Source organism: Paraplanobispora siamensis (genome assembly GCF_016863175.1).
GTDB lineage: Bacteria > Actinomycetota > Actinomycetes > Streptosporangiales > Streptosporangiaceae > Planobispora > Planobispora siamensis.
The window spans coordinates 1-57,671 of the sequence record NZ_BOOJ01000030.1 but is presented as its reverse complement, the minus strand read 5'-3'; the positions used below and the strand labels follow the sequence as shown (position 1 = coordinate 57,671).

The 57,671-nt window shown below is 72.1% G+C and carries 47 protein-coding genes and 1 pseudogene (1 of these 48 running past the window's edge); 33 read left to right on the top strand and 15 right to left on the bottom strand.

Going from position 1 to position 57,671, the window contains the following annotated elements:
• The 8 genes from Psi01_RS17725 to Psi01_RS17690 form a co-directional block, all read left to right on the top strand.
• Positions 1-739, top strand: partial view of a phosphotransferase family protein gene (locus Psi01_RS17725; protein ID WP_204065138.1) — the 3' portion only. The gene continues 326 nt to the left of window position 1, outside the view; the window shows 739 of its 1,065 coding nt (coding positions 327-1,065); its start codon lies off the left edge, out of view; its stop codon occupies positions 737-739.
• Between the two features lie 112 nt (positions 740-851).
• The gene (locus Psi01_RS17720; RefSeq protein WP_204065137.1) at positions 852-1,553 is read left to right on the top strand and encodes an SIR2 family NAD-dependent protein deacylase; all 702 of its coding nucleotides are present in this window, start codon (positions 852-854) and stop codon (positions 1,551-1,553) included.
• Between the two features lie 110 nt (positions 1,554-1,663).
• Positions 1,664-2,899 carry an acyl-CoA dehydrogenase family protein gene (locus Psi01_RS17715; protein WP_204065136.1) on the top strand — a complete coding sequence of 412 codons (1,236 nt, stop codon included), beginning with the start codon at positions 1,664-1,666 and terminating at the stop codon, positions 2,897-2,899.
• 5 nt (positions 2,900-2,904) lie between these two features.
• Positions 2,905-3,735 carry an SDR family oxidoreductase gene (locus Psi01_RS17710; protein ID WP_204065325.1) on the top strand — a complete coding sequence of 277 codons (831 nt, stop codon included), beginning with the start codon at positions 2,905-2,907 and terminating at the stop codon, positions 3,733-3,735.
• Between the two features lie 380 nt (positions 3,736-4,115).
• Entirely contained in the window at positions 4,116-4,316 is a 201-nt protein-coding gene (locus Psi01_RS17705; RefSeq protein ID WP_204065135.1) for a hypothetical protein, read from the top strand.
• Position 4,317: 1 nt separating this feature from the next.
• Positions 4,318-5,367, top strand: a complete 1,050-nt coding sequence (locus Psi01_RS17700) for an NAD-dependent epimerase/dehydratase family protein (protein ID WP_204065134.1) — start codon at positions 4,318-4,320, stop codon at positions 5,365-5,367.
• Between the two features lie 41 nt (positions 5,368-5,408).
• Positions 5,409-6,638 carry a DegT/DnrJ/EryC1/StrS family aminotransferase gene (locus Psi01_RS17695; protein WP_204065133.1) on the top strand — a complete coding sequence of 410 codons (1,230 nt, stop codon included), beginning with the start codon at positions 5,409-5,411 and terminating at the stop codon, positions 6,636-6,638.
• On the top strand, positions 6,635-8,425 hold the full coding sequence (locus tag Psi01_RS17690) for a glycosyltransferase (RefSeq protein ID WP_204065132.1): 1,791 nt from the start codon (positions 6,635-6,637) through the stop codon (positions 8,423-8,425). Before Psi01_RS17695 ends, Psi01_RS17690 begins: the two co-directional genes overlap by 4 nt.
• On the opposite strand, the gene Psi01_RS17685 is transcribed toward Psi01_RS17690, so the two are convergent.
• Together Psi01_RS17685 and Psi01_RS17680 are read right to left on the bottom strand one after the other, a co-directional pair.
• Complete coding sequence (locus Psi01_RS17685; protein WP_204065131.1) at positions 8,384-10,537, bottom strand: multicopper oxidase family protein; 2,154 nt, start codon at positions 10,535-10,537, stop codon at positions 8,384-8,386. The two genes, Psi01_RS17690 and Psi01_RS17685, sit on opposite strands and share 42 nt — an antisense overlap.
• A complete protein-coding gene (locus Psi01_RS17680; protein ID WP_204065130.1) occupies positions 10,534-11,193 on the bottom strand; it encodes a DUF6220 domain-containing protein in 660 nt (219 codons plus the stop codon). The genes Psi01_RS17685 and Psi01_RS17680 overlap by 4 nt, the downstream gene beginning before the upstream one ends.
• Positions 11,194-11,349: 156 nt before the next feature.
• On the opposite strand from Psi01_RS17680, the gene Psi01_RS17675 reads away from it, so the two are divergent.
• Positions 11,350-13,428 carry a GAF domain-containing sensor histidine kinase gene (locus Psi01_RS17675; RefSeq protein WP_204065129.1) on the top strand — a complete coding sequence of 693 codons (2,079 nt, stop codon included), beginning with the start codon at positions 11,350-11,352 and terminating at the stop codon, positions 13,426-13,428.
• On the top strand, positions 13,421-14,203 hold the full coding sequence (locus tag Psi01_RS17670) for a response regulator transcription factor (protein ID WP_204065128.1): 783 nt from the start codon (positions 13,421-13,423) through the stop codon (positions 14,201-14,203). The genes Psi01_RS17675 and Psi01_RS17670 overlap by 8 nt, the downstream gene beginning before the upstream one ends.
• Before the next feature lie 87 nt (positions 14,204-14,290).
• On the opposite strand, the gene Psi01_RS17665 is transcribed toward Psi01_RS17670, so the two are convergent.
• Positions 14,291-14,704 (bottom strand): hypothetical protein, encoded by a 414-nt coding sequence (locus Psi01_RS17665; RefSeq protein WP_204065127.1) that lies wholly within the window; start codon positions 14,702-14,704, stop codon positions 14,291-14,293.
• Positions 14,705-14,828: 124 nt separating this feature from the next.
• Here Psi01_RS17665 and Psi01_RS17660 point away from each other — a divergent pair, with 124 nt between their 5' ends.
• Positions 14,829-17,711, top strand: a complete 2,883-nt coding sequence (locus tag Psi01_RS17660) for a helix-turn-helix transcriptional regulator (protein WP_204065126.1) — start codon at positions 14,829-14,831, stop codon at positions 17,709-17,711.
• Here Psi01_RS17660 and Psi01_RS17655 read toward each other — a convergent pair.
• Entirely contained in the window at positions 17,698-19,749 is a 2,052-nt protein-coding gene (locus tag Psi01_RS17655) for a neutral/alkaline ceramidase (protein ID WP_204065125.1), read from the bottom strand. The two genes, Psi01_RS17660 and Psi01_RS17655, sit on opposite strands and share 14 nt — an antisense overlap.
• A 171-nt stretch (positions 19,750-19,920) precedes the next feature.
• Between Psi01_RS17655 and Psi01_RS17650 the strand changes: the two genes are divergently transcribed.
• Both Psi01_RS17650 and Psi01_RS17645 read left to right on the top strand, forming a co-directional pair.
• On the top strand, positions 19,921-20,364 hold the full coding sequence (locus Psi01_RS17650) for a hypothetical protein (RefSeq protein ID WP_204065124.1): 444 nt from the start codon (positions 19,921-19,923) through the stop codon (positions 20,362-20,364).
• A gap of 121 nt (positions 20,365-20,485) precedes the next feature.
• Positions 20,486-21,655, top strand: a complete 1,170-nt coding sequence (locus Psi01_RS17645; RefSeq protein ID WP_204065123.1) for a carboxylate-amine ligase — start codon at positions 20,486-20,488, stop codon at positions 21,653-21,655.
• 92 nt (positions 21,656-21,747) lie between these two features.
• Here Psi01_RS17645 and Psi01_RS17640 read toward each other — a convergent pair whose 3' ends face one another.
• A complete protein-coding gene (locus tag Psi01_RS17640) occupies positions 21,748-22,848 on the bottom strand; it encodes an N-acetylglucosamine kinase (protein WP_204065122.1) in 1,101 nt (366 codons plus the stop codon).
• A 78-nt stretch (positions 22,849-22,926) separates the two neighbouring features.
• On the opposite strand from Psi01_RS17640, the gene Psi01_RS17635 reads away from it, so the two are divergent.
• From Psi01_RS17635 to Psi01_RS17610, 6 genes are all read left to right on the top strand, one after another.
• Entirely contained in the window at positions 22,927-23,796 is an 870-nt protein-coding gene (locus Psi01_RS17635; RefSeq protein ID WP_239127799.1) for a MurR/RpiR family transcriptional regulator, read from the top strand.
• A complete protein-coding gene (locus Psi01_RS17630) occupies positions 23,793-24,590 on the top strand; it encodes a sugar isomerase domain-containing protein (RefSeq protein ID WP_239127798.1) in 798 nt (265 codons plus the stop codon). Before Psi01_RS17635 ends, Psi01_RS17630 begins: the two co-directional genes overlap by 4 nt.
• Positions 24,591-24,760: 170 nt before the next feature.
• Positions 24,761-26,152 carry a cellulose binding domain-containing protein gene (locus tag Psi01_RS17625; protein WP_204065121.1) on the top strand — a complete coding sequence of 464 codons (1,392 nt, stop codon included), beginning with the start codon at positions 24,761-24,763 and terminating at the stop codon, positions 26,150-26,152.
• 125 nt (positions 26,153-26,277) lie between these two features.
• Positions 26,278-27,549, top strand: coding sequence for a sugar ABC transporter substrate-binding protein (locus Psi01_RS17620; protein ID WP_204065120.1), 1,272 nt, complete (start codon positions 26,278-26,280; stop codon positions 27,547-27,549).
• A 4-nt stretch (positions 27,550-27,553) separates the two neighbouring features.
• On the top strand, positions 27,554-28,525 hold the full coding sequence (locus Psi01_RS17615) for a carbohydrate ABC transporter permease (protein ID WP_204065119.1): 972 nt from the start codon (positions 27,554-27,556) through the stop codon (positions 28,523-28,525).
• Positions 28,526-28,665: 140 nt separating this feature from the next.
• Positions 28,666-29,517 carry a carbohydrate ABC transporter permease gene (locus Psi01_RS17610; protein WP_204065118.1) on the top strand — a complete coding sequence of 284 codons (852 nt, stop codon included), beginning with the start codon at positions 28,666-28,668 and terminating at the stop codon, positions 29,515-29,517.
• A 149-nt stretch (positions 29,518-29,666) separates the two neighbouring features.
• Here the strand turns inward: Psi01_RS17610 and Psi01_RS17605 are convergent, their stop codons facing one another.
• Positions 29,667-30,230, bottom strand: coding sequence for a carboxymuconolactone decarboxylase family protein (locus Psi01_RS17605; RefSeq protein WP_204065117.1), 564 nt, complete (start codon positions 30,228-30,230; stop codon positions 29,667-29,669).
• Positions 30,231-31,111: 881 nt separating this feature from the next.
• Positions 31,112-32,398 (bottom strand): endonuclease Q family protein, encoded by a 1,287-nt coding sequence (locus Psi01_RS17600; RefSeq protein WP_204065116.1) that lies wholly within the window; start codon positions 32,396-32,398, stop codon positions 31,112-31,114.
• Between the two features lie 248 nt (positions 32,399-32,646).
• Between Psi01_RS17600 and Psi01_RS17595 the strand changes: the two genes are divergently transcribed.
• The 4 genes from Psi01_RS17595 to Psi01_RS17580 all read left to right on the top strand — a co-directional run bounded on the left by Psi01_RS17595 (position 32,647) and on the right by Psi01_RS17580 (position 36,815).
• Entirely contained in the window at positions 32,647-34,443 is a 1,797-nt protein-coding gene (locus Psi01_RS17595; protein WP_204065115.1) for a SpoIIE family protein phosphatase, read from the top strand.
• 12 nt (positions 34,444-34,455) lie between these two features.
• Positions 34,456-35,919: a GAF domain-containing sensor histidine kinase gene (locus tag Psi01_RS17590; protein WP_239127824.1), complete on the top strand. Its 1,464-nt coding sequence runs from the start codon at positions 34,456-34,458 to the stop codon at positions 35,917-35,919.
• Between the two features lie 24 nt (positions 35,920-35,943).
• Positions 35,944-36,111: a hypothetical protein gene (locus Psi01_RS17585; protein ID WP_204065113.1), complete on the top strand. Its 168-nt coding sequence runs from the start codon at positions 35,944-35,946 to the stop codon at positions 36,109-36,111.
• A 293-nt stretch (positions 36,112-36,404) separates the two neighbouring features.
• Positions 36,405-36,815 (top strand): STAS domain-containing protein, encoded by a 411-nt coding sequence (locus Psi01_RS17580; protein ID WP_204065112.1) that lies wholly within the window; start codon positions 36,405-36,407, stop codon positions 36,813-36,815.
• Positions 36,816-36,914: 99 nt separating this feature from the next.
• On the opposite strand, the gene recD2 is transcribed toward Psi01_RS17580, so the two are convergent.
• Positions 36,915-39,101 (bottom strand): SF1B family DNA helicase RecD2, encoded by a 2,187-nt coding sequence (recD2, locus tag Psi01_RS17575; protein ID WP_239127797.1) that lies wholly within the window; start codon positions 39,099-39,101, stop codon positions 36,915-36,917.
• A 107-nt stretch (positions 39,102-39,208) separates the two neighbouring features.
• The gene (locus tag Psi01_RS17570; RefSeq protein ID WP_204065111.1) at positions 39,209-40,237 is read right to left on the bottom strand and encodes a hypothetical protein; all 1,029 of its coding nucleotides are present in this window, start codon (positions 40,235-40,237) and stop codon (positions 39,209-39,211) included.
• A 112-nt stretch (positions 40,238-40,349) separates the two neighbouring features.
• On the opposite strand from Psi01_RS17570, the gene Psi01_RS17565 reads away from it, so the two are divergent.
• The gene (locus Psi01_RS17565) at positions 40,350-40,808 is read left to right on the top strand and encodes a MarR family winged helix-turn-helix transcriptional regulator (protein WP_239127796.1); all 459 of its coding nucleotides are present in this window, start codon (positions 40,350-40,352) and stop codon (positions 40,806-40,808) included.
• Positions 40,809-40,863: 55 nt separating this feature from the next.
• Positions 40,864-41,625 (top strand): SDR family oxidoreductase, encoded by a 762-nt coding sequence (locus Psi01_RS17560; protein WP_204065109.1) that lies wholly within the window; start codon positions 40,864-40,866, stop codon positions 41,623-41,625.
• Between the two features lie 43 nt (positions 41,626-41,668).
• On the opposite strand, the gene Psi01_RS17555 is transcribed toward Psi01_RS17560, so the two are convergent.
• The 4 genes from Psi01_RS17555 to Psi01_RS17540 all read right to left on the bottom strand — a co-directional run bounded on the left by Psi01_RS17555 (position 41,669) and on the right by Psi01_RS17540 (position 47,511).
• Positions 41,669-42,832 carry a pyridoxal phosphate-dependent aminotransferase gene (locus Psi01_RS17555; RefSeq protein ID WP_204065108.1) on the bottom strand — a complete coding sequence of 388 codons (1,164 nt, stop codon included), beginning with the start codon at positions 42,830-42,832 and terminating at the stop codon, positions 41,669-41,671.
• A gap of 91 nt (positions 42,833-42,923) precedes the next feature.
• Positions 42,924-44,528, bottom strand: coding sequence for a histidine kinase N-terminal 7TM domain-containing diguanylate cyclase (locus tag Psi01_RS17550; RefSeq protein ID WP_204065107.1), 1,605 nt, complete (start codon positions 44,526-44,528; stop codon positions 42,924-42,926).
• Positions 44,529-44,648: 120 nt separating this feature from the next.
• The gene (locus Psi01_RS17545; protein WP_204065106.1) at positions 44,649-46,127 is read right to left on the bottom strand and encodes a long-chain-fatty-acid--CoA ligase; all 1,479 of its coding nucleotides are present in this window, start codon (positions 46,125-46,127) and stop codon (positions 44,649-44,651) included.
• Positions 46,114-47,511 carry a PucR family transcriptional regulator gene (locus Psi01_RS17540; protein WP_204065105.1) on the bottom strand — a complete coding sequence of 466 codons (1,398 nt, stop codon included), beginning with the start codon at positions 47,509-47,511 and terminating at the stop codon, positions 46,114-46,116. The genes Psi01_RS17545 and Psi01_RS17540 overlap by 14 nt, the downstream gene beginning before the upstream one ends.
• Before the next feature lie 191 nt (positions 47,512-47,702).
• Between Psi01_RS17540 and Psi01_RS17535 the strand changes: the two genes are divergently transcribed.
• From Psi01_RS17535 to Psi01_RS17510, 6 genes are all read left to right on the top strand, one after another.
• On the top strand, positions 47,703-48,461 hold the full coding sequence (locus Psi01_RS17535; RefSeq protein ID WP_204065104.1) for an ABC transporter ATP-binding protein: 759 nt from the start codon (positions 47,703-47,705) through the stop codon (positions 48,459-48,461).
• Positions 48,458-49,183, top strand: coding sequence for an ABC transporter ATP-binding protein (locus Psi01_RS17530; protein WP_204065103.1), 726 nt, complete (start codon positions 48,458-48,460; stop codon positions 49,181-49,183). Before Psi01_RS17535 ends, Psi01_RS17530 begins: the two co-directional genes overlap by 4 nt.
• A gap of 2 nt (positions 49,184-49,185) precedes the next feature.
• Positions 49,186-50,067 carry a branched-chain amino acid ABC transporter permease gene (locus Psi01_RS17525; protein ID WP_204065102.1) on the top strand — a complete coding sequence of 294 codons (882 nt, stop codon included), beginning with the start codon at positions 49,186-49,188 and terminating at the stop codon, positions 50,065-50,067.
• Positions 50,068-50,143: 76 nt separating this feature from the next.
• A complete protein-coding gene (locus Psi01_RS17520; RefSeq protein ID WP_204065101.1) occupies positions 50,144-51,178 on the top strand; it encodes a branched-chain amino acid ABC transporter permease in 1,035 nt (344 codons plus the stop codon).
• Between the two features lie 3 nt (positions 51,179-51,181).
• On the top strand, positions 51,182-52,459 hold the full coding sequence (locus tag Psi01_RS17515) for an ABC transporter substrate-binding protein (protein ID WP_204065100.1): 1,278 nt from the start codon (positions 51,182-51,184) through the stop codon (positions 52,457-52,459).
• 216 nt (positions 52,460-52,675) lie between these two features.
• Positions 52,676-53,323 (top strand): adenylate kinase family protein, encoded by a 648-nt coding sequence (locus tag Psi01_RS17510; RefSeq protein ID WP_204065099.1) that lies wholly within the window; start codon positions 52,676-52,678, stop codon positions 53,321-53,323.
• A 52-nt stretch (positions 53,324-53,375) separates the two neighbouring features.
• Here Psi01_RS17510 and Psi01_RS17505 read toward each other — a convergent pair whose 3' ends face one another.
• Together Psi01_RS17505 and Psi01_RS17500 are read right to left on the bottom strand one after the other, a co-directional pair.
• Positions 53,376-55,739 (bottom strand): polysaccharide lyase 8 family protein, encoded by a 2,364-nt coding sequence (locus tag Psi01_RS17505; RefSeq protein WP_204065098.1) that lies wholly within the window; start codon positions 55,737-55,739, stop codon positions 53,376-53,378.
• Between the two features lie 63 nt (positions 55,740-55,802).
• Positions 55,803-56,921 (bottom strand): cation diffusion facilitator family transporter, encoded by a 1,119-nt coding sequence (locus Psi01_RS17500; RefSeq protein ID WP_204065097.1) that lies wholly within the window; start codon positions 56,919-56,921, stop codon positions 55,803-55,805.
• Positions 56,922-57,006: 85 nt separating this feature from the next.
• Between Psi01_RS17500 and Psi01_RS17495 the strand changes: the two genes are divergently transcribed.
• Both Psi01_RS17495 and Psi01_RS17490 read left to right on the top strand, forming a co-directional pair.
• Positions 57,007-57,345, top strand: a complete 339-nt coding sequence (locus tag Psi01_RS17495; protein WP_204065096.1) for an ArsR/SmtB family transcription factor — start codon at positions 57,007-57,009, stop codon at positions 57,343-57,345.
• 136 nt (positions 57,346-57,481) lie between these two features.
• A pseudogene (locus Psi01_RS17490) lies at positions 57,482-57,671 on the top strand (aa3-type cytochrome oxidase subunit I); the annotation flags it as partial.

Sequence of the window (57,671 nt, the reverse complement as noted above, 5' to 3'; positions counted from 1 at the left end):
GGGCGGCGAGTTCTACGTGATGGAGCGCGTCGAGGGGACGATCCTGCGCCGCGAGCTCCCGGCGGGGGTCACGCTCGACCCGGAGCGGGCGCGGGCCCTGGGCCACACCGTGGTCGACACCCTGGCCGACCTGCACGCCGTGGATCCGGAGGCGGCCGGCCTCGGCGACCTCGGCAAGGGGCCGGGGTACGTGCGGCGGCAGGTCGAGGGCTGGTCGCGCCGCTACCGGGGCGCGCTGACCGACGACGTGCCGGACGGCGAGGCCGTGATGGCGTGGCTGGAGGAGCACCGGCCCGACGACGTCGCGACCCGGCTGATCCACAACGACTGGAAGCTCGACAACCTGGTCCTGGACCTGGACGGGACCCCGCGGGTGGTGGGCGTCCTCGACTGGGAGATGGCCACCGTCGGCGACCCGCTGATGGAGCTGGGCTCGGCCATGGCCTACTGGATCACCGCGGACGACGACGAGCTGTACGGCCTGCTGCGCCGCCAGCCCACCCACCTGCCCGGGATGCCGACGCGCGAGCAGTTCGTGGCGCGCTATCTGGCGCGGACCGGCCTGCCCATGGGCCGGTGGGAGTTCTACGAGGTGTTCGGGCTGTTCCGGCTGGCGGTGATCGCCCAGCAGATCTGGTTCCGCTACCGGGCCGGCCAGACCACCAACCCGGCGTTCGCCGGGTTCGGGGACGCGGTGCGGATCCTGGTCGCCAGGGCCTCCTCCCTGGCCGGAGTCTGAGACACCGGCCGGAGCCCGAAGCAACGGGGCGTAGGGCTCGACACGCCGATATGACCGGGTTCGTCCTTCAGTTCCCCGCGCGCCGCGGGGAACGCTGGATACCATCCCCCGCATGACGGTGACGGTGTTGACGGGGGCGGGAATCTCCACCGAATCCGGGATCCCGGACTACCGCGGACCGAAGGGGCTGTGGGTCACGGATCCCGACTACGAGAAGCTCGTCACCTACGACTACTACATGGCCGACCCGGACATCCGGCGCCGGTCGTGGCTGTTCCGCCGCGACAGCCCCGCCTGGGAGGCCGAGCCGAACGCGGCGCACCGGGCGCTGGCCGCCCTGCCGGACGCCTGGATCGTCACCCAGAACGTCGACGGCCTGCACCAGAGGGCGGGCTCGCCGCCGGAGCGGGTGCTGGAGCTGCACGGCAACATGTTCGGCGCGATGTGCACGGCGTGCGGGGCCCGCTCGACGACCCGCGAGGCGATCGACCGGATCCTGGCGGGGGAGGACGACCCGGCCTGCCGGGAGTGCGGCGGCATCCTGAAGACCACCACGGTGATGTTCGGCCAGGCCCTCGACCGGCACGTCCTGCTGCAGGCGATCAAGCTGGCGGGGGAGTGCGAGGTGTTCCTGGCCGTCGGCACCTCCCTGCAGGTGCAGCCCGCCGCGTCGCTGGCGCGGGTCGCGGCCGAGGCCGGTGCCCGGCTGGTGATCGTCAACGGTGAGCCGACGCCGTACGACCACATGGCGGACGAGGTGATCAACGAGCCGATCGGCGTCGCCGTACCCCGCCTGTGCGCCTCCCTGACCTGAGGGGCGGCCACCGCGGGAGCACGGACTTCCCGGCTCCCTGGCGAACCGACCGGTCGGTACGGTAGGAATGCAGTGACCGTTCGCCCGCGGGCCGTCCTGAAGGGGTTCCCATGGCCATCGACTTCACCCTCGCCCCCGAGCACGAAGAGATCCGCCGCCGCGTCCGGGCCTTCATCCAGGAGACCGTCATCCCGGCCGTCAAGGAATTCGACGACGAGGGGAAGGTCACCAGCCGGCAGGAGTACATCCACGCCATCCTGGAACTGCGCGGCAAGGCGCAGGCCGAGGGGCTGTGGCTGCCGCACATGCCCAAGGAGTGGGGCGGCATGGGGCTGGGCCACGTCGAGCTGGCCATGGTCCAGTCCGAGGCCGCCAAGACCCGGCTGGGACCGTGGATCCTCAACTGCGCGGCCCCCGACGAGGGCAACATGCACACGCTGCTGCACTGGGGGACCGACGAGCAGAAGGAGAAGTACCTCAGGCCGCTGCTCCAGGGCGTGAAGATGTCGTGCTTCGCCATGACCGAGCCCGAGGTCGCCGGCTCCGACCCCACGCTCATCCGCACGAACGCCGTCAAGGACGGCGACGAGTGGGTCATCAACGGCCACAAGTGGTTCATCTCCAACGCCCGCCGCGCGAGCTTCGCCATCCTGATCGCCAAGACCGAGTTCGACGTGCCCGAGGGCTCCCGCGGCGCCAACACCGCCTTCCTCGTCGACCTGCCGCAGGAGGGCTGGAACGACGTCCGCGAGGTCGAGACGATGCACGGCTCGACCGGCCACAGCGAGATCGTCATCACCGACCTGCGGGTGCCCGACAGCCAGATCCTGGGCGGGCGCGGCAACGGCCACCGGCTGGGCCAGTACCGCCTGGGCCCGGCCCGGCTGGCGCACTGCATGCGCTGGATCTCCCAGGCCGAGACGGCGCTCGACATGATGGTGGACCGGGCGCTCAACCGCTACAGCCACGGCTCGCTGCTGGCCGACAAGCAGGGCATCCAGTGGCTGATCGCCGACTCGGCCATGGAGCTGTACCAGTGCAAGCTCATGGTGCTGCACGCCGCCTCGAAGATCGACAAGGGTGAGGACTTCCGCACAGAGGTCTCGATGGCCAAGCACTTCGTGGCCAACAGCCTCAACCGGATCGTGGACCGGGCGATCCAGGTGCACGGCGCCCTGGGTTACTCCACCGACACCCCGCTGGCCCACATGTTCCAGCACGCCCGCTGGGCCCGCTTCGCGGACGGGGCCGACGAGATCCACCAGATGCGCATCGCCGAGCGCACGATCGCGGCCTACCAGGCCACGGGTTCGACCAACGCCGCCACGGGAGGGCTGCCGCTGTGAGCCGGATGGGAGACAGGTTCGCCGGAGAGGGCGCGGGACTGCTCAGCGGGGTGGGCGCGGGCGCGCCCGCGCAGGAGTCCTCCACCGTACGGAGCGATCAGCTGGAGGGCCGGGTCGCGCTGGTCACCGGGGGCGGCAACGGCATCGGCGCCGCGGTGGCCCGGCGGCTGGCCGCGGGCGGGGCCAGGCTCGTCCTCGCCGACGTCGACGACGCGGCGGGCAAGGAGGTCGCCGACGAGATCGGCGCGGTCTTCGTGCACTGCGACGTGTCGCGCCTGGAGGACAACAAGGCCGCGGTCGCCACCGCCGTCGAGCGGTACGGCCGGCTCGACCTGGCCTTCCTCAACGCCGGCATCTCCTCGGGCTGCGGCCTGCTGGAGGACTTCGACATCGAGCGCTACCGCCTGGCGATGGGCGTCAACCTCGACGGCGTCGTGTTCGGCGCGCACGCCGCGATCCCGGCGCTACGGGCCGCGGGCGGCGGGACGATCGTGGCGACCGCCAGCATGGCGGGCATCGTCGGCATCCCGTCCGACCCCATCTACGCCGCCAACAAGCACGCCGTCGTCGGGTTCGTGCGCTCGCTGGCCCAGGACCTCGCACCGCTGGGGGTCAAGGTCCAGGGACTGTGCCCGTCGTTCGCCGACACGGCGATCCTGGGCGAGGGCAAGGCGCTGCTGGAGCAGATCGGGTTCCCGATCCTGGAGGTCTCCGAGGTCGTGGACACCTTCTTCCGGCTTCTGGACAGCGAGGGCACCGGCGAGTGCTGGTTCGTCATCCCGGGACGGGAGAGCCAGCCCTTCGCCTTCCGCCGGGCCCCGGGCCCGCGCGCCTGACCCGGCCCGCCGGCCTTCGCGCGGCGCCGTCCGCGCCGGAGCCCCGCCCGGGGACGTGGGACCCGGGCGGGGCTCCGCTTTTCCGTGACGTCCCCGATTGCCGTAAAAACCCGGAAAAGGGGATTATCGTCCTCTTCCTGAGCCGTTGACAGGCGCCTTCGGAGGTAGCCATCCTCGAATGAGGCCTTTCCGTTCTCATAAACGTGGAGAACGTGACGACGAAAAGGCTCCGGCGCCCGGTCCGGAACGGCCCGGCACATCTTTTCCACGCCCCGTGTCCGGGGTGTCCGTCCGCACTCTGCACCCGCGCGCGCCGTACGGCGGCCCTGTCCCGATGTGCGGGTGGCCCCGTGACGGGGCGAGACGCACAGGAGGACGAAATGACCAGACCGGCGTTCCTCGAATCGTTCGACGACTTCCTCATCTCCCAGCTCCTGCCCGTCAAGGACGCGGCGAGGCTGACCAGCGAGGAGCTCGACGTCCTGAGGGCGAACGTGCGCAGCGAGATCCTCTTCTCGAACGAGGTGAGGGAGATCCTCCGGGCCAAGGCCCGGGAGGTCCTGACGGAACTCGGCAAGTGAGATGCACCGGCTGCGTGACCGGGCGGTCCTGGTCGCCGGCGGGGCGGGGTTCGTGGGATCCGCCCTGGTGCGTGAGCTCGCCGGGCACGGGGCGTTCGTGGTCAGCTACGACAATTACCTGCACGGGCGGCCGGAGAACCTCTCCGGGATATCCGGGGTGGTCTGCGTGCGGGGGGACACCCGCGACACGGAATCCCTCACGGGGATATTGGCCGACCATTCGGTGGAATACGTCTTCTGCTGCGCCGGCGACACCTTCGTCCCCACGTGCTACCGGCTTCCCGGACGCTTCGCCGAGATCAACATTCAGGGCACGCTGAGCGTGCTCCGCGCGGCGCGGGAAGTGAACGTGCGGCGGCTGCTCTATCTGTCCTCGACCGAGGTGTACGGCGAGTGCCGCATGCCCCGGGTCGACGAGTCGGCCCCGCTGAACCCGGTGAACACCTACGCGGTCACCAAGATGGCCGCCGACCGGCTGTGCCACACCTTCGCCCTCGAACACGGCCTGCCGGTCGTGATCGCCAGGCTGTTCAACTGCTACGGACCCCGGGAGAGCCATCCGTACGTGATCCCGGAGATCGTCTCCCAGCTGAGCCGCGGGCCCCGGGTGCGCCTGGGCAACACCCGGGCCCGCCGGGATTTGACCTACGTCCACGACACCGCCCGGGCGCTCGTGCGCCTCATGGAGTCCGCCGCCGCGGACGGCGAGGTCGTGAACGTGGGATCGGACACCGAGTACGAGGTCGAGTGGCTGACCCGGCTGCTGGCCCGGATCATGCGCGTCGAGGACCTCGTGATCGAGGTCGACGAACGCCGCTACCGGCGCCGCGACATCGACCGCTTCCGCTGCGACAACCGCCTGCTCCGCCGGCTCACGGGCTGGACCCCGCGGGTCGGCGTCGAGGAGGGCATGCGCAGGACGGTGGAGTGGTTCGAGGCCAACGGCGGGCGGTGGAGCTGGGAGGAGCCGGGCCGGGAGGAGACGGGCTACGGAGAGACGGCCGCGGACGCCCGCGAGCTCGCGGGGGTGGCCGGGACCGGGACGGACTGAGCCGCCCGGCGGCGGTCACGGGGACACACGGGGGCAGTGACATGCGAAGCGACATGTGGAGGCCGTATCCGCCCGAGCCGCAGCGGTGGGAGGAGGAAACGCGGGAGCCGTGCTCGCCGGAGGACGAGCCGGAGATCCCGGTGGCCCGTCCCCACATGTGGGGGGACGAGGCCGACAGGGTCGCCGATCTGGTCAGGCGGGGGTGGTTGTCCTCCCGCGCTCCCGTGGTGCGCGACTTCGAGGAGGGGTTCGCCGCGGCCGTCGGCGCGCGCCACGCGGTGGCGGCCAGCAGCGGCACCACGGCGCTGCACCTCGCGCTGAACGCGCTGCGGATCAGGGCCGGGGACGAGGTCATCGTGCCCGGCCTGTGCATGGCCGCGCCGGTGTTCGCGGTCATGCAGACGGGCGCCGTCCCCGTCCCGGCCGACGTCGACGAGACGTGGAACCTGGATCCGGGCCGCCTGGAGGAGAGGATCACCGAGCGCACCCGGGCCGTCATCGTCACCCACACCTACGGCCAACCGGCCGACATGGACCGGATCAAGGCGCTCTGCGACTGCTTCGGGCTGTCTCTGATCGAGGACGCCGCCGAGGCCCTCGGGGCGACGTACGGCGGGCGCCGGGCGGGCACGCTGGGCCGCGTCGGCTGCTTCAGCTTCTACGCCAACAAGACCATCACGACCGGGGAGGGGGGAATGCTCGTCACCGACGAGGGCGACCTGTGCGAGCGCGCCCGGTGGAAGCGCGACATGTGCTTCGGCGCCGGTGAGGAGGACCGCTTCGTCCACCGCGAGATGGGCTACAACTACCGGATGTCGGGCCTGCAGGCGGGCCTGGGGCTCGCGCAGCTGGCCCACCTCGACCGGGCGGTGCGCGCGAAGACCGAGATCGGCGGGTGGTACCGCCGGGAGCTGGCCGGCGTGCCGGGTCTCGGTCTCCCCGTCGTACGGCCGGGCACGCAGCACGCGTACTGGGTCTTCGGGATCGAGGTGGAGGAGGGGTTCCCGGTGTCGCGGCACCGCCTGCAGGCCGAGCTGCGCGCCGGGGGCGTCGGGACGCGCCGGTTCTTCGAGGCCGTCCACCGTCAGCCGTTCATGGGCCGGGCGGGTTCCGACGAGGAGTTCCCGGTCTCGTCCCGCCTGGCGGACCACGGGTTCTACCTGCCGTCCTACGCCGGGCTCCGCCGAGACCAGGTGCGCGAGATCGCCCGGCGGATCCGCGAGGCCGCCCTGCTCCCGGACGACCGGCCGCTGATCGGGGGACGCAGATGACCGAGCGGCTCACGCCGTACCCGGAGGCGGGGACGGAGACGGAGACGGGGGCGGCCGGGCAGCTCACGTCGTACCTGCGGCACCGGCCCAAGCTCCGCCTGGAGCGTCCGGTGAGCTGGGAGCACCACCGCGGCGGCTGGAAGGACGTGGTCGGCGCGATCGGCCGCGACCTGTGCGTGCCCGGCGGGGTGCGGATCCTCACCGCGGTGGAGGAGACGATGGCCTCCGGCGAGGTGATCCGTGAGCCGTGGGTCGGGTTCGTCCACGAGGCCCCCCGCCACCACCGGGCCTTCCCCGACCTCGAACGGCTGCTGCGGATGGACACCTGGAAGGCGAGCGTGCGCCGGTGCCTGGGCCTGTGGACGCTGTCGGAGTACCAGCGGGACTACCTGCGGGAGGCGGGCGTGGGGGTCCCGGTCTCGGTGCTGCGCTATCCGGTCGCCGCGGCGCCGCGGGAGTTCTCCTTCCGGAGGTTCGAGGAGGGCGTTCCCCGGAGCCTGCTGTTCGTCGGGGAGTACCTGCGGAACTTCCCCGACTTCTGGGAGCTGTCCGCGCCCGGGTACGACAAGACGCTGCTGCGCTGCCCGGACGTCGATCCCGCGGAGCTGGCCGGGCGGGGGGACCAGCCGGTGCGGGTGCTCGACCGGGTCCCCGACGACGAGTACGACCGCCTGCTCGCCGAGAGCGTGGTCTTCCTGTCCCTGGCCGACGCCGGGGCGAACACCACGATCGTCGAGTGCATGGCACGCGGGACGCCGGTGCTGGTCAACCCGGTGGGCGGGGTCCGCGAGTATCTCGGCGAGGGCTACCCGCTCTACTACGGCGACCTCGGCGAGGCCGCCGCCAAGCTCCAGGACCTCGACGCCATCGCCTCCGCCGTGTGCCATCTGCGCTGCCGGCCGGGTCCGGCCGGCATCCCGGAGTTCCTGACGGCGATGCAGAACACCGCGATCTACCGGAGCCTGCCCGTGCCGCGCGCCGCGCGCACGGAGTTCCGGGACTTCGACCTGACCGTCCTGATCTGCTCCTACCGGCGGGCCGGCGGCCTGCCGGAACTTCTGTCGCGCCTGGCCGCGCAGGACTGCGCGGCCAGGTTCGAGGTCATCGTCTGGAACAACGACGCCTCGGCCGCCCCCGAGGTGCAGGCCGCGTGCGACGGGCTCGGCGGCGCCCTGGACGTCAAGGTCGTCCATTCGAGTGAGAACTACTACTGCATCGTCAGGCTGGCGGCGGTTAGCCTGATGCGCAGCGGCCTGCTGCTCGTCTGCGACGACGACGTCCTGCCCGAGCGGGGATACGTCTCGCGGTTCCTGGAGGCCTACCACAGGTACGGCCCCGACGCCGTCGTGTGCGCCCGGGGGAACGTGTTCCGCCCGCAGGTCCTGGACGAGGAGAACCCCGAGTCGGCCTGGGAGTCGATGGACGGCATCGACTTCTACGACGAGCACGACGACGACCGCCCGGTGCACTACATGCACGCCGACAACTGCCTGCTGCCCCGGCACGTCCTGCGCAGGGCCCTGGAGTTCGACCTGGAGCGCTACGAGTTCGCGCTGGTCGACGACTACTGGCTGTCCTACGTCCTGTCGCACCGGCTGAAGGTGCCTCTGTGGAAGATCAAGGCCGACGGGGCGTTCTCCTTCACCGAGTCGGCCGACGACCCCCGGGTGGCCCTGTACCTGAGCGCCCCGGTCAGGGAGCAGGTGGTGAACTTCTACGTGCACCACATGCGCGACGGCTGGCCGTCATTCGGGGCGGTTGCCGGCCGTGCCGCCGACGCCGAATGACGTGCCGACGCCGTCGTAGGCGAAGTGCAGCACCATGCCCGCCACGGCGTGGGCGAGGTCGTGGCAGTGGGCGAGCCAGAGGCCGGGGTTGTCGGCGCGCAGCGCGACCTGCCACACCTCGCCGGGCTGTACGTCGAAGGTGTCCAGCCACAGCGGGCCGCCCTCCGGCGGCTTCCCGTCACGGGACAGGACGAGCACGTGGTGGCCGTGCGGATGCATGGGGTGGGTGTCGGCCCCCCGGTTGACCACGGTGAGGCGGACCAGCTCGCCCTCGCGCACCCGCAGCGGCGGCACGTGCGGGAAGACCTCGCCGTCGACGGTGTGGGCGTACTGCGGCACGCCGCCGACGAACCTGAACTGGCGGTCGAGCACCATCGTGTAGTCGCGGTCGAACGCCCCGGCCGGAACGGGCGCGCCGTAGTCGAGCGGGCCGAACTCCTCCGGCGGCGGGGCGGGGGTGCCGTAGGCGAGCGGATCGAACACCGGGGCGTCGCCGGACGCGACACCGGATGAGGCGGGCGGGGCCGTACCGGGTGCGGGGGCGGCGGTGCCCGGTGAGGCGGGCGGGGCCATGCCGGGCGGCAGCAGGGTCAGGCCCGTCCGCGGGGCTCCCGCGACGGAGAGCCGCACCGGCCGGCCGGGCATCGCGAAGGCGAGGTCGTAGCGGGACCCGGCGGGCACCCTGAGCACCACGCCGGACACCTCGGACGGCCCGGCCAGGTCGCGGCCGTCGATCGCCACCACCCGGAACGGGGTGCCGTCCAGTGACAACCGGTGCGGGACCGAGTCGGTGTTCACCAGCCGGAGGCGGACCGGGGTCCCCGCGGGGGTCTCGCGCGTGCCGGCCAGGTCGGTGGCGCCGAGCGTCGTGGCGCCGGCGAAGGTGTGCACGGGCAGGGTGAGGTCGAGACCGGCGGCGCCGTCCGCCGCGTCCGCCGCGGGCGGGCGGGGGAGGACGACGAGCGTGCCGAACAGTCCCCGCGGTACGGCCTCGGCCGGGTTCTGGTGGCTGTGGTACCAGTAGGTCCCCGGGACGTCGGCACGGAAGCGGTAGGTGAAGGCGCCGCCGGGCATGACGGCGTCCTGCGTCACGCCGGCCACCCCGTCCTCGCCGTTGGGCACGTCGTATCCGTGCCAGTGCAGGCTCACCCCGTCGGCGACGTCGGTGTTGCGCAGCCGGACCTCCACCAGGTCGCCCTCCGCGGCGGTCAGGGCCGGGCCGGGCAGGGAGCCGAAGGTCCAGGCGTCCAGGGTCCGTCCGGAGGGGAGCGTGACCCGCTCCTGGCGGGCGGTGAGGGTGAAGCGCCGGACCGGCCCCGCGGCGTCGGAGGGCGTGCGCAGCCCGGCCACGGACACGCCGTCCGGGTGCGTGCCGCCGTCCGGGTGGACACCGCCCGGCTGCGCGCCGTCCCCGTGGGCGCCGTCCCCGTGGGCACCCTCCCCGTGGGCACCGTGCGCGTGGCCGCTTTCGAGGTCGGAGGTGCGCAACCAGGCGGCACCCGCGGGGATCGCCACCGCGAGCACGCAGACCAGCCCGAGCGCCCCCACCGCGACGGGCCGGCCGTGCCCGCCGACCGTCAGCCGGGTGATCCCCGAGGCCGCCGCCACGAGGGTCACCAGGACGATCCCGGAGACCGGGGTCGCCGGGTAGCCCACGACCAGGGCGACGACGATGCCCGCCGCCGCGCCGTACCCGGTGGTGAGCAGGGCGGTCCGCACGGCCGGCGACGGTGACGGCGGGACGTGCCGCGCCGTCACCGTCGCGTGTTCCCGTACCGCCGTTCCCGCCGGTCGTGCGGCGTGCCCCCGCACCGCCGCGACCAGGAAGGGAACGGTGAGCGGCACCGCCACCAGGGCCGGGAGGACCACCAGCGGCAGCGCCAGCACCGCCTTCTCCTGCGCGAACCACCAGCCCTCGGCGGCCAGGGCCGCCACGACCGCGACCCGCCCCGCCGTCGCGAGGACGGCGAGGCCGGTCAGGGCCGCCCCGACGAGCACACCGCGCCGTCCGGCCCCCTCCCGCCGGACGGCCACGGTGATGCCCGCGCCCAGCCAGAGCCCGGCGACCAGGACGGTCAGGGCCAGGTCCAGGGCGAGAAGGGTGCGGATCATCGCTGGTCCGGGGAGGTCTGCGGAGGGTCCGCGGCGGCCTGGACGCGCTCCGGGAGCGGGACGACCCGGGACGCCTCAGACCCGTCCGGGAACGCTCCAGCCCTGTCCGGGGACGTCTCAGACCCGTCCGAGGACGCTTCAGCTCCGTCCGGGGACGGCTCCACGGGGGCCCCGGAGGCCCCGGAGACCTCGGCGGGCGCCGGGGCGAGGCCCGTCTCCGCGAGCGCCCGCGCCCGCCGTACCAGCAGGATGCAGACCCACAGGATCACGAGCCCGTTGACCGCGTGCAGGCCGAGGATGGCCTGGCCGACGACGTTCGTCTGCTCCTCGGACGACCCGGTGACGGCCGCCAGCAGGAACCAGACGATCTGCAGGACGATGAGGCCCAGGGGCAGGAGGGTGAACCCGATCAGGCGGCCGGGGGCCTTCGCGATCGCGGCCGTGATCGTCGCCAGGATGACCAGGAGCGGGATGGCGCCCGAGCCGTTGATGCGGTGCATGATGAACTGCGAGTCGTTCTCCGGCGTGGTGAAGACGCCGAACGCGGCGAAATAGAACTGGATCACGACCGCGCCCAGCAGGAGCACGCACAGGACGACGTACGCCTGGCGCGCGAACGAGGGCCGGGCCGGCCGTGCCGTTGAGGTGCCGGTCATGAGTGCCTCCGGTTTCTCGCTTTCCATGACCGACGCTAGGAAGCGGGAGGCGGGTGTTTAACCTGGTGAGCCCTCCGAGCGGGGTGGGGTTTTCCTCCAGGCGGACCCCAGGCGGGCCTCCTGGCAGGACCGGACCGCCGCGCGCACAATGGGCGCATGCGCGCTCTCTGCACGGTGCTCGCGGCAGTCGGCGGGTGCGCGATCGTGCTGGCCGTCGCACTCGCCCTGGCCACGGGCCGGGGCCACCCGTCCCTGGCCGGCTGGATCCTGGTGGGGCCGTTGCCCATGTACGCCGTGGGCCTGGTGGCCTTCCTGCGCCGGCCCGACAACCTGGTGGTGCGGTGGCTGCTCGTCAGCGGGGCCGCGTTCGCCATCGAGGTGTTCCTGGGCGACCTGGTGCTGGTCCTCATCGCCGACTGGCCGGCCGCGTGGGCCGTGGCGCTGGTCCGGCAGTGGGCGGGCCTGGTCAGCGTGCTGGCCGGGATCGGGTTCATCGGGCTCTTCCCGGTGGGCCGCGCGGAGCGCCCGTTCGAACGGTTCGTCATGTTGACCATGACGGCCCTGGTCGTGCTGGTCCCGTTGCTCAACGCGCTGTCCGCCCGCACCCTGGCGCTGGGGATGTACCCCGGCACGTATCCGGTCTTCCGCAGTCCCCTCTTCGTCGAGGCGCTGGCCGCCCTGGGGCCCGTCACCGTCGTGCTGTACCAGGGCTTCCCTCTGTGGATCATGATCAGCTTCCTGCTGCTGGGCGCGCGCTACCGGAGGGCGCCGTTCGACCAGCGCCGCAAGATCAGATGGCTGCTGTTCGGCAGCGCCGCCGCGGCCGTCTTCTGGATCCCGGAGCTCCTCGTCGTCTGGCTCGCCGGGGAGGACTCGCTCGCGCACGCGGTGGTCGACGCCGTCAGCTGGCCGATGACGATGATCATCATGCTCGGCGTGATGCTCGTGGCGCTGTTCCACGAGGGGGTCTTCGGCATCGACCGCCCCGCGCGGCGCACGCTCGTCTACCGCCTGCTGTGGTCGCTGATCACCCTGGTCTGCGTCGGCGTCGCCGCCGGCCTGGGCACCCTGGCCGCCCGGTACCTGCCGGCCGCCACCGCCGTGCTGCTGGCGATCGGCGTGATCCTCCTGCTCCAGCCGGTGCGCGGGCGGCTGGAACGGCTCGCCGACCGGTGGGTCTTCGGCGCCAGGCTCGACGGCTACCGGCTGCTCAGCCGGTTCGGCACGGCGCTGGAGAGGGCGCCGGGCCCGGCCGGGCTGCTGCGGGAACTGGCCGAGACCGTGCGCCGGGGGCTGAACCTGACCTGGGCCCGGGTACGGCTCGACCCGGACGTCGCCCAGGCCGGGGACGCGCAGGAGCCCGGCGCCGGTGAACGGGCGGACCCGGTGCTGGTGGTCCCCATCACCTACGGCGAGACGGTGCTGGGCGGCATCGAGTGCGGCCCCCGGAGGGACGGCCCGCTGCTGGAGGAGGACCGCCGCCTGCTGGGCTATCTCGCCGGTCAGGCGGCCTCCGCCCTGCGCACCATCCACCTCACCGCCGAGCTGTCCGCGCAGCTGCGGCTGATCCGGCGGCAGGCGGCCGAGCTGGCCGCCTCCCGTGAGCGGGTCTCCCAGGGCCAGGACGCCGAACGCCGCCGCATCCAGCGCGACCTGCACGACGGCGTGCAGCAGGAGGTGGTGGCCCTGACCGCCAAACTGGGACTGGTACGGCAGCGGCTGCGGCGCGGCGACGCGCGGGCCGAGCAGGACCTGGCCGACCTCCACCGGGACCTGGGCACGCTCCTGAACGACCTGCGCGAGTTCGCGTACACGATCCACCCTCCGGTCCTCAGCGACCAGGGGCTGCTGGAGGCGGTCGAGGCCCAGGCCGCCCGCCTGCCCGTGCTGATGGAGGTCAGGGCCGATCCGGCGCTGCGCGGCGCGCGCTTCCCCTCCCACATCGAGGCCACCGCCTGGTACGCGCTGGCCGAGGCCCTGTCCAACACGGTCAAGCACGCGGAGGCGAGCCGGGTGGAGGTCTCGCTCCGCCGGTTCGACCACCGGCTGGTGCTGGCGGTGCGGGACGACGGCCGGGGGTTCGACCCGGCGGCCTCCCGCGGGCTGGGCCTGACCGGGCTCGCCGACCGGCTGGACATCGCCGGCGGGACCCTGCGGGTGCACAGCGCCGAGGGCAGGGGCACCGAACTGTGCATGGAGATTCCCCTGCCCCGACTGGAGGACGAGGATGCCTGAACCGCTGCGGATCGTCATGGCCGAGGACAACTATCTCGTCCGGGAGGGCGCGCGGCGCCTGCTGGAGGACTCCGGCGAGGTCGTCGTCCAGGCCGCGGTCGGCTCCGCCCCCGAGCTGCTCGACGCGGTACGGCGGATGCGCCCCGAGGCCGTGCTGACCGACATCCGCATGCCGGTCGGCGGGGTCCCGGCGGGCCTGCCCGCCCACGACCCGGCCGCCGTCCCGAACGGCGGCCCGGCCGGCGGGGCCGCCCACGCGCCCGCCGGGGCCGACCGGAACGGCCGGGCGATGGAGGGCATCGACGCCGCCCACGCCATCAAGGCGGGCCATCCGGAGATCGGCGTGGTCATCCTGTCGCAGTACGTCGACGAGTCCTACGCCTTCGAGCTGTTCCGCGACGGCACCGCCGGGCTGGCCTACCTGCTCAAGGACCGCATCGGCGACCTCAACCGGCTGCTGGAGGCGCTGCGCGAGGTGACCCGCGGCGGATCGGTCATCGACCCCCAGGTGGTCGAGGCGCTCGTCGCCCGCCGCGTCAGGCTGCGCGAGTCACCCCTGACCCTGCTCACCGCCCGCGAGCTCGACGTCCTGCGGGAGATGGCCCAGGGCCGCGGCAACGCGGGCATCGCCGCCGAGCTGGCCCTGTCGGAGTCGTCCGTGGAGAAACACGTCAACGCCATCTTCGCCAAGCTCGGCCTCACCGCCGAGCCCCTGGTCCACCGGCGCGTCACGGCCGTGCTGACCTTCCTGCGCGAGACCGGCCTGCGCAGCTGAGCCGCGCAGGCCGGTCCGTACGGTTTTCCGGACTCCGACCGGGGCCCCGGCCGGGGGCGTTTCACGGTCCCGGCCGGGGAGCCGCCTTCAGGAGGACCGGCGGAGCCCGGCGAACTGCAGGCCGGCGAAGGCCGCGACCGCTACGGCCTGGGCGATCACCAGGGCCGTGCCCAGGCCGGTCAGCGGGAACCAGCCGGCGACGAGGACCTCGACGCTGGCCACCACCCAGAGGGCGTTGACGGCGATCACGCCGCCCGCGGCGGCCCTGGAGATCACCGGCCGCGACGACAGCGCGAACAGGGCGGCGGCGAAGGCGACGAGGAACGCCCCGGCCGGATAGAGGAAGGCGGCCGGGAGGCCGAACATCTCGCCGAACAGCGCGGCGGCGGCGACGTAGAGGAGGCCGTTGGCGCCGGAGGCCACCGCGTCCAGCCGCAGGGCCAGGCGCAGCAGCGGGGCGGTGCGGGCGGCGGTGGCGGTGGTGCTCGCGATGGCGGTCATGAGCTGTTTCCTTTCATCGTGTTCCTGCACTCACGACGTTACGGAGATCGGCTCGGGACCGAATCAGTCATCATGACGGTAGACGTCATTGGTCGGGTGACCCCGATTAGGTAGATTCCGGACCATGTTGCGGGGGCGGGCCGGAGAACAGGCGGAGATCGACCGGCTGCTGGCGGCGGCCCGGGCGGGCACCAGCGGGGTTCTGGTCGTACGGGGTCAGGCGGGCATCGGCAAGTCGGCGCTCCTGGACTACGCGCACGAACGCGCCGAGGGCTTCCGGGTGCTCCGCGGGACCGGCGTCGAGCCGGAGGCCGAACTCCCCTTCGCCGCGCTGCACCTGCTGCTGCGCTCCGGCCTCGACCGGATCGACGCGCTTCCGCCGGCCCAGGCGGCGGCGCTGCGGGGCGCGCTCGGGCTCGGCGCCGCGGCGCCGGAGAACCGCTTCCTCGTCGGGCTGGCCACGCTGAGCATGCTGGCCGAGCTGGCCGGGGACGGATCCCTGCTCTGCCTGGTCGACGACGCCCAGTGGCTCGACCGGGCCTCGCTCGACACCCTGCTGTTCGCGGCCCGCCGGCTGGAGGCCGAGGGCGTCGTCCTGATCTTCGCGGCCCGCGAGGGACTGCCCGCCGCGGGCCTGCCCGAACTGCACCTGCACGGCCTGGACCGTACGGCCGCCGCCGGTCTGCTCTCCCCGGACATGTCCCCCGACGTGCGGGAGCGGATCATCGAGGAGGCGCAGGGCAACCCGCTGGCCCTCATCGAGCTGCCGGCCGCCCTCACCGCCGGGCAGCGCGCGGGCCGGTTGAACCCCGTCGAGGTGATCCCGGTGACCGGCCGGGTGCAGGAGGCCTTCGAGGCGCGGATCCGCTCCCTCCCCGAGCCGGCGCAGGAGGCGCTGCTGGTCCTGGCGGCCGACGGCCGGGGCACGCTGGGCGGGCTGGTGCGCGCGGGCGTCTCGCCCGCCGACCTGGAGCCGGCCGAGCGGGCCCGCCTGATCACGGTCGACGACGCGGGGGCGGCCTTCCGCCACCCGCTGATCCGGGCGGCCGCCTACCGGAACGCGCCGCTGGCCCGGCGGCTGGCCGCGCACCGCGCGCTGGCGCGGGCCCTCGACGGCGAGGAGGACGCCGACCGGCGGGCCTGGCACCTGGCCGCCGCCACGGCGGCGCCCGACGAGGAGGTGGCGGCCGAGCTGGAGCGGGCCGCCGAGCGGGCGCGCACCCGCACCGGCCACGCCGCCGTCGCCGCCGCCTACGAGCGCGCGGCCGAGCTCACCCCCGACCCGGCCAGGCGCTCGGCCCGCCTGGCCGCCGCCGCGGTGGCGGCCGGTGACGCGGGGCTGATGCGGCGCGCGAACGCGCTGGCCGCCGAGGTGTCCGGCGACCTCGACGACCCCGCGACGATCGCGCATCTGACCCAGGCCCGCGCCCACCTGGAGTTCGAGCGGGGCACCCCGGCCGCGGCGGGCCGGATCATCGCCGACGGCGCCCGGCGGGCGGCCGGGCATCCCGGGCGGCCGGTGACCGGTGGCCCGGAGCGGGCGGCCTACCTGTGGGTGGAGGCCATCCGATGCGCCTGGTTCTCGGGCGAGACCGGGCTGGCCGCGGAGGCGGAGGCCGAGCTCTCCAGGCTCATGGGGCACGCGCTCGCGGAACACGCGGGGCCGGCGGGGTCCGGAGCGGCTGCGGGAGCAGGGGCGGACGCGGGGGCCGGAGCGCCGGGGGCGGTCCCGTGGTTCAGGGCGCCGCTGCTGACCGGGACGCTGGGGCTGGCCAGGTTCGTCGCCGGGGACGTGGCCGCGGCGGTGCCGCTCATGACCACGCTGGCGGAGGGGTACGAGACCGCGGAGCTGGGGGTCCCGGGGCTGCTCATGGCCGCCTCGCTGGGCGTGCCCCTCGGCCGTCCCGACCTGTGCGAGAGGCTGGCCGCGCGAGTGATCGAGGACTGCAGGGAGCGCGGGATGGTCGCCTGGCTGACCCTCGCCGCCCAGGACCGCCTGGTGGCCAGGGTCGGCCAGGGAGAGTACGGCGAGGCCAGGTCCGAGCTGGACGAGGCGCTGGGCCTGGCCGCGGAGCTGCGCCAGGACCACCGGGTCGCCCACCTCACCTGCGTCCTGGCCTGGCTGCTGGCCCACCGGGGGGACGAACGGGGATGCCGGGAGGCCGCCGAGGAGGGCCTGCGCTACGCCGGGCCCCACGGGCTCGCCCTCGCCTCGGCCACCGGCGCCTGGGCGCTGGGCCTGCTCGAACTGAGCCTCGGCCGGGCGCAGGAGGCGTTGGCCCACCTGGAGGGCGTCTCACCGGAGCGGGCCTTCACCGCCGCCGTCCAGTTCGCCCCCGACCAGGTCGAGGCCGCCGTCCGGGCCGGTCATCCGGACCGCGCGCGGGAGCCGCTGGAGCGCTACCTCGAATGGGCGCGGCACGTGCGGCGGCCGGAGTCCGACGCGATCGCCCTGCGTTGCCGCGCCCTGGCCGAGGACGAGGAAGAGCACTTCGCGATGGCCGTCCACGCGCATGCCAAGGCCGAGGAGCACTCCACGGGCGCCGCGCCCGGGCACGGCGGGGTTGAGTTCGCACGGGCCGTCAGCGGGCACGGCGGAGGCGGGCAGCCGTACCAGCACGCCCGCACGCGGCTCGTCTACGGCGAGTGGCTGCGCCGGGCCAGGCGTCGTGCGGACGCCCGGACCCAGCTGCGCGCCGCACTTGAGATCTTCGACCGGCTCGGTGCGGAGCTGTGGGCCGAGCGGGCCCGCGCGGAGCTGCGCGCCACCGGGGACGTGCCCGCCGCTCCGCGCCGGGACGGCGACCCGCTCAGCGTGCTCACCCAGCAGGAGCGGCGGATCGTGGCCATGGCGGCGACCGGCGCCTCCAACCGCGACATCGCCGCCCGGCTGTTCCTCAGCCCGCGCACCGTGGGCTATCACCTGTACAAGGCGTTCCCCAAGCTCGGCGTCTCCTCCCGGGCGGAGCTGTCCGGCCGGCTGGACGGGCGGCTCACGACACCGTGAAGGGCCGGGAGGCGCCGGTGAACGGCGTGACCGGTCCGAGCAGGCGCTTCCGGTCCCCGGAGTGGACCACCCGGTAGGTCCCGGCCGGGGTGTCCGGCTCGACGTCCCAGGTGACGGTGGCCTTGGAGGTGCCCGTCACCCCGTTGACGCGGGTCCAGCGATATCGGGTCTCCCAGTCCCCGTCGTCCAGGTGGCGCCGCCACTGGCCGTCCACCAGGCGCTGCACCTCCAGGTAGGTGCCGTTGCGGCGCAGGTTGTTCTTCGGGTGGCCGGTGACGAACTCCACCGTCACGGTCTCCCCGCGCCGGTAGGAGGCCGCCGGCTGGACCAGCACGTCGCCGAAGGAGGTGGAGGGCATCGGGCTGTCGAGGACCACACCCGTCTGCAGGGTGAACTGCCGCGACGACAGGTCGGGCGGGACCGGCCCGGGGGCGGCCGGGACGCCGTCGCGCAGGGACGCCGCGAGCCTGGCGAACTCCTGCTGCTGGGCGGGCAGGGTGTAGGGGCCGTACAGCGTCGAGCCGCCCTCGTACTGCTGCAGGCCGTACTCCTCCGGTGTCGTCACGTACTGGCTGTAGGCGTTGGCGTAGCCCTGCATCAGCACGTTCTCCGTCGGCACGCCCAGCTCCTGGGCGATCGTGCGCCGGATCCGCAGCCCGGAGACGATGGTGTACTCCGCGGGCCCGGCCGCCAGGTAGAACTGGCCGATCTTGACGATCTGCAGCGGCAGGATGTTCGGGGTCGCCCGCACCGGTTCGGTGATCAGGCCGGTCGGCACCAGGTTCGCCTTGGGCGCCTGGCAGGCCAGCAGCGAGGCGGAGGCGGGGACCTCGAAGCGCTCCAGGAGCCTGCCGATCGGGCCCGTCATGCCCTCGCGGAAGCCGGGGATGGCCGGTCCGTCCTCGACGCTCCCGGCCAGGGTGGAGGCGCCGACCATGGCGGTGCAGGTACGGTGCTCCTTCCCGTCGGGGGTGTAGCGTCCCTCGACGGTCACGTTCTCCATGTCGACGTACCGGATCCGGGAGTCGACGCTCCCGGTGACCGGCGTCGTGGCGGCGTCGTAGACCTGCTTGGCCCTGGTGAACTGGCGCTCGCCGATGATCCGGGTGTTGTCGACCTCGTTCTCCGTCGGCCCCGAACCCGGTCGCAGGTTCAGGTTGGGCGACATGTCCCCGGCGTTGGTGTTCGGGAAGGCAGCCACGAAGCCCGGCGCCGGGTCCAGATAGCGCACGCCCTCGTGGTCGTGCTCCCAGGCGTAGGCCGCGTACCCCTTGTTGTCCGGGCCCACCAGGGTGTTGGTGTTCGTCATGGACGTGTTGTGGGTGGCGAACCAGCTGATCGCGCCCACGTCGGCGTCGCCCTGCCGGAAGCGCAGGACGGTCATCGCCGGGTCGATGGCGCCGGGGAAGGCGGCCCTGTCCTGGGCGGGGTTCCGCTCGAAGGCCGCCCGCGACCGGTTCACGCTGGCATCGGTCAGCTCGCCCCTGCCGATGGTGATGCTGCCCGGCTTGAGGTCCTCGTGGGCCTCGGCGACGGACTCGACGATGCCGTCCACGATCGCGTCGAAGGTGGCCTTCTGGAAGCCGAGGCTGGCCAGGTTGTAGGCCAGGTGGTGGGAGAAGCCGCCGGGGCCCGCGTGCGTGTGCGTGGCCGACAGCAGCACGTTCTGCTCGCCGTACAGCGACCCGTAGCGCTGGGCCAGCTCGGCGAGCACCTTCTGCCGGACCGCCTGGAAGATCATGGCGAGGTCGGCGTTGACGTACGCGACCCGCCTGCCGCTGGCCCGGTCCACCACGACGAAGGCCCGCGAGCGCTGCCGCTGGTGCAGCCCGGTGGCCTTCTGCTCGAAGCTGGAGTAGCCCATCATGCCGACCTCGGCGACCTCTCCCGTGACGTCGGAGATGCCGCGTCCCACCAGGTAGGGAGCCGGATCGGCGGGTGCGGCCCGGGCCACCGGCGGGCCGAGCGGGGACAGCGCGCCGAGGGTTCCGGCGAGCAGCAGGGACAGCGACCATCGTCTCGAACGCGCGAACCGCATGCATTCTCCTGGGGGGCCGAGGGCAGGAAATCGCAGCCGCAAAACATGAGTTGAGGTCATGTTGTGATCACCGCGCCGTCCTGTCAAGGGTTGTGAACCGCGGCGTGAACCTCGCTGTGGACCCACGGTGAACCCGCTGTGGACCCACGGTGAACCCGCTGTGAACCCTTCGTGGACCGCGTGGTGCACTTCGGGGAGAGCGCGGCGGAGGCTTTCCCGCACGTCGTGGACGATCTCTTTCCTGGATCGTTTAGGCAGGCCAGGATGGGTAGACGGCAGGCGGTCGACCCCCTCAAGGAAAAGAGTTCGGGCATGACTGACGAGAATCTGTGGAGCTACCGCCCGGATGTCTACGCCGGGGACCGGACGCTGGACCTCATCGGCTTCGACGTGGAGACGCCCGCCGACGGAAAGGTCGGAAGGGTGGCGGAGGAGAGCACCGTGCCCGGCGACAGCTACATCGTCGTCGACATGGGATCGCTGATCTCCCAGAAGAAGGTCAAGGTGCCTGCTGGCCTGGTCAGCCGGGTGGACCCCCGGGAGCGCCGGATCCACCTGTCCGTCAACAGGGCGGAGATTGAAACAGGACCCGTGACGAACGGGTCCGATGTGTGAGGCACGCGCCTGAGGGCAGCGAATTCTTGTAGCTCCAGTGGGAAATGGAGCCATCTATTAGTCGGGGGAAGGGGTCGGCGTGGTGCACGAGCGTTCCGCATTCCGCCTCCGGAGGATCACCGTGCCTCCGGGGAGCGCCGTACCTTCGAGGAAGGCCGGGTCGCGCCGCGCCCAGGTCACCGAGGTGCTGAAAACAGGAGTGGAGGAGGAGTTCTTCCTCGTCGATCCCCGGACCGGCGAGACGGTCCCCTACGTGGAACGGGTCATGGCCGTGGTCCGGTCCCGGGAGCTCGTCCAGCGGGAGTTCGCCTCCTGCCAGATCGAGACCTCCTCGACCCCGCACACCGACATGGACGCGCTGCTGCGCGAGGTGACGGGGCTGCGGGCCGAGCTGGCCGCCGCGGCGCGGGGGGCGGGCTGCGAGCTGGTCGCCTCCGGCTGCGCCCCGCTGGAGAACTCCGCGAGCGGCGCCCCGCTCACCCTGGGCCCGCGCTACCGGCGCATGGCCGGCGCGTTCGGGGCCGTCGCGCGCGGGGAGAAGTGCTGCGGCTGCCACGTCCACGTGGAGGTGCCCGACCGCGAGGAGGCGGTGCAGGTCTGCAACCACCTGCGGCCCTGGCTTCCCGTCCTGCACGCGCTGGCGGCCAACTCGCCCTTCACCGGCGGCGCCGACAGCGGGCACGCGAGCTGGCGCGCGATCGCGTTCGGGCGGTGGCCCAGCTTCGGCATACCGCCGTACTTCGAGTCCGCCGCCGACTACGAGGCCACCGTCGGGGTGCTGCTGCGCTCGGGCGTCATCCTGGACCGGGGGATGCTGTACTGGCTGATCCGGCCCTCGGACCACGTTCCCACGGTCGAGATCCGGGTGGGGGACGTGTGCGCCACCGCCGAGGAGACCGTCCTGTACGTCGCCCTCGTCCGGGCGCTGGTGGCCACCGCGCTGCGCGACATCCGGGCCGGGGTGTCCGCTCCCCGGGTGCCGGACGAGGTCCTGCGCGCCGCGTTCTGGAGAGCGGCGCACGACGGTCTCGAGGGACACGGGCTGGAGCCGGTCTCGGGGACCCTGATGCCGGCTTGGCGGCTGGTCGACGAGATGGTCGACCACGTCCGCGGGGCGCTGTCGGCGGCCGGGGACCTGGAGCGGGTCACCGCGGGCCTGGCCCGACTGCGCCGCGTCGGCTCGGGCGCGGCGCGCCAGCGCGAGGCCTACGCCGGGCGGGGGAGCATCCACGACGTGGTCACCGCCCTGGCCCGGCAGACCGCCCCCGACCTCGCCGCCGCCGTCCCCTGATCCGCCCCGCCCGGGCGTTCATCGGGTGATCCGGCCGGCGCTCGCGGAGCGGTGGGGCGCCGGTCGTCCGGTGATCCGCGGCATCCGGGTGTTCACGGGGTGACGAAGCGCCGGTGCAGGGCGGCCGCCTCCTCGGGACCGAGCAGCCGCCCGGCCGCCAGCCACGCGGCCGCCCCGGCGCCGTCGCCCGCGACCGTGACCGGCGCGTCCCGGCCGCGCAGGAGGTCCTGTACGGCGCGCCGTACCGGGCCCTCGCTCGTCAGGACGCTTCCGGCCAGCACGACCGGCGTGCGGTCGCCCGGCTCACGCACCTCGGACACGGTCGCGGCCAGCCGGGCCGCGGCCTCGGCCACGATGGCCCCGGCGGCGGGGTCCCCGGCCTCGGCCGCCCGGCTGACCAGCGGCGCCAGCTCGGCCAGCGCGCGCGGGGGCCGGGACTGCACCGCGGTGGCCAGCAGGTCGGCCAGCTCTCTGCCCGGCATGGTCGCCCACGCCCGCTCGTCGGCCTCCTCGTCCGGGGACAGCAGGTGGTGGACGACGAGCCGGGTCAGCGGGCCCATGCCGTCCGGCGCCCGGTCGTCTGCCTTCTGCGCGTCATCCGCTTTTTGAACGTCATCCGCTTTTTGAACGTCATCCGCCTCCTGCGCGTTGCCGGCTTCGTGAGCATCGCCCGTCACGCGGCCCGAGGTCTGCCTGATGGCGGCGCGGGCGGCGGCCCGGCCGAGCCAGAAGGCCGAGCCCTCGTCGCCCAGCAGCCAGCCGTACCCGTCGGCCAGTGCCACCGGCTGGTGGTTAATAATTTTCGCCGCGATGGCCCCGGTGCCGGAGATGAGGACCGTCCCCGACCGCGCGGCCGTACCCGCCGCGAAGGCCACCACCACGTCGCCCACCGCCCGGGCCGGGGCCGTCAGCCCGCAGTCGCGCAGGGCCCCGTCGAAGACCGCCCGCGCCGAGGGGTCCCGCAGGATCCCCGCGCCGGCCAGCCCGACGGTCACCGCCCCCACCTGTGCCGGATCCACCGAGGCCAGGGCCTCCCGCACGGCCAGGCCGAGGTTGGCGAACGCCTCCCGGGGGCCGGTCGCCATGGGGTTGCCGCCGCCCGCCCGTCCTCGCCCGACCACCCTTCCCGCCGCCGTGACGGCCACGGCGCGAGATGATGTCCCGCCGGCGTCCACGCCGAGCACCACAGTCATGTCAAAAATTATTCTCCAGAAGCCTTGACGACGCTAGATGGTGAGCATAATTTTCACCATCAACGGAGGAGGAACGCGGTGGAACTCCTGAACAGGATCGGGATCGAGCAGGCCGAGATGCCGGAGGCGCTGCGGAAGGTGGCCGAGGTGATCCTCGCCGACCCCGCCGAGGCCGCCCGGTCGACGATCGTCGACCTGGCCGAGCGCAGCGGCACCTCGACCGCCACGATCACCCGGTTCTGCCGCGCGCTCGGGTTCGGCGGCTACGCCGAGCTGCGGGTCGCGCTCGCCACCGAGACCGGCCGGGTCGCCCAGCAGCGGTGGGAGACCGACATCGGGCAGGAGATCCTGCCCGGCGACGGGCTCGACCGGGTGCTGGGCGTGGTGGCGGGCAACGACATCCGCCTGATCCAGGAGACCGCGGCGCAGCTCGACCTGGCCACGGTGGAGAAGGTCGCCGGTGCGATCGCCCAGGCCGGCCGGGTGCTGCTGTTCGGCGTCTCCAGCAGCGCGGCGGTGGCCAGCGAGATGGAGTACCGCCTCCAGCGCATCCGGGTCCCCACCTGGAGCAGGTCCGACGCGCACAGCGCGCTCACCGACGCCGCGCTGCTCGGCCAGGGCGACGTGGCGATCGGGATCTCGCACAGCGGCAGGACCCGCGAGGTCATCGAGGTGCTGGCCGAGGCCGGCAGCCACGGCGCGATCACCGTGGCGGTCACCTCGCACCCCCGTTCACCGCTGGCCGAGGTGGCCGAGCTGGTCGTCACCACCTCCAGCAGGGAGACGACCTTCCGCTCCGACGGCTTCGCCGCGATCCACTCCCAGTTGCTCGTCCTGGACGTGGTCTACGTCTCGGTCGCGCAGCGCACCTACGAGCGCACCCGGAAGGCGTTCGATCTGACCGTCCGCGCGGTGACCGGGCACCGCCTCCCGGAGGGAGACATGTGACCGCAGAACTCGACGTGACACGGGGCGAGACGGCGGGAGTCCCGCCCCCCGACCCGGACGCCTACGTCCGCCACATCGCCGATCTCGTCCGGGCCATCCCCACGGAGCAGGCCGAACCCATCGGGCGGGCCGCGGCCCTGGTCGCCAAGGCGCTGGAGCGCGAGGGCATCGTCCAGGCGTTCGGCTCCGGCCATTCCGAGGCCGTCGCGATGGAGATCGCCGGTCGCGCGGGCGGGCTGGTGCCCACCAACCGGCTCGCGCTGCGGGACATCGTCCTGTACGGCGGAGCCGACCCGCGCGAGCTCGAACGCTACGACCTCGAACGCGATCCCGAGATCGCGCACCGGATCCTCGACCTCGCCCCCGTCGCCGACGGCGACCTGTTCGTGATCATCTCCAGCTCGGGCGTCAACGGCGTCGTCGTCGAGCTGGCCACCCTGGTGAAGGAACGCGGTCACGACCTGATCGCGATCACCTCGCTCGCCCACAGCTCCGCGGTGGCGGCCAAGCATCCCTCCGGCCGCAAGCTGTGCGACCTCGCCGACGTGGTGCTCGACAACCGGGCCCCCTACGGCGACGCGGTCCTGCCCCTGCCCGGCGGCGGCGCCGTCGCGGCCGTCTCCACGATCACCTCGGCGCTGCTCGCGCAGCTCGTCGTCACCGGGGCGGTGGCCGAACTGCTCGCGGCCGGCCGGGTGCCGCCGGTGTACCTGTCGGCGAATGTCCCCGAGGGGGACGCGCACAACCTCGCTCTCGAAGCCCGCTACGCGGGCCGCATCCGCCGGGGCGGCTGATCGGCCACGGGTGTCCGTCCACCCGGCTGACCGCCGCGGGCGTCCGTCCGCTCGCACCTCCGCCCCGCACCGCCCGGCGAATCCGCTCTTCGCCGCGCCATCCGGCGGACGGAACGCTCCGTTCGCCGTGCCAGGAAACATCTCGGGGGTCGCTCGCTAGGAGATCAACCGTGCCCCGACGTCTCTGGAAAACCGTCCTCGCCCTCTCCCTCCCCCTCGTTCTGGCGGCGGTGGCCCTGGCCTCCCCGGCCTCGGCCGCCCAGTCGCTGCGCCTGCAGTACAAGAACAGCTCCACCGGGGCCACCACCGCGCAGGCCGAGCCCTGGTTCAAGCTCACCAACACCGGCACCACGTCCATCCCGCTCAACCAGGTCAAGATCCGCTACTACTTCACCGGTGATACCGCCTACCGGTTCGCCTGCTCGTGGGCGGTGGTCGGCTGCTCCACGGTGACCGGGCAGTTCGCCACGCTGTCGAGCCCGGTGCCGACGGCCGACCGGTACCTGGAGGTCGGCTTCACCTCCGGGACGCTGGCCCCGGGCGCGAACACCGGTGACATGCAGCTGCGGTTCCACCGCGCCGACTGGCAGAACTTCACCCAGTCCGACGACTACTCCTTCGGAACCCAGACCTCCTACACCGACTGGAGCAAGGTCGCCGTCTACGTCGGCGGGCAGCTCGCCTGGGGCACGCCGGCCGGCGGCACGGGCCCCGACCCCTCGCCGACGCCCACGATCACCCCGACGGGCAACCCCGGCGGCCAGGGCACGCTGTTCGACGACTTCGCCTACACCGGGTCGTCCGACCCGCGGCTGGCGCAGCGCGGCTGGACGGTGCGCTCCAGCTCGGGCGGTCCCGGGGTGCCCGGCGCGACCTGGTCGCCCTCCGCGGTCACCTTCCCGTCGGTGAGCGGGAACCAGGTCCTGCAGCTCGACTCCTCCACCGACGGCACCGGCGCGGGCACCGTGCACACCGAGCTGTCCACCTCGGCCCGCAAGTTCTTCGAGGGCACCTACGCGGCCCGGGTGAAGTTCAGCGACACCCCGCTGTCCGGCCCCGACGGCGAGCACGTCGTGCAGACGTTCTTCACCATCACCCCGCTGCAGCAGAACATGGACCCGAACTACGGCGAGCTGGACTTCGAATACCTGCCCAACGGCGGCTGGGGCGAGCCCGCCAACATCCTGTACGCCACGAGCTGGGAGACCTACCAGGCCGACCCCTGGCAGGCGGTCAACACCCACACCGAGGAGCGCGCCAGCTTCGCCGGATGGCACGACCTGGTCATCCAGGTCTCCGGGGGCCGGATCAAGTACTACGTCGACGGGCGCCTGTTCGCCGACCACGGTGACATCTACTACCCCGAGACGCCCATGTGGATCATGTTCAACCAGTGGTTCATCGACCTGCAGGGCGGCTCCACCCCGCGCACCTACCGGCAGCAGGTCGACTGGGTCTACCACAGCAAGAACGAGGTCGTCTCGCCCGCCGGGGTGCTGAGCCGGGTCAACGCCTTCCGCGCCGCGTCCACCACGTTCACCGACACCGTCCCCGCCTCCTGAGGCTCATCGACACCGTCCCCGCCCCCTGAGGTGCCGGTACGGCGTCCGCCACTCGGCCGCGGGCGCCGTACCGGCACCACCACCTTCCGGACAAGCCGAACCACCCCCCTGAAAAGAGAAGGCCCATGAAGCACCGCCTCCTGGCCGCCGCGGCCGTGCTGGCCCTGGCCGCCGGCACCGGCGCCTGCGGTTCCGACGCGGGATCGGGCAGCGCCGCCCCCGCGAGCACGGGACCCGCCAAGCTCACCGTCTGGATCATGGACGGGAGCGTCACCGACGAGCTCATCAAGCAGTTCGAGACCGACTACGAGGCCGCCCACAAGGGCGTCGACCTCGACATCCAGATCCAGGCGTGGGACGGCATCGGCGAGCGCGTCACCGCCGCCCTGGCCAGCACGGACGCACCCGACGTGATCGAGGTCGGCAACACCCAGGTCGCGCAGTACGCCTCCAGCGGCGGGGTCAGGGACCTCACCGACAAGGTCGCCGACCTCGGTGGCACCGACTGGATCCCCGGCCTGGCCCAGCCGGGCAACATCGACGGCCGGCAGTACGGCATCCCCTGGTACGCCGCCAACCGGGTCGTCGTCTACAACAAGGAGCTGTTCGAGAAGGCGGGCGTCAGCGCCCCGCCCAAGACCCGCGACGAGTGGCTGGAGATCACCGCCAAGCTCAACAAGGGCGGCAACCAGGGCATCTATCTCACCGGGCAGACCTGGTACGCGCTGGCCGGGTTCATCTGGGACGAGGGCGGCGACTTCGCCGTCAAGGACGGCGAGAAGTGGAAGGGCGCCCTCGACACCCCGCAGGCGCTGGCCGGCATGGACTTCTACAAGCGGCTCCAGGCGCTCGGCAAGGGCCCGAAGGACGCCGACGAGGCCAACCCGCCGCAGCACGAGGTCTTCGCGCAGGGCAAGGTCGCCCAGATGATCAACGTGCCGGGCGGCGCGGCCCGGGTGCTGGAGGTCGAGCCGGGGATGAAGGACAAGATCGGGTTCTTCCCGATCCCCGGCAAGACGGCCGACAAGCCCGGCGCGGTGTTCACCGGCGGCTCCGACCTGATCATCCCGGAGGCGTCGAAGAACCCCGACGCCGCCTACGAGGTGGTCAAGGCGCTGGCGGGGGAGAAGTTCCAGACCGACCTGGCCAAGACGATGAACTTCGTGCCGAACCGGACGTCGCTGGCGCACGTGCTCGACGCCGACGAGGGCACCGCCGCGATGGCGAAGGGCGCCTCCAACGGCAGGGCCACCCCCAACACGCCCAACTGGGCGGCGGTCGAGGCCACCTTGGTGATCAAGCAGTACATGACCGCGGTGCTCACCGGCAAGGACCCGGCGACCGAGGCCCGCAAGGCCAGTGAGTCCATCACCGCGACGCTCAACAGCGGGTCGTAGCGCGGTGAGCGTCCCCGCCGCCACCCGGGCCCCGGCCCCGCCCCGCCGCGGGCCGGGGCGCCCGGTCCCGCCCGGCAGGCCCCGCCGCCCCCGCAGGCTCTGGCCGTACCTGCTGATCGCCCCCACCGTGGTGGGCGGAGTCTTCCTGCTGCTGTATCCCCTCTTCCGCGCCGCGACGATCTCCTTCCAGCACTTCCGGATGGGTGAGCTGATCAGGGGCGGCGCGGAGCTCGTCGGCCTGGACAACTACCGGGAGCTGCTGGCGGGCGGGGAGTTCTGGACGGTGGTGCTGCGGACCTTCGTCTGGACCGGGATCAACGTGGTGCTCATCATGGGCCTGTCGACGGCCGTCGCCCTCATGCTGGCGAGGCTGGGACGACGCATGCGGCTGGCCCTGATGAGCGCGCTCGCGCTCGCCTGGGCCACACCGATCATCGCGGCCACGACGATCTTCCAGTGGCTGTTCCAGTCCGAGCTCGGCATCGTCAACTGGCTGCTGACCAGGCTGGGCTTCGAGTCCTTCCAGGGATACTCGTGGTTCGCCGACGGCCAGGCGATGTTCGGGGTCCTGGTGGTGCTCGTGGTCTGGCAGTCGGTTCCGTTCGCCGCGCTCACCCTCTACGCCGGCCTGACCACGATCCCGGCGGAGCTGTACGAGTCGGCCAGGATCGACGGCGGCACCGGCCGGCAGATCTTCACCAGGGTGACCTTCCCGATCCTGCGCCCGATGTTCGCGCTGATCACCTCGCTGGAGGTGATCTGGGTCTTCAAGTGCTTCCCGCAGATCTGGGTCCTCAGCCAGGGCGGCCCCGACGGCGCGACGACCACGCTGCCGGTCTACGCCTTCCGGATCGCCAGGGCCCTGCACCGCTATGACCTGGGATCGGCCGTAGCGATGCTCACCGTCGTCGTCCTCGCCGTCGCGCTGATCAGCAACCTGCGGCGGATGCTCAGGCAGGAAGGAGCCGAGCCGTGAGAGGCGTGTCCGGGAGGGACGTGTCAGCGGAGGGCGTGTCCGGGGAGGACGTGTCCAGGAGAGGTGTGGCCGTGAGGGGTGTGTCCGGGAGAGGTGTGTCCGTGAGTGGCGTGTCTGGGAGAGGCGTGTCTGGGAGAGGCGTGTCCGCGAGGGGAGGCGGCCGGAAGCCGAGGGCCCGGGGAATCGCCCTCAACGCCGCGGCCGCGACCGTTCTCATCGTGATGATCTTCCCGGTCTACTGGATGTTCGCCACCGCGTTCAAGCCCACGGCCGAGATCCAGTCCGAGACGCCCGGCCTGTGGCCCGCGCATCCGACGCTGGAGCACTTCGCCACCGCGGTGAGCGCCGACGGGTTCTGGACGTTCTGGCGCAACAGCCTGCTGGTCACCGGCGGCGCGGTGCTGCTGGCCCTGGTGGTGGCGCTGCTGTCGGCCTTCGCCGTGGCCAGGATGCGCTGGCGCGGCCGGGGGGCGTTCATCGTCATGGTCTTCGCCGCGCAGATGGCGCCGTGGGAGGCGCTTCTGGTGCCGATGTTCATCATCGCCCGGGACACCGACCTGCTCGACTCCCTGGCGATGCTGACCGGCGTCTACTTCATGATCACGCTGCCGTTCACGATCGTGACGCTGCGCGGGTTCCTGGCGGCCATCCCCACCGAGGTGGAGGAGGCGGCCCTGGTCGACGGCTGCACCCGCCTGGCGGCCTTCCGCCGGGTGGTCTTCCCGCTGCTCGCGCCCGGCCTGATGGCCACCTCGCTGTTCGGGTTCATCACCGCGTGGAACGAGTTCGCGTTCGTCAACGTGCTGATCATCAAGGACCAGGACAAACGGACGCTGCCGGTGTGGTTGTCGTCCTTCCGCGACGTGTTCGGCACCGACTGGGGCGCCACCATGGCCGCCGCGACGCTGTTCGCCCTGCCGGTGCTGGTGCTCTTCCTCTTCCTGCAACGCAGGGTCGGCGCGGGAATGATCGCCGGTGCGGTGAAGGGGTGAGACCCGCGACCGCGGTCCGCGGCCTTCCGGGGTGGTACTCCGCGGCCTTTCGGGGCGGCACTCCACGGCCTTGCGGAGTGGCACTCCGTGGTCTTTCGGAGCGGTACGGCATGCGCCACGGGGACGGGGCCGCAGCCGCGGTCGCGGGATCAGGCGGCCTCGTCCTCCCAGGCGAAGTCCCGGAGGGCGGGGTCGAGGGTGGCGTCGGTCATCCTGTTGGCGAAGGTGGAGATCGTGTAGGTGCCGATCCCCAGGACGACCTCCAGGGCGTTCCGCGGGGTGTATCCGGCCTCCAGGAACGCCCGCATCTCCTTGTCGCCGACCGCGCCGCGGCTGTCCATGACGGCGTGGGTGAAGACGCGCAGCGCCTCCAGGCGGACGTCCTCCAGCGGCCGGCGGGCCCGCAGGTCCTCGATGAGATCGGGTGAGGCCTGCAGCCCGGTCAGGACGGCGCTGTGCATCGCCACACAGACGTGGCAGCCGTTGCGGGTGGCGATCGTCAGGATGAGGACCTCGCGGTCGAGCGGGGGCAGGGTGGACTGCTCGAAGACGGCGTTGACCGTCAGGAAGCCCTTGAGCACCTCGGGCGAGACGGCCATCCGCGCGACCGGGTCGGGGATGTAGCCGAACTTCTTGCGGGTGGCCTCCATGGTGGACCGGGCGGTGGCCGGTGCGTTTTCGGCGGTGTGACTGACGAAGACGTCCTGGGACATCGTGACCTCTCTGCGGGGATGGTGCCGCATGCGGGGGCGTGCAGCTAACTGGTCAACTCGGTTGACTAGATGGTAAACGTGGTTGACCTATTTGGCAATGCGCGGAGTCCGGAAGGCGGGAGGGGGAGAGGGGCTTGGAGCGGCAGGCGGGTACGGCGGCGCGGGATCGGCCGGCGGGCTCGCTTTCGGGATGGGTCCGCAGTGGGTCGGGTGTCGCCCGCCCGTGGGGCGTGTCCGTGGTGGGCCGGGTGTCGCCCGCCCGGGCTGTGCCGCACGGCAGTCTGTTGAAACGGTGATGCGTGCCGGGCGGTGAGGTGCGTCCGTGAGGTGCGTCCGGGGTTGACCGGGTGTCGCCCGCCCGTGGGGCGTGTCCGTGGTGGGCCAGGTGTTGCCCACTCGGGCTGCGTTGCACGGCGACCGGGTGAAGACGTCCGAGGTCCGGTCAAGGGTCGTAGGCGATCGGTGACCGGATGCCGTGCCGCCGGGTGCCGCGGTGACATGGTGGTGCGGTGGTGTGGTGGCGATCAACGCCGCCATGTTCTGGGCGAGGCGCTCGGCGGTCAGCTGCGGACCTTGCTCAAGAACGGCCCTCGATACCTGGCGTTCGTCGAATCCGGAGTGGCCGGCGCCTCGGTGTCGTGAGCAGGCTTGTCTGTCGTGAGGCGCAGCCGGGTGGGCGACACCCGGCCCACCCCGGACGTGCCTCACGGGTGGGTGACACCCGGCCCACCCCGGACCCGCCCCCGCAGGTGGGCGACACCCGGCCTGCCACGGACGCACCTCACACCTCACGGGCGGGCCCTTCGCCCGGGTGGACCCGCCCCACCGGTGGACCCGCCAGCCGCTCCCGTGCCCACCCTCGGCCTCAGGACCCACTCGTCCTAGAAGAGGGCCGGGGTGGCGGAGGTGTTGATCCGTTCCAGCTCACCGGGCTTGAAGAAGCCGATCGTGCCGAACGTGCCGTCGTACCCGGGGTCCCGGATCACCTCGCCGCGGCGCAGCCGGGCGACGGCCTCCGCCAGCGGCGGTGAGTGCTGCGCGATCTCGTCGACCGGCACCTCCTGCAGGATCGCCAGCTCGGGACCCAGGGCGGCGGTGAGGGTGTCGACCTCGTTGAGGACCTTCTTGCTCTTGCTCCCCACGCCGAGGATCTCGCCCACGATCTCCGGCAGCGGGACGAGGCTGTGGAAGCCGGAGGCGCCGTCGGGGTCGGCGCCTTCCGGGCGGTCGGCCAGGTCCTCGACCCGGCTCAGCACGCCAACGGTGAGCGGCCTGCCGCACACGGGGCACACGCCGCCGCGACGGAGGGTCTCCCGAGGGTCCATCCGGACGCCGCACTTGCGGTGCCCGTCGAGGTGGTACTTGCCCTCCTCAGGGAAGAACTCCACCGTTCCGGCGTACCCGGAGCCGGTTTGCAACGCTTCCAGGACCGCGAAATAGTCCAGGTCCGTCTCGAACACCGTGGTCTCGCGGGCCACCATGGGCGGCGAGTGCGCGTCGGAGTGGCTGACCAGCCTGTAGCGGTCGAGGCCGGACACCCGCCGGTTCATGGCGGGGTCGCTGGACAGCCCGGTCTCCAGAGCGAAGATGTGGCGGGACAGGTCGCCGTAGCACTCCTCGATCGAGTCGAACCCGGACTTGGAGCCGAACACGCCGAACCACGGCGTCCAGACGTGGGCGGGCACCAGATAGGCCCCCTGCCCGCTGCTCAGCGTGATCTCCAGCAGGTCGCGGGAGTCCAGGCGCAGGACGGGCCGGCCGTCCATCTCCAGGTTGCCGGCCCGTTCCAGGCGGCGGTTGAAGGCTGCGGCCGCCTCGAAGTCCGGCATGTACACCAGGTGGTGGATCTTGCGGGTGCGCTCACCGCGGCTGTAGACCGTGGAGACCTCGGTGGACAGCATGAAGCGCACCGTGCCGGAGGCCAGGCCGGGCGGCAGCGTCCTGGAGATCTCCCGGTCCAGCTCGTCGCGGAGCCGGAACAGTCCCGGCTCCGCCGGGACGAGGCTCTCGCGCAGCCGGTCGAACCACACCGGGTGCGTGAGGTCGCCGGTGCCCATCAGGGTGACGCCCTTGTGCCGCGCCCACCACGTCAGATGCTCCAGATCGCTGTCCTTGCTACAGGCCCGGGAGTACTTGGAATGGATGTGCAGGTCGGCATGGAAACGCACTAGGACACTCTTTCGCAGGCCGGGTTCCGGATCATCGGCTCCACCTCCGCGCACCGGGGTGCGACGGGGTTCCGCCGTCGCGATTCAGTCAGAGACAGGTACGTTCTGCCCCAAATTCAGCGCGTCTATCGGGTCGTTCTCCGGCCCCATAGTCATGATCATCGTGGGTCGTCCCGGCACCCGGCCCGATCGGGTGGCGGCCCTGGCATGTGAGGACGCCGGGAGTGAATGGGAACCCTGCGCGGCCGGTGAGCCGCACACGGGCCCCGACGAACATGAAGAAGGGCGAGGTCGCGATGGCGGACAAGGCCGGTACCGCCGACGAGCACGGAGACGACGACGGCACGCTGCCGGACGGGGCGCTGCTGCGGGCGGTCTTCGCCGACCTGGGGGCCGGTGTGTATCTCACCGACCACACCGGGCGCATCACCGCGGTCAACCCCCGGGCCGTCACGTTGCTGGGCCGCCCGGCGGCGGCGCTGCTGGGCGCCGAGGACCACGACCTGCTGCACCGGGGTACCGGCGGTGAGGTGATCCCCCGTACGGCCTGCCAGGTGGCGGAGGTGCTGGAGCACGGACGCGTCGTCCGCGGTGAGATCGAGTGCGACACCTTCCTGGACGGCGGCGGCCACCTGCTGCCGGTCGCGTGGGTGGCCTCGCCGATCCGCCGGGACGGCAGGATCCGCGGCGCGGCGGTGCTGTTCGTCGACGCCACCGACCGCCAGGCCGCCGCGCGGCGTCAGGCGGACCAGCTGGCGGCTCTGGAGGATCTCACCGAACGGCTGACGGCGCTCACCGAGATCACCACCGTGCTGACCCAGACCCTGGACGTGGACGAGGCGCTGGGCCGGCTGGGCCGGCTGACCGTGCCGCGGCTGGCCGACTGGGCGGCGGTGGATCTGTACGCCGGTCCCCACGACATCCGCCGGGTCACGATCGCCGCGCCCCAGGGGCACGGCGGCGGGCAGGTCTGGCAGGGACCCCTGCCGCCGCTCACCGACTCCTCCCAGGCGCCGCTGGCCCACGTGCTGCGCAGCGGCGAGGCCGTACTGCTCGGTCCCGACGACGTCGCCGCCCCCGCCGACACGCCTCTGGCCGTCGCGCACCGCGAGCTGTACACCGCCTTCGGCGCCGCGTCGATGATCATCGCCCCGCTGCGCACCTCCCGGCAGGTGCTGGGCGCCCTCACCGTGGCCCGTGTCGACCCGGCGCACCCCTTCGACGTCGCCGACCTGACGCTGATCACCGACATCGGCCGCCGGGCTGGTCTGGCCGTGGACAACGCCCGTCTTTTCGGCCAGCAGCGCGACGTGGCCGAGACCATGCAGCGCCATCTGCTGGCACCGCTGCCGTGCGTGGACCACCTGGGGCTGGCGGCCCGTTACCGGCCGGCCCCGAAGGGATCCCAGGTCGGCGGGGACTGGTACGACGCCTTCCTGCTGATGGACGGCGTCACCGCGCTGGTCATCGGCGACGTCGCCGGGCACGACCTCAAGGCGGCGGCCGACATGGCCCAGTTGCGCAACATGCTGCGCTCCCTGGCGTGGGACCGCCGGGAGCCGCCCAGCGTCATCATCGACCGCCTGGACAACGCGATGATCGCCGTCAGCGACATCCCGATGGCGACCATGGTCATGGCGCGCGTCGAGGGACCGCAGGAAGGGCCGTGGCAGCTGCACTGGGTCAGCGCGGGGCACCCGCCGCCGTTGCTGGTCACCGCCGACGGTCACACCCGTTATCTGGAATCGGGACAGAACCTGCTGCTCGGGGTGGGGCTGGAGGACGGCACGTCCCGTTACGACGCCATCGAGCCGTTGCCCGAGCGCAGCACCCTGCTGCTGTACACCGACGGTCTCATCGAGACCGCCGGCGCCGATCTGGACGTCGGCATGAACCGGCTGCGCCGTCACGCCGCGGCGCTGGCCTGCCGCCCGCTGGACGAATTCTGCGACCAGTTGCTGGAGCGCATGGCATCGGACGGCACGGACGACATCGCTCTGCTGGCCATGCGCCTGCCCGGCGCCGGTACGGGCGCGGATGTCTAGGCGGTGCGCGTGATGACGGCGCAGGGGACGGGCGGTGCCGGATCGGCGCAGGGGGGCGAGGCCGGGCCGGCGGAGGAGTTCAACGAGACCGAATCGGCGAAGGAGTTCAACGAGTCCGGGCCGGCGGAGGGAGCCCCGAAGCCTTCGGAGACGGTCGGGCAGCCACCGGAGGACGAGGCCGGGGAGCAGCCCGAGGGCGAGGTCGAGGAACCCGGGACCCTCACCGAGCCGAACTTCTCGGCGATCGCCACGGCGGCCCGCCTGATCTGCGGGGTGCCGACCGGCCACGTCAGGCGGACGGGCGAGGAAGGCGACGACATCGTCGGCCATGCCGGAATGAGCTGGACCGGCATGGACGAGCAGGTGCCGTCGTTCCACACCTGGATCGTCCAGCGGCGCGAGCGGCTGGAGGTCCCCGACGCCCGGGACGACGAGGAGTTCCGCGACGACCCCCTGGTGACCGGGGAGCCGTACATACGCTTCTACGCGGGCATGCCGATGATCGGGGACTTCGGCCGGGTGGTCGGCACGGTGTGCGTGATGGGCGACCGGCCACACCAGTTGTCCGACGGGCAATGGCAGGTCCTGCGCCACCTGGCCGACAGCGCCGCCTCGATGATGGAGTCGCACCGCTACGCCCGCCAGAGCGAGCAGGTCGCCCACGGCCTGCAGGACCTCCAGGAGCTGAAGGACCAGTTCCTGCGCAGCATCAACCACGAGCTGCGCACCCCGCTGACCTCGATCCGCAGCTACCTGCAGCTCATCCAGGAGGGCGGCCTCGACCCCGGCACCGAGAGGCGGTTCCTGCAGGTCATCGAGCGCAACAGCGACCGGATCCTGCTCCTGATCGACGAGCTGCTGCTGATGGCCAGCCTGAACGCCCGCACCGTCAGCTACGTCCCCCGCCGGGAGAACCTGGTCGTCGTCATCCGCCGCGCGATCGACTCCGTGGCCGAGGAGGTGCAGGACCGGGACCATATCGTGCACCTGCACGCTCCGACCGAGGTGGCGGCGTGGATCGACACCCGCCGGATGCAGCACGCCGTACGGCACCTGCTGGACAACGCGATCAAGTTCACCTCGCCCGGCGGCAGGATCGACGTCACCGTCAGCGCCGACCCCGCGCCGCGGTTCACCGTCTGCGACAACGGGATGGGGATCGCGACCACCGAGGTCGAGCGCGTCTTCGAATCCTTCTACCGCGCTCCCGCGGCGGAGGAACAGGCGATCGGCGGTACCGGGATGGGGCTGTCCATCGTGGAGAAGACCCTCCAGCTGCACGGCGGCAGCGTGCGCATCGACAGCCGGCCGGGCGAGGGCACGTGCGTGCGCGTCAGCCTGCCCATCCCGCCGGAACCCGTCGCCCCGGACTCCGAGCTCGCCCCGCAGAACCGGATCGCCGATGCGCCGCAGACACCGGGAACCGATGCGCGGGGCGGGGTTCCCCGAACGTCTGGTGGGGCAGTCGAAATGTGATTGTTCGATGGGAGGGATCCCGGTATGACGCAACCCCTGATACCGATGTGCCGGACCTGCGGAGCCATGGTGGAGCATCCCGGACGTCATCGTGAATGGCACGAGGCGCTCGAACGCCTGGTCCCCGGACTGGCGGCCGAACTGGAGAAGACACAAGGGAACGGGCAGCCCGAGCAGGGCTTCACGTTCTGAACGTTCTGCCACCCCGAACCGGCCGCGGACCGCCGCGCGCCGGGGACGGTGCCGCCCGCCGGGCCCGCCGGGCCCGGCGGGCCCGGCGGGGTTGCGGTCACACCGATCGGGGGAGTGTCACGGGGGAGACGTCGGCACCTATCCGGCTCTTGCCTGTTCGGATGCCTCTGGGATGATGAATATGGACCTGTTCCTCCTTGTGCGGTCAAGACCCCTAAATCGGGGTTTTGCGTTACCTTGCCGGTGGACGGGCGGACAGGAAGACAGGCGGAAGAAAAGCGAGGCCGGTCTGGATGCGATCTCCAGATGAGATGGGCTTCGAGGTCGTGCTCGGCAGCTACGGCAAGTGCGCCGTGGTGCATCTCAAGGGCGCGCTGGATCTGGCGACCGCCTCCGCCCTGCGGGTGATGATCGAGCACCTGTGGGACTTCCTGCAGGAGGGATGTCTGGTGCTGCACCTCAGCTCCATGACCTTCTGCGACTCCACCGGGATCGGCGCGATGATCGGGGTCTCCAAGGGCTGCAACGAGCGCGGCGTGCGCCTGGTCCTGGCCGCCGCCCCGGTGGCGCTGAGGCGCAGGCTCACCATCACCGGCCTGCTCCCCCTGTTCGAGGTGCACGACTCGCTGAAGGAAGCGCTGAGCGAGGTGGGCTGGCAGTCGGAAGGCGCCGCCGGGATCTCGCCCTTCGCCATGGAGGCCTGACGCGAGGCCCGGCACGAGGCCCGAGGTCCCATCGAGGCCCGAGGCCCGACGTCCCATCGAGGTCTCCTGCGGGAGGCAGGAAGCGCCCGGCGGGGGCGGTCAGCTCTCCAGGGCCATGGCGAGGCGGAAGGCCAGGCCGGTGTGCCTGCGGTAGCCGAGCCGCTGGACGGCCAGTTGCAGGGCCTCGGGCTGGCCGACCAGCACCACCCAGGCCTTGGCGCGGGTGACCAGGGTGTACAGCAGCCTGCGGTGCAGCATCACGCCTCCGGCCTCGGCCACGATCGGGGCCACCACGAAGGGGTACTCGCTGCCCTGGGAGCGGTGCACGCTGATCGCGTAGGCGTGGGTCAGCTCGTCCAGCTCGCCGAAGGCGTACTCCACGGTCTCGCCGTCGTCGGTGCGGATCTCCAGGATGCGCTCCTGGGACCTGACCTCCGTGACCGTGGCGATCTCCCCGTTGAAGACGCCCTTGTCGTAGTTGTTGCGGATCGGCATGACCCGGTCGCCCACCCGGAAGACCGACGGCCCCGACCAGTGCTCGGCCGTGCCCTCGCGTGCCGGGTTCAGCCGTTCCTGCAACCGGCGGCCGAGCTCGACGCTGCCCGTCGGGCCCTTGCGCATCGGGCACAGCACCTGGACCTGGTCCCGGCCGATCTTCTGCTTGCGGGGGATCGCCTCCGTCGCCAGGTGGACCACCCGTGCGGCCACGTCCTCGGGGTCGTCGATCGCCTCGAACCAGAAGCCGCCCCTGCCGGGCAGGTCGGGCAGCTCACCCGCCCGGATCCGGTGGGCGGCCCGGACGATCCCGCTGTCCTGGGCCTGCCGGAAGACGTGGGTCAGCCGGATGCGCGGGATCTCCTCCACCCGCAGCAGGTCGGTCAGCACGTTGCCGGGCCCGATGCTGGGCAGCTGGTCGCCGTCGCCGACCAGCAGCAGGTGGCCGCCCGACGGGATCGAGGCCGCCAGCCGGGTGGCCAGGTGCAGGTCGAGCATCGAGGCCTCGTCCACCACGATGAGGTCGGCCTCGGCGGGGGACTGCTGGAACAGCGTGGTCTCGTCACGCTCCTGTTGCTGCTGGGCGAGCATCCGGTGCACGGTCATCGCGGGCAGGCCGGTGAGCTCGGACAGGCGCTTGGCCGCCTTGCCCGTCGGCGCGGTCAGAGTCACCGTGCCGCCCATCGCCCGCACGGTCGAGGCGATCACCTTCACCGTGTGGCTCTTGCCGCAGCCCGGGCCGCCGGTCAGGACCGACACGGTGTTGGTCAGCGTGAGGTTCACCGCCGCCCGCTGGTCCTCGTGCAGCCCCTCGTCCTCGGTGAAGGTGCGCAGCGGCAGCGTCGAGCGGGCCCTGCAGAGCCTGGCCAGGTGCGCCGCCAGCGAGAGCTCCCGGCTGTGCTGTTCCTTGGAGTAGACCACCACCTGGCCGGGGACGGCCGGCGAGGCCTCGACGATCACCCTGCGCTCGGCGATCAGCGTGTCCACCGCCTGGCCGATCAGCTCGTCCTCCCGGCCGACCAGGGCCGAGGCCGCCGAGACGAGAGCGGGCAGCGGCAGGAAGCAGTGGCCGTCACGGGCGGCCGCCGCCTCCAGCCGGTCCAGGACCGCCGCCCTGATCCGCTGCGGGCTCTGCTCGGGCACCCCGGACCGCAGCGCGATCCGGTCGGCGGTGTGGAAGGCGATCCCCCGCACCCGGCCGATGAGCTGGTAAGGATCACCGACGAGGACCTCGGCCGAGTCGTTGCCGAACACCTGGTAGATCTTGGTCGCCAGCAGCGGGCTGATCCCGTATCCCTGCAGGACGACCATCAGGGCGGCGATGGCCTTCTGCTCCGCCCACGCCTCGACGATCTGCGCCTGCCGGGTGGCGCCGATGTTGACGACCTCCGTGAGGCGCTCGGGCTCGGTGTCGATGACCGTGAGCGTCTCCTCGCCGAAGTGGCTGACGATGGCGTGGGCCAGCCGCGGCCCGATCCCGCGGATCAGGCCGGAGCCGAGATAGAGCGTGATGGCCCGCACGGTGGAGGGGACCACCCGCTCGCAGCGCGTGGCCAGCAGGCGGCTGCCGTGGCGCGGGTGGCGGTCCCACTCCCCGGTCAGCCGCAGCGTCTCACCGGGCTGCACCCCGGCCAGCGCGCGGCCGGAGGCGACGAAGGCGGGCAGGTCGTCGGCGCTCATGCGGGCGACGGTGTATTCGTCCTCGCGGACGAACACCAGTTGCTCGACGGAGGCTTCGACCTCCGTCAAGGACGGCTCGTCCGGCACGGTCACCGCAGGGTTGTCGAACACCACAGGTTTCCCGAAATCATGTGCAGCACCTCATCGCAGGACATTAACCGGTGCCTGCGACAGAACCGCGCCATCAGGGTCAGGAGACCTGCCCGGTCGCACCCGGCTCAGGCGTCCTGCCGGTCGTGTCCGGCGGCCGCCCTCCTGCCGGTCACCGGCCTGGACGCTCTCAGCCCCAGCCAGATCAGCACCGCCACCACGGCGACCAGGAGATATTCGATCACCGGGATGCGGACGACCTCGTCGACCGAGCCGAAGCCGCGGACGCCGTACACCGCCGCCACCGCCCCCGCGTAGGCGGCGGCCAGCAGCCACCGGATCGCCGCGGAGAGCCCGAGGCCGTGCATCTGGGTGATGACGAAGACGCCGAGGAAGCCGAACAGGAACATCGGCCAGGCCCCGTCGGGGCCGCTGGTCATCACCGCCACGAGCGTGCCGTGCACCGCGACCATGATCTCCAGGGTGAAGGTCCACCGGCGGTCGGTGTGCGCCCGGGTCAGGAAGAGGCTGCCCTGCAGCAGGAGCAGGAACATGTAGAAGAAGCCGATCAGGTGCCCGCCGGTGGCCTCCATCGGGTGGTACCAGAAGGTGTAGACGGCGGCCCAGCTGAACAGATAGCCGTGGTACCTGCGGGCGAAGCCCGCCACCTCCCGCCCGATGGGCGCCGGCCGGCCGAAGAACAGGCCGCGGCGCCGGTTCTCCATCAGCAGCACGACGACCAGCAGCAGGACGACCGAGCCCTGCGAGCTGAAGATGGACACGTCCTGGGCGAGGCCGTCGTAGAACACGTGGGTCTGCACGGTGTGCAGCAGGATGAAGCCGGAGTTCACCGCCAGGGCCACGACGTTGACCCGGTGCAGGCCCGAGGTGTAGCGGCGGACCCGGGTCTGGGCGTAGTAGATCAGTCCCCACAGCGCCACCTGGTGGGCCGCGTAGCCGAGCCAGGCCGAGGCGCGGGTCCAGAAGGTCGGCTCGGGCAGCTTCCAGTAGTACCAGGACGCGCCCTGGTCGGGCAGCAGCCGGATGCCGTGCAGCCGCTGACCGAGCAGCCACACCATCCCGGTCAGTACGGCACTGGCCGCTATGCCGATGATGAGGGCGCGGTGGGCGCTCCGTCCCGCCGTATCGTTCAGCATGCTGATGATTATTCATTCGTTCAGTAAGCTGAACAATATGACGGCGGCAGGATGTGACCTCCGATCACGGCGCGATGTGGGAGCCGGACCCCGGTTCTGTGACAATGGGCCGGTGGCCGAAGGGGATGAGCAGCACGTCGTACGGCATCCCGACGCGGTGCGCGCCGACATCCGCTCCTGGCCGACCGGCCGCCTGCTGTCGGTGGCCGCCCGGGTGGTGGAGGGACGCTTCCACGACTTCCTGGCCGGTCACGGCCTCACCCACGCGGGCCTGATCGTCCTGCACCACGCCGCCGAGGGCCGGCTGACCCAGCGTGAGCTCGCCACGCTGTGCCGGGTGACCGACCAGACGATGAGCAGGACGATCGAACACCTGCGCCGCTCCGGGTACGTGGTCAAGGAGACCGACGCCCACGACCGGCGCCGCGTCCTCATCGAGATCACCCCGGGCGGGCGCCGGGTGCTGGACGAGGCGCGCGAGCAGGAGCGCCGCTCCGACGCGCTCTTCGGCGCGCTGGACGACTACGCCGGATTCCGCGACCAGCTGATCACGTTGATCACCGCCGTCTGAGCCGGTCCCCCACATCGAGCACGTCGAGGTCCCGAGGCAGGGAGCGCACAACCGGATGAGAACGATCGTGGTGACCGGCGGCACCCGGGGCATCGGCCTCGGCCTGGCCCGGTCCTTCCTGGCGCGCGGCCATCAGGTGGCGGTGTGCGGCAGCCGGGCCGACTCGGTACGGCGGGCCGCCGACGAGCTCGGCGTCCTGGCGCTGGTCGCCGACGTCGCCGACCGGTCCCGCCTCCAGGCGCTGTGGGAGGCCGTCGTCGAGCGCCACGGCAGGGTGGACCTGTGGATCAACAACGCCGGGATCTCCCACACCCGGACCCCGCTGTGGCGGCTGCCCGAAGGGGAGACCCGCTCGGTCGTGGAGGCGAACCTCCTGGGCGTCCTCAACGGCTGCGCCGTGGCGGTGGCGGGCATGGCCGCCCAGGGCGGCGGCCACGTGTGGAACATGGAGGGCCTGGGCAGCGACGGCCGCACCGCGCCCGGTCTCGGCGTCTACGGCGCGACCAAGCGGGCGGTGACCTACCTGACCCGGGCCATGGTCAAGGAGATGCCGCCCGGCGTCTCGGCCGGCCTGCTCAGCCCGGGCATGGTGGTCACGGACCTGCTCACCCACGACTACGGCCCCGAGGAGCTGGCACGGGTCAGGAAGGTGTTCAACATCCTGGCCGACCGGGTCGAGACCGTCACCCCGTGGCTGGCCGAACGCGCGATCACCCACGCCCGCAACGGCGCCCACGTGCGCTGGCTGACCCCCGCCAAGATCGCGGCCCGCTTCGCCGCCGCCCCCTTCCGCAGGCGCGAGCTGTTCGGCGACTGAAGACGGCGACTGAAGACGGCGACCGAAGACGTCCCCGGACGGGTCAGGCCGATATGGGGTTCACCCGCCGGTGGTGCAGGCCGATGACGGGCACCTCGTGCAGGCTGCCCGAGTACAGGAACTGCGTCATGCCGATCAGCAGCCGCCGTACGTCCTCCTGCGGGCGGACCACCAGACGCAGGAACTGGCTGGTCGTGCCGAGCTTGTTGCCGCACTCGCGGACGTAGACGCCGTGCTCGGTGAGCAGGTGGTCGCGCAGCGGCACCCCGTCGCGCCCCGGCGGCAGCTTCACCAGCAGGAAGTTGCCCTGGGAGGAGAAGACCGACAGCTCCGGCATGGTGCTGAGCTGCTGGAACATCGCGCGCCTGTCGTAGGCCAGGCGCTTGAGGCTCTCGCGGTACTCGCTCATGTACTGCTTCATCATGAACACCACGACCTCGGCGAAGGAGTTGAGGTTCCACTTGGGCAGCGCGTCGCGCACCCTGCCCGCCAGCGCCGGGTTGGCGACCATGTAGCCGAACCGGATGCCGTGCAGCCCGAAGTTCTTGCCCAGGCTGCGCAGCACGATCACGTTCGGCCGGACCGCGGCCTCCGCGGCCACCCCCGGGTACGGCTCGGCGTCCACGAACTCGCCGAAGGACTCGTCGACGATCACCAGGTCCAGGTCGATGAGCTGGTCGAGCAGGCGCAGCACCTCGTGCTTGGGCAGGTACCCGCCGTCGGGGTTGTTGGGGTTGCAGATCACCGCCACGCGCGAGCCGCGGGTACGGATGAAGGAGACGTAGCCGTCCACGTCCAGGGTGAAGTTGCGGCTCTCCAGCAGGGGGTACATGTCGACCCGCTTGCCGGTCTCCAGCGGCTGGTCGGTCCAGCGGCCGAAGGTCGGGATCGGTACGGCCAGGCTCTCCTTGACGAGGAGGTGGTCGATCCAGGTGATCAGTTCGGTGGACCCGTTGCCCATGGCGACCGTCCTGGGGTGCAGCCCGAGCGTGGAGCACAGCTCCGCGGCGATCGTGTCGGCGTCGCTCGGATAGAACTTCAGGATCGTCTCCAGGTTCCTCCCGAGGTGCTCGAAGATCTCCGGGGTCGGGAAGTAGGGGTTGCACGGGATGCAGAAGTCCACCGGGGGCAGCTGGTCCGACGACCCCCGCAGCAGCGAGAAGTACGAAGGGCTGTGCGCCTGCGCGCGCAATAGGCTGAGCTCCACGACACCTCCATAGGCACGCGTCCGACGTGTGAAGGTACGCGCCGGTGGAGTGATCGGTTCAGCCGGTTCTCAGACCGCCGCGCCGTACGCGTCAGGCCGCCACGCCGGACGGTCCGGGGCCGCGGGCCGGCTCGACCCGGTTGCGCCCCGCCCGCTTGGCGGCGTAGAGCGCCCGGTCGGCGGCGCTCAGCAGGTCGTCGCAGCTCATCCCGGAGACGTAGGAGGACACGCCCGCGCTGAGGGTGATCGACAGGACGTGCTCGCCCGCCCGGACGGACTCGGCCTCCACCCTCCCGCGCAGCGCCTCCGTCCGCGCGAGCGCCTGCTCGCCGCTCACGCCGGGGAACAGGATGACGAACTCCTCGCCGCCGTGGCGGGTCACGACCTCGTCCCGCCGGAACTCGGCGGCCAGCAGCTCGGCGAGGCGGACCAGGACCTGATCGCCGGCCAGGTGGCCGTAGCGGTCGTTGATCTGCTTGAAGTGGTCGATGTCGAGGAGGGCGAGGCTGAGCGGTGAGCCCTCCCGCCCGGCCCGCTCCGTCTCCCGGAGCATGCACTCCACGAGGTGACGGCGGTTGTACAGGCCGGTCAGCGTGTCCCGGACGGCCTGCTCGGCCAGGTCGGCGCGGAGGGCCTCGATGGTGTGCAGCTGGTCGCGCAGCCGGGCGTTGGCCGCCTCCAGCTCGACCCGCTGGCGGTTGAGCGCGGTGATGTCCCTGGCGACCACGGCCCAGCCGACGTGGCCGCCGCGGCCGTCGCCCAGCGTGCTGACGCGCACGTTCAGGTCCACGCCGCTGCCCTTGTAGTCGGCGTAGATCCGGTCGGTGTGGGTGCCCTCGGACAGGTCGACGTCGCAGAGCACCTCGTTCATCGGCAACCCCGTCAGCCGGGCGGGCAGATCCGGCATCAGCCGCCGCACCAGCCGGTCCGCCGCCGGGTTGAGGTCGAGGATCCTGGCCGACCCGTCGAGCGTCACGACCATGTCGTTGATCATCTCGAAGACGTCCTGCCGCGCCACGGGGACCAGCTCGTACAGGGACCGGCGGACGAACAGCCAGTACGTCACCGTCAGGGTGACGCAGAACCCGAGGGGGGACAGGTCCACGTCCCGGACGACGCCGGTGACGTTGAGGACGTTGCCGATCGTCGGGGGGAGGGCGGCCAGCAGGGTGAGCCCGTACAGCATCCGCTGGTGGTGCGGGCCCCGCACCCACGAGTACATGATCCGCGCGGCGGCGGCCGCGAGCAGCAGGTAGCTGTAGGCGACGTGGGCCAGGGAGATCGGAGTGATGCCGGCCGGGTCGAGGGGGGCGGCGCCCGGGGCGAGGAACCCGTGGAGCCAGGGGTCGGTGGCCACCGCGCCGACGGTGATCACGGGCTCGACCGTCAGCAGCAGGACGGTACGGCGCGACGGCCGCCATCCCCGGTCGGTCAGGGCCCAGGACAGCAGCAGGAAGCCCGGCGGCACCACGCAGATGCCGACGAAGAGCAGGACCCACAGCACGAGAGGGGCCCCGGTGTCACCGGAGACGGCCATCAGCCCGCCGCTCAGGCACCACAGCGCGATGGCGGACGCGAGGACCGCCAGGATGCCGGTGGCGGTGGTCGTGCTGCGGCGGCGCCAGGCGACGCCCGCCACCCAGGCGGCCACCAGTGCCGACAGGACGAAAAGCAGGGCCAGGACCGTCTCCCGCACCTCGCGCACTCCTCCCGCCGTGACCGATCTCGCACAATGCGTCGATGTCCCATCGGCCGGGCCGGACCCGGCCTGAGGATTCCGCCGGGGAAAGCCGGGGAAAGCCGGGGGAACAGCGGGCTAGTCGTGCAGCGACAGCGCGATGGCGCGTTTGAGGATCTTCCCGGTGGGGCTCGTCGGCAGCTCGTCGGTGAACGCGATCTGCCGGGGGTACTTGTAGGCGGCCATCCGCTCCCTGGCGAAGGCGCGCAGCTCCTCGGGCTCGACCGGCGCGCGCAGCGTCACCACGGCCGCGATCTCCTCGCCGAGCTCCGGGTGGGGGATCCCCACCACCGCCGCCTGCCGGACGGCGGGATGCTCGTACAGGACCTCCTCCACCTCGCGGGGGTAGACGGTGTAGCCGCCCCGGATGATCACGTCCCGACGCCGCGCGACGAGGAAGAAGAACCCCTCCTCGTCGACCTTGCCGAGGTCGCCGGTGTGGAACCAGCCGTCGCGCACGGCCGCCGCGGTCGCCTCGGGGTCGTTCCAGTAGCCCTTCATCACGTTGGGCCCCCGGATGACGATCTCGCCGACCTGGCCGCACGGCAGCTCCCGGCCGGTCTCGTCGACGATCTTCATCTCGACGCCCTTGATGGGCCGGCCCAGTGACCCGGTCCGGCGGCCGGGACCGGCGCGGTTGGACGCGGCGACCGGGGAGGTCTCGCTGAGGCCGTACCCCTCCATGATCTCGCAGCCGAACCGGGTCTCGTAGGCGCGCAGCACGTCGAGCGGCATGGCGGCGCCGCCGGAGACGCACACGCGCAGCAGCGACATGTCGGAGGCCCCGGGGTGGTCGAGCAGGGCGATGTACATCGTGGGCACGCCCTGGAAGACCGTGACGCCGTCCCTGCGGATCACCTCCAGCGCCCGGCCCGCCTCGAAGCGCGGCAGCAGCGTCAGGCGGGCGCCGGAGTGGACGGTCGCGTTGAGCGAGCACGTCTGCCCGAAGGAGTGGTAGAGCGGCAGCGCGCCGAGGACGACGTCGTCGACCCCGAGCGCCTGCATGCGGGCCACCGCCGCGGCGTTGCCCCCGAGGTTGGCGTGGGTCAGCTCGATGCCCTTGGGCCGGCCGGTGGTGCCGGAGGTGTAGTGGAGGACCGCGGTGTCCCCGGCCGCCCTCGGAGTGATCGCGTGCTCGGCCGGCATGCCGCGCAGCAGCCGGGGGAACTCCTCGGGGACCACGAAGAAGCAGTCGGCGCCGGTGCCGACGGTCCCGGCCTCGGCGGTCTCGGCGAGGGCGTGCCAGGCGATCAGCAGCCGGGCCCCGCAGTCGCCGACGTAGGAGGCGATCTCCCGTCTGCGCAGCAGCGGATCGAGCGGGACGACCACGGCCCCGGCCCGCAGGACCCCGTAGTAGACGACGGCGAACTCCGGGACGTTCGGCAGCATGATCGCCACCCGGTCGCCGGCGCGGATCCCGTGCCGCTCCAGCAGGGCCGCCACCCGCGCGCTCATCAGGTCCAGGACCCCGTAGGTGATCTCCGCCTCGTCGAGCGTGACGACCGCTCTGCCGGCGAGCCGCTCGGCGGTGAGGCGCAGCCGGTCAGCGAGGTTCATGGAAGCGACCGTACGCCCGGCCCGCATGGCGATCATCGGTCGCGGTCGCCAGTCTTCTCCGCCCGGAATTGGTGTCCGGCGGCAACGAGTCGTACAGCGAGATCGCGACGAGCAGGTCGACGAGGTCGTTGATCCGGCGCAGATTGCGCCCGGTGCGCTCGCGGATGCGCCGCAGGCGGTACTGGGCGGTGTTGGGGTGGATCTGCAGCCGCTCGGCGGCGGCGCGCAGGTTCAGGTCGGCGGCGGCGAAGGCCCTGATGGTGGCGGTGAGCACGCCGCCGCGCGCCCGGTCCTCGGCCAGGAGCGAGGTGATCCGCGGATCGACCAGGTGCCGCGCGGTGTCGTCGGCCCGCAGCGCCAGATACTGGAAGGGCGTGATCCTGGGCAGCGCCGCCACCCCTCCCTCCTCGGGCAGGAACTCCAGCACGGCGCGGGCCTCCTGGTAGGCCTGCGGGATGCGGGCGGTCCCGTCGATCACGGTGCTGACGCCCATCGCCAGGACGATCTCCTCGCTCAGCAGGCTCTCCCGTACGGCCTGCAGCCGGTCGCACAGCTCCTCGGGGTCGCCTCCCGGGCCGAGCACCGGGACGGCCACGATCTCCGAGTGCCGCACGACCGACAGCGTCCTGGTGCCGTTGCCCCAGGTCCTGGCGATCGCCGCGCACGCCGCGTGCCGGGCGTCGGCGCCGCGGTCCGGGCCGGTCGGCACGGCCGCCGCGCACACCCCCGGCGTCTGCGGCAGCAGGACCGCGATCACCACGAGCATCGGCGTGGAGGTCTCGGGCCACAGCCCGTGCGCCTGGGCCGCGGCGATCTGCCGGCCCCGGGTGGGCGTGCCCCCGGCCAGGAAGGTCTCCAGCAGGTCCCTGCTCTCGCGCACCGCCTCGGCGGCGGCGTACTGCTGGAACTCCATGTACGCGTTGGCCGCGTGCGTGCTGGCGAAGTCGCAGTAGCGCATCAGCGGGGCCGCCAGCGAGAGCGCGGCGTCGTGCCCGGCGAACGAGCGGCCGGCGCGTTCGATCACCGCCTCCCAGAAGACCTGCTGGCCCACGCGGAAGGCGTTGATGTAGTCGGCCAGGGCGACCCCGGCCCGGGCCCGGCGCATCGCCGCCCGGCGGGTGAAGGCGATGTCGTCGAGCGTCACCGTGCGGTCCTCGAACAGGACGGCCAGCTTGCTGCGGTAGTGCTGGACCACCTGGTCGCGCACGTCGGCGTGGAAGGCCGCCTCCTGGGCCGCGTACGCCGGTATCTCGGCCCGCATCGTCCTGACCGCGGTCTCGGCGAGATCGTCCAGGTCGTCGAGGAGTTCGGAGAGGATGCGCGTCCGCTCGGCGCGGACCGCCTCTGCCGCCGTGAGGGTTCCCGTGCTGAAACCACCGGACATGTCGGGATGATCCCTGCTCATGGCAGGGCGGTCAACGATTCGTGACCACTCCGAGACGGACGCTGTGCGCGGCGGACAACACCCCTGACGCATCTTGGGTGGCCGTGCCCAATGCGGTCTCCGGCGGGCGGAACCTACGCTAACCAGAACTTCAGAACATTGTTCTTCCATTCCTGCGCCCGGGAGGCCGGATGCTGGAGGTACACGATCTCACGGTTCGCTTCGGGGGCATCACCGCGCTCGAGGGTGTGGGGTTCTCCGTGCGGGGCGGGGAGATGGTGGGGCTCATCGGGCCCAACGGCGCCGGCAAGACCACGCTGTTCAACTGCCTGACCCGGCGCTACGACGCCGACGGCGGGACCGTCCGCTACGAGGGCGGGGACCTGCTGGCCGTACCGCCGCACGCGATCGCGTCGCTGGGCATCGCGCGGACCTTCCAGAACCTCGGCCTGTTCCCGCACATGTCGGTGCGCGACAACGTCATGGTCGGCGCGCACCACCGCGGCGGGGCCGGCTTCCTGACCGCCTCGCTGTGGCTGCGGCGGGTCCGCCGGGAGGAGGCCCGGCTGCGCGCCGAGGCGGAGGAGATGCTGGAGCGGCTGGAACTGACCCGGATCGCGGACCACCCGGCGACGGGGCTGCCCTTCGGCACGCTCAAGCGGGTGGAGCTGGCCAGGGCGCTGGTCTCGCGCCCGCGGCTGCTGCTGCTCGACGAGCCGGTCAACGGGCTCAACTCCGCGGAGGTCCAGGAGTTCTCCGGCACGCTGCGCGCGATCCGCGAGGAGTTCGACCTGACGATGGTCGTGGTCGAGCACCACATGGGCTTCGTCATGGGGATCTGCGACCGGATCGTCTGCCTGAACTTCGGCCGGAAGATCGCCGAGGGCTCGCCGGCGGAGGTCCAGCGCGACCCCGAGGTGATGCAGGCCTACCTGGGGACGGCCGTATGACCGCCGACGACTTCCTGACGGTGACGGACCTGCACGCCGGGTACGGGGAGGCCCGGGTGCTGCACGGGGTGAACCTGAGCGTGGGCCGCGGGGAGATCTGCGCCATCCTCGGGCCCAACGGGGCGGGCAAGACGACCCTGTTGCGGGCGCTGTCGGGCATGGTCCGGGTGCGCGGCGCCGTACGGCTCGACGGGGCCGACCTGACCAGGCGCCCGCCGGACGCCGTCGCCCGGCGGGGCGTCGCGCACGTGCCCGAGGGACGCGGCACGTTCATGCCGCTGACCGTCGAGGAGAACCTGCGCCTGGGCGCCTTCGTACGGCGGGGCCGCGGCGAGGTGGAGGCCGACCTGGAGCGGATCTACGGCTACTTCCCGGTGCTGCGGGAACGGCTGCGGCAGCCGGCGGGCAGCCTCAGCGGCGGCGAGCAGCAGATGCTGGCCATCGGCAGGGCGCTCATGCTGCGGCCCCGGCTGCTCCTGCTGGACGAGCCCTCCCTGGGGCTGGCCCCGATGGTCACCCGGGAGCTGTTCCGCATCGTGCAGACGATCAACGAACAGGAGCGGACCACCGTGGTCGTCGTCGAGCAGAACGCCCATCTCGCCCTCGACGTCGCCGGCCGGGCGCACGTCCTGGAGACCGGGCGGATCGTCCTGTCGGGATCGGCGGAGCAGATCAGGGCGGACGAGCAGGTCGCCCAGTCCTACCTCGGATACCGGGTGTAGCCGTGGCCGGATTCCTGCAGCAGATCATCGAGGGCCTCGGCGCCGGGGCGATCTACGCCAGCCTCGCCCTCGCCCTGGTGCTGATCTACCAGTTCACCGGGATCGTCAACTTCGCCCAGGGTGAGATGGCGATGTTCTCCACCTACATCGCCTGGCAGTTCGTCGCCGGGGGCATGCCGTTCTGGCTGGCCCTGGTGCTCACGCTGGCGGTGTCCTTCGCGGGCGGCATGCTCATCGAGCGGGTGCTCATCCGTCCCGTGGAGGGCGCCCACGAGCTGACCGTGGTGATCGTCAGCGTGGGGCTGTTCATCTTCGTCAACGCCGCCGCCGGGTGGATCTGGACGTTCCTGATCAAGGACTTCCCCAACCCGTTCCCGGGCGGCGCGATCGAGGCCGGCGGGCTCACCGTGGGGTTCTCGACGCTGGGGATCCTCGCCGTGGTCGGGGTCGTCATGGGCCTGCTGTACCTGCTGTTCCAGCACACCAAGATCGGCCTGGGGATGCGCGCCGTGGCGACCAACCCCGAGTCGGCCCGGCTGGTCGGCATCCGGGTCGGCTGGACGCTCGCGCTCGGCTGGGGCCTGGCGGCCACGGTCGGCGCGGTCTCGGGGATCCTGGTGGCGCCGCTGCTGTTCCTGGAACCCAACATGATGGGCGGCGTCCTCATCTACGCCTTCGCCGCGGCGACCCTCGGCGGGTTCGACAGCCCGGCGGGGGCGGTGGCGGGCGGCCTGATCGTCGGCGTCGCCGAGACGCTCGCCGGGGCGTACGTGGGCTTCATCGGATCCGACCTCAAGATCGGGGTTCCGCTGGTCATCATCCTCGGCGTGCTTCTGGTACGGCCGCAGGGCCTGTTCGGCAGAGCGGCGGTGGAACGCGTATGAGCGAGCGAAGCGAGCGAATCAATAGGCGCAGAGTGTCCGCGGATGCGGGCTCCGAGCCGTCAGGCGAGGAGATCGCATGAGCGGACCGACGGAAGTGACGGACAAGCCGGCGCCGGCGGCGGCGCCCGCCCGGGGCGGGGTCCTGGCGCGCGTCACCGGCGCCGGCTGGCGCCGGCCGGCGGTGGCGGTGCTGCTGGTGCTGGCCTGCTACGCGCCGTTCCAGCTCGTGCCCTTCCGGGTCTTCCAGCTCACCATGGTGCTGGTCTACGCGGTGGCGCTGCTGGGGCTGAACCTCCTGGTCGGCCACGCCGGCCAGATCTCCCTGGGCCACGGCGCGTTCATGGCCGTGGGCGCCTACGGGGCCGCGATCATGCTCGACCGGTGGGACGTGCCGCACCTGGTGACCCTGCCGGTCGCCGCCGGGCTGGCGTTCGTGCTCGGCCTGGGTCTCGGCCTGCCCGCCGTACGGCTGCGCGGGCTCTATCTGGCCCTCGTGACGCTGGCCATCGCGATCTTCCTGGTGCCGCTGCTCAAGCGGTTCGAGTCGGTGACCGGCGGCTCCATGGGGCTGACGCTCCCCAAGCCGGCGCCGCCGGCGTGGACGGGGCTGGCCGAGGACCAGTGGCTGTACTTCCTGGCGCTGGCCGTGACCGTCGCCGCCTTCCTGCTGGCCCACGGCCTGCTGCGCTCGCGCGTCGGCCGGGCGCTGCACGCCGTACGGGACAACGAGACGGCGGCCGAGGTCATGGGCGTGCGGCTGCCGTTCTACAAGCGGCTGGCCTTCGCCTGGAGCGCGATGTTCGCGGGCGCGGCGGGCTGCGTATACACATGGGTCATCGGGTTCGTCTCGCCGGACTCGTTCGCCGTCACGCTCTCGATCACCCTGCTGGCGGGCCTCGTCGTCGGCGGTCTCGGCTCGTTCGCGGGGCCGCTGCTCGGCGGGCTCTTCGTGATGTTCGTGCCCAGCATCTCCCAGGACATCAACGACGCCGCCCCCGGCGTCATTTTCGGCTTGCTGATCATCGTGGTGATGTACGTCGCCCCGACCGGTCTCGCCGGTCTGGCGGGACGCCTGGCGCGCTCGACCAAGAGGATCCTCCGGAAGGAGTAAGAAATGCGGCTATCTGCCATCGGCTGCACGGCGATGACGGCGGCGATGCTGCTCGCCGCGGCGGCCTGCGGAGGACGACAGGAGGCCCAGACCGGCTCCACGACGGCCGCCGGCCAGTGCCAGGGGCAGCAGACCACCGGCATCACGGACACGAGCATCAAGCTCGGCGGCATCTACCCGCTGTCCGGTCCCGCCTCCGCCTACGGCGACATCCCCAAGGGCATCAAGGCGTACTTCGACTACGTCAACGCGGAGAAGAACGGGATCGGCGGGCGCAAGGTCGAGTTCGTGGTGCGCGACGACGGCTACCAGCCGCCCAAGGCCGTGGAGGAGGCGCGCAGGCTCGTCGAGCAGGAGCAGGTATTCGCGCTGTTCCAGACGCTGGGCACGCCCTCGACCACGGCGACCTGGGACTACGCCAACCAGCGCAAGGTCCCGCAGATCTTCGTGGCGACCGGCGCCTCGAAGTGGGGCACCGACACCGCGCACCCGTGGACCATCGGCTGGCAGCCGAACTACGTCTCCGAGGCCCGCGTCTACGCGCAGTACCTCAAGCAGGAGCGCCCCGACGCCAAGGTGGCGGTGCTGTACCAGAACGACGACTTCGGCAAGGACCTGTTCGGCGGGTTCCAGCGGGCCATCGACGGCAGCCGGATCAAGGTGGTCGCCGAGCAGAGCTACGAGGTCACCGACCCGAGCATCGACCCGCAGATGCGCAACCTCGCCGAGTCCGAAGCCGATGTGTTCCTCAACATCACGACACCGAAGTTCGGCTCCCAGGCGCTGGCGGCCGACGCCAAGAACACGGGCTGGAACCCGCTGCACATCGTCAACAACGTCGCGGCCTCCATCACCGTGCTCAAGCCGGTCGGCTTCAAGAACGTGCAGGGCATCGTGTCCGCCACCTACTACAAGGACCCCAACGACCCGCAGTGGAAGAGCGATCCGGAGATGATGCTCTACTACGCGAAGATGAAGCAGTACGCCCCCGGCGCCGACCCCACCATTCCGTACCACACCTTCGGATGGGCGGTGGCCAGCAGCTTCCACAAGGCGATGGAGTCGGTGAAGTGCCCGACGCGTGAGGGACTGCGCGACGCCGTGCGCGCGCTCGACAACGTCCAGGTCGGCATGCTGCTGCCGGGCGTGACGATGACCACCGGGGCCGACGACGGCTTCCCCATCGAGTCCATGCAGCTCATGAGGTTCAAGGGCGAGCGGTGGGAGCTCTTCGGCGAGGTGATCGACACCCGTAAGGAGTTCGGTCCCCTGACCAACTGAAACCGCGGGACGGGGCCGGTCCGGAGGTGGCGGCCGTCCCGACCGGCCCTCCCGCGTCCCGGGCGTACTCTCCGCTGCGCCCGTACTCCCGCTGGACCCGCGCTCTCCACCGGACATCGGCGTGTCGCGCCGGTGTCCGGTTCCGCAGGTACGGAGTCAGGTGGGATGGTGACGAATGCCTGAAGACGAACGGCATGCGCCCGGCGGAGAGTGACGATGCGGAAATACGTGATCATGGGAGTTCAGGGGAGCGGCAAGGGCACCCAGAGCACGTTGCTCGCCGCCGACCTCGATCTGGTGCACATCAGCGTCGGCGATATCTTCCGCTGGCACGTCAAGAACCACACCAAGATCGGCGCCCAGGTCCGCCGGGTGGTCGCCGCGGGTGAGCTGGTGGGCGACGACCTGGTCGAGGACGTCGTCGGCACCAGGCTCCAGTGGCACGACTGGAACTACGGATTCATCGTCGACGGGTTCCCGCGCAACCGGCGCCAGGCCGAGTTCTTCCTGGAGAGCTACGACATCGACGGCGTGATCTATCTCGACCTGCCCGACGAGGAGGTACGGCGGCGCGTGCTCGCCCGGCGGCTGTGCTCGCGGTGCGGCATGGACTACAACCTGATCGCCCACCGGCCCGAGGTCGAGGGCACGTGCGACGTCTGCGGCGGCGAGCTCGTCACGCGTGAGGACGACACCCCCGAGGCCCTCGCCACGCGGCTGCGCGACTACCACGAGAAGACCGACCCCGTGCTGGAGCTGTTCCGGCGCAAGGAGTACGTCGTGGAGATCGACGCCAGGGCCGGCAAGTTCGAGGTCCAGCAGGAGATCCGGGCCCGGCTCGGCCTGCCGCCCCACGCCGCCTGATCGCGCGGGCGGCGGACGGGACGGTCGCACCGGCGGGCTCACACTGGCGGGCTCACACCGGCGGGCTCAGCCGTACGGTGACCGTGTGCGAGGCGCCGCCCCGGTCCGCCAGGCGGCCGAAGGCGAGGACGAGCCGCTCGCCGGTGGTGACGCGGGTCAGGAGGCGGTGCCCGCGGAGCACCCCGGACACCGGCCGGTTCCAGGTCACGGTCAGCTCGTCCAGGTCGCGGCGGGGATCCGAGACGCTCAGCGTGGCCGTACCGTCGCCGCGCTCCCTGACCAGGACCGCGCACGGCGCGGAGGCGGCCAGGTCGCCCGCGGTCCCGTCGTTCCAGAAGTTGGCCGCGGTGATCCCCAGCGACGGGATCCGCACGGCCTGCAGGCGGGAGGTGTTGGCGAGCACGCCCGCCCAGCCGGGGGCGGCGGCGCGGGCGGCGGTCTCGGCCCGGGTCGCACCGGGCAGGAGGAGATAGAGGTAGCCGGCCGAGCGGGGATCGACGCCGTGGTCGAGCCAGAGCGTCACGTACTCTCTGGTCGCAGCGGCAGAACCGGCCGCGCGTCCGCCTGCGGCGCGCTTCTCGCGCAGCGTGCGCAGGGGGCCGCCGCCGAGCAGGACGTAACCGCCGTGGCCCTCCAGGTGCGCCCAGCCCGCCCCTGTACCCGTCCCCGCCCCCGTGCCCGACCCCGCGCCCGCGCCGCCGCCCACGGTGAGCCGCGCCCCGGTCCTGCGGTTGTCCACGACGGTCTCGACCGGCACGCCGTCCTCGCCGGTGATGCCCGCGCCCAGGCAGACCACGGCGTCGTCGAGGAAGACCCACGACTTGAAGGCCTCCATCGTGCTCTCGAAGCCGTACAGGTGCTGGCCGACCGTGGCGTACACGCCGTCGGTGGCGCCGCCTGCCCAGCGGGCCGGCGGGCAGGTGTCGCCCCACCCCCGCCCGGCGCCGTCGGCCAGCCGCCGGGTGGAGACGGTCGTGCCCGGCAGGCGGTAGGGGTCGACGGTGGACCAGAAGGAGTCGGAGTACTGGTCGCCGTGACCCTCGGCCCACCAGTAGAGCATCCCCGAGCCGGTGTGCCAGCCGCGCAGGTTCTCGCCGTTGCCGTGTTCGTAGTGGCCGATCCGGTCGGAGGCCATGCTGAGCCCCGCGCACCAGCCCGGTCTGCGGTGCACGGCCCGGGCGCTCATCGGCAGCAGCCGGTGCCCGGCGGGCTCGCCGGCGGCGGGGACCGAGTCATCGTCCAGGATCGCGGCGAGGCGGGCGTGGAAGCCCAGGTCACCGCGCTCGGCCGCCGCCAGCATGGGCACGGAGGCGTCGCGCAGCGCCCATCCCTTGACCACGGCCCGCCAGCGGGCGCGCTCGGCGGCCGAGGCCGTCTCTCCCAGCAGCAGGATCGAGGAGGCGATCTCCCGTCCCTTCCGGTGGTCACCGTACGGCTCCCTGCCGACCGCGCGGCCGCGGACCAGGTCCATGCAGAAGCCGTCATGGATGAACGGGGCGAACGACCTCTCGACGCTGTCGAGGACGACCTGCCGGGACGGGTCGGTGATCTCCCACGGCGAGCCGCGCAGCACCGCGGACAGCGTCGCGAGCCCGGCCAGCAGCGACGCGCCGTAGGCGCCCTGGTAGGGGACGGTCGTGTGCTGGATGAACGAGCCGTCCCGGTAGAACCCGTCGCCTTCGGAGACGTAACGGAAGACCGGGGACAGGGCCGAGACCGCCGCCGAGGCCTTGCGCGGATCGGACCCGAGTACGGCGCGCAGCAGCGTCACCGTGCACAGGTCCACACGGTTGGCCCCGGTGCTGGTGCCGCTGTAGTCGTCCAGGCGGCTCTCGGGGACGAAGTGGTCCACCGCCTCCCGCAGCGCCTCACTCCGCCGGTCGGTCAGGTGCGGGCCGATCAGGATCGCCGCGTCCAGCAGCGCCCGGGGGACGCCGATCTGCCAGTGCCACCAGTTGCCGGCCGGGTCGGCGCCCGCGGCGTACACCCGCCGCCGGTAGTGGTCGACGCCGGCGGCCACCGCCGCCGCCAGACCCGCGTCACCGGTCAGCCCGGTCCCCGGCAGGACGTAGGCGCGGGCCATGGCCCGCAGCCGCGCCGGGGTGGCGACGAACGAGGGGAACGGCAGGTCCGGCCACAGCGACGCGCCGGTCGGCTCCATGGTGTCGCGGTGACCGGCCGCCGTCGCCCCCAGCGCGGCCAGCCTGGTCCGGTACGGCTCCGCCGCCGCGTCGAACCCCGACCCCGCCGTCACCTCCCGCCACCGCCGGCGCAGCGGGGCGAAGGCGGCCGCCGTCTGCGGGGAGGGCGCGGGGGAAGGAGCACCCCGTGTGCGCGCGGCGTCGGCGGAGAGCAGCGCACCGGCCCCGGCGAACCCGCTGAGCCAGAGGAAGGATCGCCTGGAGTGTCGGGTCACATCTGGATTATTCACACGGGTCCCGAAACCGGACACTTGAGATCGGACAGCCGGCCCGGATGTCTAGCGGTGGGTGACCAGGGGGGCGTGGTGGTCGGTACCGGCGGGGCCGTCGGGGTCGGCGTGCACGGTGGCGGCCGTCAGCCGGGGCATGGCGTGGATGAGCCGGTGCTCGGCCTCGACGGTCACGGCGTGCGCCTGGACCAGGGAGAGCCGGTGGCCGACCAGGATGTCGACCTCCGCCCGCATCGTGTGGCCGATCCAGCGCATCCGCACCGCCTCCACCCGCCTGACGCCGGGCACGGCGGCCAGGACCTCCTCGGCCTGCTCGACCAGGTGCGGGTCGACGGCGTCCATCAGCCGCTGGTAGATCTCCCGGGCGGCGTCGCGCAGCACGAAGCAGATCGCCACCGTGATCAGCAGGCCGACGATCGGGTCGGCGAGGGGGAGACCGATCGCGGTGCCGCCGGCGCTGAGGAGGACGGCCAGAGAGGTGAAGCCGTCGGTGCGGGCGTGCAGGCCGTCGGCGACCAGGGCGGCCGAGCCGATCTCCCGGCCGACCCTGATGCGGTAGCGGGCGACCAGCTCGTTGCCCAGGAAACCGACGAAGCCGGCCGCGGCCACCCAGCCGAGCGCGCGCACCTCCTGCGGGTCGACGAGCCGCCGGACGGCCTCGTACCCCGCCAGTCCGGCCGAGACCGCGATGAGCAGCACGATGACGATGCCCGCCAGGTCCTCGGCCCGGCCGTACCCGTAGGTGAAGCGGCGGGTGGCCGACCTGCGGCCGAGCGAGAACGCGATGGCCAGAGGGATCGCGGTCAGCGCGTCGGCGAAGTTGTGCAGGGTGTCGCCGAGCAGCGCCACCGAGCCGGAGAAGGCGACGATGACCGCCTGGACGACGGCGGTGACCATGAGCGCGGCGAAGGAGACGGCCAGGACCCGCATGCCGCGGTCGCTGGTCTCCAGCGCCCTGTCGGTCTTGTCGGCGCTGTCGTGGCTGTGCGGGGTGAGAAGGTGCTTGGCGCCCGCCAGCAACCGGCCGGGCCCCCGGCCGTGTCCATGACCATGACCATGACCGTGTCCATGGCCGTGCCCGTGTCCATGACCGTGTCCGTGACCGTGTCCGGTGTCGTGGCCGTCCGCGTGCTCGTGGCCGTGGCCGTTGTCGTGCTGCTCCGACATGCTCGGCTCCTGTTTGCCGCCAATGTCCAGGTAGGCCATCATATGTAGTTATATACGCACACGACAACGGATCAGGTGCCGGGGCATGCATGACCAACCCAGTGAGCACGACCGACCCACTGACCGGCAGGTGGAGACGGCCGTCGAGGCCTTCCGCATGCTCAGCGACGGCACCCGGCTCAAACTGATGTGGCTGCTCTCCTCGGGGGAGTACGACGTCGGCTCGCTGGCCGAGGCCATCGGCGCCGCGCGCCCCTCGGTCTCCCAGCATCTGGCCAGGCTCCGCCTCGGGGGGCTGGTCCAGACGCGCAGGCAGGGCCGCCGGATCCTGTACCGGGCCAGGGACGCCCACGTCCGATCCCTCATCAGGGAGGCCTTCTCCCACGCCGACCACGAGGTCTCCGGCATCCCCCGCCACGACTGAGCGACCCCGACGGCCCGGTCCGCTGCGCCCCATGACGACTGATTCAGAGGGATATGCCGGAAGATCTGGCGTCCGGCGGCTCGACGGCGCAGCATGAGAGGCGCCGCAGTGACTCGGCAGTCCGAGGGAGGACAGGGTGACGACCTACAAACCGTCCGCCGAAGAACCACTGGCCGCCGAGCCCGTCCGGGTCAGGCGTCGTACGGGGGCCGCCCTGGCGAACTGGTTGTCGAGCACCGACCACAAGGTCATCGGCCACCTCTACATGGTCACCTCGTTCGTGTTCTTCCTGATCGGCGGCGTCATGGCGCTGGTCATCCGGGCCG

Excerpts from the sequence above, each read along its gene's own strand:
- Psi01_RS17720 (WP_204065137.1), top strand. The coding sequence starts at position 852 with ATGACGGTGACGGTGTTGACGGGGGCGGGAATCTCCACCGAATCCGGG.
- Psi01_RS17715 (WP_204065136.1), top strand. The coding sequence starts at position 1,664 with ATGGCCATCGACTTCACCCTCGCCCCCGAGCACGAAGAGATCCGCCGC.
- Psi01_RS17710 (WP_204065325.1), top strand. The coding sequence starts at position 2,905 with ATGGGAGACAGGTTCGCCGGAGAGGGCGCGGGACTGCTCAGCGGGGTG.
- Psi01_RS17705 (WP_204065135.1), top strand. The coding sequence starts at position 4,116 with ATGACCAGACCGGCGTTCCTCGAATCGTTCGACGACTTCCTCATCTCC.
- Psi01_RS17700 (WP_204065134.1), top strand. The coding sequence starts at position 4,318 with ATGCACCGGCTGCGTGACCGGGCGGTCCTGGTCGCCGGCGGGGCGGGG.
- Psi01_RS17695 (WP_204065133.1), top strand. The coding sequence starts at position 5,409 with ATGCGAAGCGACATGTGGAGGCCGTATCCGCCCGAGCCGCAGCGGTGG.
- Psi01_RS17690 (WP_204065132.1), top strand. The coding sequence starts at position 6,635 with ATGACCGAGCGGCTCACGCCGTACCCGGAGGCGGGGACGGAGACGGAG.
- Psi01_RS17685 (WP_204065131.1), bottom strand. The coding sequence starts at position 10,537 with ATGATCCGCACCCTTCTCGCCCTGGACCTGGCCCTGACCGTCCTGGTC.
- Psi01_RS17680 (WP_204065130.1), bottom strand. The coding sequence starts at position 11,193 with ATGACCGGCACCTCAACGGCACGGCCGGCCCGGCCCTCGTTCGCGCGC.
- Psi01_RS17675 (WP_204065129.1), top strand. The coding sequence starts at position 11,350 with ATGCGCGCTCTCTGCACGGTGCTCGCGGCAGTCGGCGGGTGCGCGATC.
- Psi01_RS17670 (WP_204065128.1), top strand. The coding sequence starts at position 13,421 with ATGCCTGAACCGCTGCGGATCGTCATGGCCGAGGACAACTATCTCGTC.
- Psi01_RS17665 (WP_204065127.1), bottom strand. The coding sequence starts at position 14,704 with ATGACCGCCATCGCGAGCACCACCGCCACCGCCGCCCGCACCGCCCCG.
- Psi01_RS17660 (WP_204065126.1), top strand. The coding sequence starts at position 14,829 with ATGTTGCGGGGGCGGGCCGGAGAACAGGCGGAGATCGACCGGCTGCTG.
- Psi01_RS17655 (WP_204065125.1), bottom strand. The coding sequence starts at position 19,749 with ATGCGGTTCGCGCGTTCGAGACGATGGTCGCTGTCCCTGCTGCTCGCC.
- Psi01_RS17640 (WP_204065122.1), bottom strand. The coding sequence starts at position 22,848 with ATGACTGTGGTGCTCGGCGTGGACGCCGGCGGGACATCATCTCGCGCC.
- Psi01_RS17620 (WP_204065120.1), top strand. The coding sequence starts at position 26,278 with ATGAAGCACCGCCTCCTGGCCGCCGCGGCCGTGCTGGCCCTGGCCGCC.
- Psi01_RS17605 (WP_204065117.1), bottom strand. The coding sequence starts at position 30,230 with ATGTCCCAGGACGTCTTCGTCAGTCACACCGCCGAAAACGCACCGGCC.
- Psi01_RS17590 (WP_239127824.1), top strand. The coding sequence starts at position 34,456 with ATGACGGCGCAGGGGACGGGCGGTGCCGGATCGGCGCAGGGGGGCGAG.
- Psi01_RS17585 (WP_204065113.1), top strand. The coding sequence starts at position 35,944 with ATGACGCAACCCCTGATACCGATGTGCCGGACCTGCGGAGCCATGGTG.
- Psi01_RS17580 (WP_204065112.1), top strand. The coding sequence starts at position 36,405 with ATGCGATCTCCAGATGAGATGGGCTTCGAGGTCGTGCTCGGCAGCTAC.
- Psi01_RS17570 (WP_204065111.1), bottom strand. The coding sequence starts at position 40,237 with ATGCTGAACGATACGGCGGGACGGAGCGCCCACCGCGCCCTCATCATC.
- Psi01_RS17560 (WP_204065109.1), top strand. The coding sequence starts at position 40,864 with ATGAGAACGATCGTGGTGACCGGCGGCACCCGGGGCATCGGCCTCGGC.
- Psi01_RS17545 (WP_204065106.1), bottom strand. The coding sequence starts at position 46,127 with ATGAACCTCGCTGACCGGCTGCGCCTCACCGCCGAGCGGCTCGCCGGC.
- Psi01_RS17540 (WP_204065105.1), bottom strand. The coding sequence starts at position 47,511 with ATGTCCGGTGGTTTCAGCACGGGAACCCTCACGGCGGCAGAGGCGGTC.
- Psi01_RS17535 (WP_204065104.1), top strand. The coding sequence starts at position 47,703 with ATGCTGGAGGTACACGATCTCACGGTTCGCTTCGGGGGCATCACCGCG.
- Psi01_RS17530 (WP_204065103.1), top strand. The coding sequence starts at position 48,458 with ATGACCGCCGACGACTTCCTGACGGTGACGGACCTGCACGCCGGGTAC.
- Psi01_RS17520 (WP_204065101.1), top strand. The coding sequence starts at position 50,144 with ATGAGCGGACCGACGGAAGTGACGGACAAGCCGGCGCCGGCGGCGGCG.
- Psi01_RS17515 (WP_204065100.1), top strand. The coding sequence starts at position 51,182 with ATGCGGCTATCTGCCATCGGCTGCACGGCGATGACGGCGGCGATGCTG.
- Psi01_RS17510 (WP_204065099.1), top strand. The coding sequence starts at position 52,676 with ATGCGGAAATACGTGATCATGGGAGTTCAGGGGAGCGGCAAGGGCACC.
- Psi01_RS17500 (WP_204065097.1), bottom strand. The coding sequence starts at position 56,921 with ATGTCGGAGCAGCACGACAACGGCCACGGCCACGAGCACGCGGACGGC.
- Psi01_RS17495 (WP_204065096.1), top strand. The coding sequence starts at position 57,007 with ATGCATGACCAACCCAGTGAGCACGACCGACCCACTGACCGGCAGGTG.